General features: G+C 68.4%; 51 protein-coding genes and 1 pseudogene (1 of these 52 only partly in view). 20 read left to right on the plus strand and 32 right to left on the minus strand.

From position 1 onward, the window contains the following. Positions 1 to 130: 130 nt before the first annotated feature. The 3 genes from A37U_RS0114805 to A37U_RS0114815 are packed head-to-tail and all read right to left on the minus strand — an operon-like array spanning position 131 to position 1,838. On the minus strand, positions 131 to 811 hold the full coding sequence (locus A37U_RS0114805; protein ID WP_020497423.1) for a uracil-DNA glycosylase: 681 nt from the start codon (positions 809 to 811) through the stop codon (positions 131 to 133). Between the two features lie 21 nt (positions 812 to 832). After that, positions 833 to 1,354, minus strand: a complete 522-nt coding sequence (locus A37U_RS0114810; RefSeq protein WP_020497424.1) for a gamma carbonic anhydrase family protein — start codon at positions 1,352 to 1,354, stop codon at positions 833 to 835. A gap of 7 nt (positions 1,355 to 1,361) precedes the next feature. Beyond that, positions 1,362 to 1,838 (minus strand): GNAT family N-acetyltransferase, encoded by a 477-nt coding sequence (locus tag A37U_RS0114815; RefSeq protein WP_020497425.1) that lies wholly within the window; start codon positions 1,836 to 1,838, stop codon positions 1,362 to 1,364. 29 nt (positions 1,839 to 1,867) lie between these two features. Between A37U_RS0114815 and A37U_RS0114820 the strand changes: the two genes are divergently transcribed. Beyond that, the gene (locus tag A37U_RS0114820; protein ID WP_020497426.1) at positions 1,868 to 2,452 is read left to right on the plus strand and encodes a GNAT family N-acetyltransferase; all 585 of its coding nucleotides are present in this window, start codon (positions 1,868 to 1,870) and stop codon (positions 2,450 to 2,452) included. A 46-nt stretch (positions 2,453 to 2,498) separates the two neighbouring features. Here A37U_RS0114820 and A37U_RS0114825 read toward each other — a convergent pair whose 3' ends face one another. Next, positions 2,499 to 3,443: a thiamine-phosphate kinase gene (locus A37U_RS0114825; protein WP_020497427.1), complete on the minus strand. Its 945-nt coding sequence runs from the start codon at positions 3,441 to 3,443 to the stop codon at positions 2,499 to 2,501. Positions 3,444 to 3,564: 121 nt separating this feature from the next. Here A37U_RS0114825 and A37U_RS0114830 point away from each other — a divergent pair, with 121 nt between their 5' ends. The 4 genes from A37U_RS0114830 to A37U_RS0114845 all read left to right on the plus strand — a co-directional run bounded on the left by A37U_RS0114830 (position 3,565) and on the right by A37U_RS0114845 (position 6,172). After that, positions 3,565 to 3,798 (plus strand): Lrp/AsnC ligand binding domain-containing protein, encoded by a 234-nt coding sequence (locus A37U_RS0114830; RefSeq protein WP_020497428.1) that lies wholly within the window; start codon positions 3,565 to 3,567, stop codon positions 3,796 to 3,798. Positions 3,799 to 3,817: 19 nt separating this feature from the next. Beyond that, complete coding sequence (locus A37U_RS0114835; RefSeq protein WP_020497429.1) at positions 3,818 to 4,369, plus strand: DUF3515 domain-containing protein; 552 nt, start codon at positions 3,818 to 3,820, stop codon at positions 4,367 to 4,369. A gap of 97 nt (positions 4,370 to 4,466) precedes the next feature. Next, the gene (locus A37U_RS0114840; protein WP_020497430.1) at positions 4,467 to 5,249 is read left to right on the plus strand and encodes a type IV toxin-antitoxin system AbiEi family antitoxin domain-containing protein; all 783 of its coding nucleotides are present in this window, start codon (positions 4,467 to 4,469) and stop codon (positions 5,247 to 5,249) included. Between the two features lie 2 nt (positions 5,250 to 5,251). Further along, entirely contained in the window at positions 5,252 to 6,172 is a 921-nt protein-coding gene (locus tag A37U_RS0114845) for a nucleotidyl transferase AbiEii/AbiGii toxin family protein (protein ID WP_020497431.1), read from the plus strand. A 2-nt stretch (positions 6,173 to 6,174) separates the two neighbouring features. On the opposite strand, the gene A37U_RS0114850 is transcribed toward A37U_RS0114845, so the two are convergent. The 3 genes from A37U_RS0114850 to pdxR are packed head-to-tail and all read right to left on the minus strand — an operon-like array spanning position 6,175 to position 9,022. Then, positions 6,175 to 6,483: a PH domain-containing protein gene (locus A37U_RS0114850; protein WP_020497432.1), complete on the minus strand. Its 309-nt coding sequence runs from the start codon at positions 6,481 to 6,483 to the stop codon at positions 6,175 to 6,177. A gap of 19 nt (positions 6,484 to 6,502) precedes the next feature. After that, the gene (locus tag A37U_RS0114855; protein ID WP_020497433.1) at positions 6,503 to 7,579 is read right to left on the minus strand and encodes a D-alanine--D-alanine ligase family protein; all 1,077 of its coding nucleotides are present in this window, start codon (positions 7,577 to 7,579) and stop codon (positions 6,503 to 6,505) included. A gap of 9 nt (positions 7,580 to 7,588) precedes the next feature. Continuing rightward, complete coding sequence (gene pdxR, locus A37U_RS0114860) at positions 7,589 to 9,022, minus strand: MocR-like pyridoxine biosynthesis transcription factor PdxR (RefSeq protein WP_020497434.1); 1,434 nt, start codon at positions 9,020 to 9,022, stop codon at positions 7,589 to 7,591. 70 nt (positions 9,023 to 9,092) lie between these two features. On the opposite strand from pdxR, the gene A37U_RS0114865 reads away from it, so the two are divergent. Then, complete coding sequence (locus A37U_RS0114865) at positions 9,093 to 9,743, plus strand: pyridoxamine 5'-phosphate oxidase family protein (RefSeq protein WP_026197240.1); 651 nt, start codon at positions 9,093 to 9,095, stop codon at positions 9,741 to 9,743. Here the strand turns inward: A37U_RS0114865 and A37U_RS0114870 are convergent. The 4 genes from A37U_RS0114870 to A37U_RS0114885 all read right to left on the minus strand — a co-directional run bounded on the left by A37U_RS0114870 (position 9,724) and on the right by A37U_RS0114885 (position 13,192). After that, positions 9,724 to 10,194, minus strand: a complete 471-nt coding sequence (locus A37U_RS0114870) for a cysteine dioxygenase (protein WP_020497436.1) — start codon at positions 10,192 to 10,194, stop codon at positions 9,724 to 9,726. The genes A37U_RS0114865 and A37U_RS0114870 overlap by 20 nt on opposite strands. A gap of 184 nt (positions 10,195 to 10,378) precedes the next feature. After that, on the minus strand, positions 10,379 to 11,461 hold the full coding sequence (locus A37U_RS0114875; protein ID WP_020497437.1) for a cystathionine gamma-lyase: 1,083 nt from the start codon (positions 11,459 to 11,461) through the stop codon (positions 10,379 to 10,381). A 5-nt stretch (positions 11,462 to 11,466) separates the two neighbouring features. Further along, the gene (locus A37U_RS0114880) at positions 11,467 to 12,468 is read right to left on the minus strand and encodes an NAD(P)H-dependent glycerol-3-phosphate dehydrogenase (RefSeq protein ID WP_020497438.1); all 1,002 of its coding nucleotides are present in this window, start codon (positions 12,466 to 12,468) and stop codon (positions 11,467 to 11,469) included. Further along, positions 12,461 to 13,192, minus strand: coding sequence for a lysophospholipid acyltransferase family protein (locus A37U_RS0114885; protein ID WP_020497439.1), 732 nt, complete (start codon positions 13,190 to 13,192; stop codon positions 12,461 to 12,463). The genes A37U_RS0114880 and A37U_RS0114885 overlap by 8 nt, the downstream gene beginning before the upstream one ends. Positions 13,193 to 13,261: 69 nt before the next feature. Here A37U_RS0114885 and cofC point away from each other — a divergent pair, with 69 nt between their 5' ends. From cofC to A37U_RS0114900, 3 genes are all read left to right on the plus strand, one after another. Further along, the gene (gene cofC / locus A37U_RS0114890; protein ID WP_020497440.1) at positions 13,262 to 13,918 is read left to right on the plus strand and encodes a 2-phospho-L-lactate guanylyltransferase; all 657 of its coding nucleotides are present in this window, start codon (positions 13,262 to 13,264) and stop codon (positions 13,916 to 13,918) included. 12 nt (positions 13,919 to 13,930) lie between these two features. Then, on the plus strand, positions 13,931 to 16,105 hold the full coding sequence (locus tag A37U_RS0114895; RefSeq protein ID WP_020497441.1) for an RNA degradosome polyphosphate kinase: 2,175 nt from the start codon (positions 13,931 to 13,933) through the stop codon (positions 16,103 to 16,105). A 70-nt stretch (positions 16,106 to 16,175) separates the two neighbouring features. Continuing rightward, positions 16,176 to 17,087 carry an NUDIX hydrolase gene (locus A37U_RS0114900; protein ID WP_026197241.1) on the plus strand — a complete coding sequence of 304 codons (912 nt, stop codon included), beginning with the start codon at positions 16,176 to 16,178 and terminating at the stop codon, positions 17,085 to 17,087. Between the two features lie 65 nt (positions 17,088 to 17,152). On the opposite strand, the gene A37U_RS0114905 is transcribed toward A37U_RS0114900, so the two are convergent. From A37U_RS0114905 to leuC, 3 genes are all read right to left on the minus strand, one after another. Then, positions 17,153 to 17,794 carry an HU family DNA-binding protein gene (locus A37U_RS0114905; RefSeq protein ID WP_020497443.1) on the minus strand — a complete coding sequence of 214 codons (642 nt, stop codon included), beginning with the start codon at positions 17,792 to 17,794 and terminating at the stop codon, positions 17,153 to 17,155. Between the two features lie 231 nt (positions 17,795 to 18,025). Then, positions 18,026 to 18,625 (minus strand): 3-isopropylmalate dehydratase small subunit, encoded by a 600-nt coding sequence (gene leuD, locus A37U_RS0114910; protein WP_026197242.1) that lies wholly within the window; start codon positions 18,623 to 18,625, stop codon positions 18,026 to 18,028. 5 nt (positions 18,626 to 18,630) lie between these two features. After that, a complete protein-coding gene (gene leuC / locus A37U_RS0114915) occupies positions 18,631 to 20,061 on the minus strand; it encodes a 3-isopropylmalate dehydratase large subunit (protein WP_020497445.1) in 1,431 nt (476 codons plus the stop codon). Positions 20,062 to 20,181: 120 nt separating this feature from the next. Between leuC and A37U_RS0114920 the strand changes: the two genes are divergently transcribed. The 3 genes from A37U_RS0114920 to A37U_RS0114930 all read left to right on the plus strand — a co-directional run bounded on the left by A37U_RS0114920 (position 20,182) and on the right by A37U_RS0114930 (position 23,599). After that, the gene (locus A37U_RS0114920) at positions 20,182 to 20,883 is read left to right on the plus strand and encodes an IclR family transcriptional regulator (protein ID WP_051111649.1); all 702 of its coding nucleotides are present in this window, start codon (positions 20,182 to 20,184) and stop codon (positions 20,881 to 20,883) included. 206 nt (positions 20,884 to 21,089) lie between these two features. Beyond that, positions 21,090 to 21,590, plus strand: coding sequence for a DUF1707 SHOCT-like domain-containing protein (locus A37U_RS48350; RefSeq protein ID WP_020497447.1), 501 nt, complete (start codon positions 21,090 to 21,092; stop codon positions 21,588 to 21,590). After that, complete coding sequence (locus tag A37U_RS0114930; protein WP_020497448.1) at positions 21,587 to 23,599, plus strand: prolyl oligopeptidase family serine peptidase; 2,013 nt, start codon at positions 21,587 to 21,589, stop codon at positions 23,597 to 23,599. The genes A37U_RS48350 and A37U_RS0114930 overlap by 4 nt, the downstream gene beginning before the upstream one ends. Here A37U_RS0114930 and A37U_RS0114935 read toward each other — a convergent pair. Continuing rightward, positions 23,581 to 24,105 carry a DinB family protein gene (locus tag A37U_RS0114935; RefSeq protein ID WP_020497449.1) on the minus strand — a complete coding sequence of 175 codons (525 nt, stop codon included), beginning with the start codon at positions 24,103 to 24,105 and terminating at the stop codon, positions 23,581 to 23,583. The genes A37U_RS0114930 and A37U_RS0114935 overlap by 19 nt on opposite strands. A gap of 101 nt (positions 24,106 to 24,206) precedes the next feature. Here A37U_RS0114935 and A37U_RS53645 point away from each other — a divergent pair. After that, positions 24,207 to 24,374 (plus strand): annotated as a pseudogene (locus A37U_RS53645) (HTH domain-containing protein); the annotation flags it as partial. Between the two features lie 215 nt (positions 24,375 to 24,589). Here A37U_RS53645 and A37U_RS43820 read toward each other — a convergent pair. The 3 genes from A37U_RS43820 to A37U_RS48355 form a co-directional block, all read right to left on the minus strand. Further along, positions 24,590 to 25,684, minus strand: coding sequence for a PLP-dependent transferase (locus A37U_RS43820; protein WP_020497451.1), 1,095 nt, complete (start codon positions 25,682 to 25,684; stop codon positions 24,590 to 24,592). A gap of 79 nt (positions 25,685 to 25,763) precedes the next feature. Beyond that, the gene (locus tag A37U_RS0114950; RefSeq protein ID WP_020497452.1) at positions 25,764 to 26,612 is read right to left on the minus strand and encodes an acetylxylan esterase; all 849 of its coding nucleotides are present in this window, start codon (positions 26,610 to 26,612) and stop codon (positions 25,764 to 25,766) included. After that, positions 26,609 to 27,535 carry an acetylxylan esterase gene (locus A37U_RS48355; RefSeq protein ID WP_020497453.1) on the minus strand — a complete coding sequence of 309 codons (927 nt, stop codon included), beginning with the start codon at positions 27,533 to 27,535 and terminating at the stop codon, positions 26,609 to 26,611. Before A37U_RS48355 ends, A37U_RS0114950 begins: the two co-directional genes overlap by 4 nt. Positions 27,536 to 27,764: 229 nt before the next feature. Here A37U_RS48355 and A37U_RS0114960 point away from each other — a divergent pair, with 229 nt between their 5' ends. The 5 genes from A37U_RS0114960 (at position 27,765) to A37U_RS0114980 (ending at position 32,763) form a co-directional block, all read left to right on the plus strand. Beyond that, positions 27,765 to 28,337 (plus strand): TetR/AcrR family transcriptional regulator, encoded by a 573-nt coding sequence (locus A37U_RS0114960; protein WP_020497454.1) that lies wholly within the window; start codon positions 27,765 to 27,767, stop codon positions 28,335 to 28,337. A 69-nt stretch (positions 28,338 to 28,406) separates the two neighbouring features. Continuing rightward, positions 28,407 to 28,733, plus strand: coding sequence for a DMT family transporter (locus tag A37U_RS0114965; RefSeq protein WP_020497455.1), 327 nt, complete (start codon positions 28,407 to 28,409; stop codon positions 28,731 to 28,733). A gap of 72 nt (positions 28,734 to 28,805) precedes the next feature. Beyond that, on the plus strand, positions 28,806 to 29,189 hold the full coding sequence (locus tag A37U_RS43830) for a hypothetical protein (RefSeq protein ID WP_020497456.1): 384 nt from the start codon (positions 28,806 to 28,808) through the stop codon (positions 29,187 to 29,189). A gap of 93 nt (positions 29,190 to 29,282) precedes the next feature. Beyond that, positions 29,283 to 31,394, plus strand: a complete 2,112-nt coding sequence (locus A37U_RS0114975; RefSeq protein WP_026197243.1) for a (Fe-S)-binding protein — start codon at positions 29,283 to 29,285, stop codon at positions 31,392 to 31,394. A 34-nt stretch (positions 31,395 to 31,428) separates the two neighbouring features. Beyond that, positions 31,429 to 32,763: an APC family permease gene (locus tag A37U_RS0114980; RefSeq protein WP_020497458.1), complete on the plus strand. Its 1,335-nt coding sequence runs from the start codon at positions 31,429 to 31,431 to the stop codon at positions 32,761 to 32,763. A gap of 1 nt (position 32,764) precedes the next feature. On the opposite strand, the gene A37U_RS49690 is transcribed toward A37U_RS0114980, so the two are convergent. The 4 genes from A37U_RS49690 to A37U_RS0115000 form a co-directional block, all read right to left on the minus strand. Next, positions 32,765 to 33,157 (minus strand): DUF3761 domain-containing protein, encoded by a 393-nt coding sequence (locus tag A37U_RS49690; protein ID WP_086010799.1) that lies wholly within the window; start codon positions 33,155 to 33,157, stop codon positions 32,765 to 32,767. A gap of 83 nt (positions 33,158 to 33,240) precedes the next feature. Then, positions 33,241 to 34,779 carry an AbgT family transporter gene (locus A37U_RS0114990; protein ID WP_020497460.1) on the minus strand — a complete coding sequence of 513 codons (1,539 nt, stop codon included), beginning with the start codon at positions 34,777 to 34,779 and terminating at the stop codon, positions 33,241 to 33,243. Beyond that, entirely contained in the window at positions 34,776 to 35,729 is a 954-nt protein-coding gene (locus A37U_RS0114995) for an asparaginase (RefSeq protein WP_020497461.1), read from the minus strand. Before A37U_RS0114995 ends, A37U_RS0114990 begins: the two co-directional genes overlap by 4 nt. Next, the gene (locus tag A37U_RS0115000) at positions 35,722 to 36,732 is read right to left on the minus strand and encodes an Lrp/AsnC family transcriptional regulator (RefSeq protein ID WP_020497462.1); all 1,011 of its coding nucleotides are present in this window, start codon (positions 36,730 to 36,732) and stop codon (positions 35,722 to 35,724) included. Before A37U_RS0115000 ends, A37U_RS0114995 begins: the two co-directional genes overlap by 8 nt. Positions 36,733 to 37,034: 302 nt before the next feature. Here A37U_RS0115000 and A37U_RS0115005 point away from each other — a divergent pair, with 302 nt between their 5' ends. Then, positions 37,035 to 38,978 carry a family 20 glycosylhydrolase gene (locus tag A37U_RS0115005; protein ID WP_020497463.1) on the plus strand — a complete coding sequence of 648 codons (1,944 nt, stop codon included), beginning with the start codon at positions 37,035 to 37,037 and terminating at the stop codon, positions 38,976 to 38,978. A gap of 57 nt (positions 38,979 to 39,035) precedes the next feature. On the opposite strand, the gene A37U_RS0115010 is transcribed toward A37U_RS0115005, so the two are convergent. From A37U_RS0115010 to A37U_RS0115050, 9 genes are all read right to left on the minus strand, one after another. Beyond that, positions 39,036 to 39,992, minus strand: a complete 957-nt coding sequence (locus A37U_RS0115010; protein WP_020497464.1) for a ketopantoate reductase family protein — start codon at positions 39,990 to 39,992, stop codon at positions 39,036 to 39,038. Between the two features lie 229 nt (positions 39,993 to 40,221). Continuing rightward, positions 40,222 to 41,907, minus strand: coding sequence for an HAL/PAL/TAL family ammonia-lyase (locus A37U_RS0115015; RefSeq protein ID WP_020497465.1), 1,686 nt, complete (start codon positions 41,905 to 41,907; stop codon positions 40,222 to 40,224). Then, positions 41,907 to 43,226 (minus strand): MFS transporter, encoded by a 1,320-nt coding sequence (locus A37U_RS0115020; protein ID WP_020497466.1) that lies wholly within the window; start codon positions 43,224 to 43,226, stop codon positions 41,907 to 41,909. The genes A37U_RS0115015 and A37U_RS0115020 overlap by 1 nt, the downstream gene beginning before the upstream one ends. A gap of 2 nt (positions 43,227 to 43,228) precedes the next feature. Further along, a complete protein-coding gene (locus A37U_RS0115025; RefSeq protein ID WP_020497467.1) occupies positions 43,229 to 44,479 on the minus strand; it encodes a M20 family metallo-hydrolase in 1,251 nt (416 codons plus the stop codon). A 112-nt stretch (positions 44,480 to 44,591) separates the two neighbouring features. Further along, complete coding sequence (locus A37U_RS0115030; RefSeq protein WP_020497468.1) at positions 44,592 to 45,671, minus strand: S-methyl thiohydantoin desulfurase domain-containing protein; 1,080 nt, start codon at positions 45,669 to 45,671, stop codon at positions 44,592 to 44,594. Beyond that, positions 45,671 to 47,302 (minus strand): urocanate hydratase, encoded by a 1,632-nt coding sequence (locus tag A37U_RS0115035; protein WP_020497469.1) that lies wholly within the window; start codon positions 47,300 to 47,302, stop codon positions 45,671 to 45,673. Before A37U_RS0115035 ends, A37U_RS0115030 begins: the two co-directional genes overlap by 1 nt. Before the next feature lie 82 nt (positions 47,303 to 47,384). Next, complete coding sequence (locus tag A37U_RS48360; RefSeq protein ID WP_020497470.1) at positions 47,385 to 48,170, minus strand: IclR family transcriptional regulator; 786 nt, start codon at positions 48,168 to 48,170, stop codon at positions 47,385 to 47,387. After that, positions 48,170 to 49,564, minus strand: coding sequence for a dihydroorotase (locus tag A37U_RS0115045; protein ID WP_020497471.1), 1,395 nt, complete (start codon positions 49,562 to 49,564; stop codon positions 48,170 to 48,172). The genes A37U_RS48360 and A37U_RS0115045 overlap by 1 nt, the downstream gene beginning before the upstream one ends. Before the next feature lie 72 nt (positions 49,565 to 49,636). Next, positions 49,637 to 50,302 (minus strand): response regulator transcription factor, encoded by a 666-nt coding sequence (locus A37U_RS0115050; protein ID WP_020497472.1) that lies wholly within the window; start codon positions 50,300 to 50,302, stop codon positions 49,637 to 49,639. Between the two features lie 78 nt (positions 50,303 to 50,380). Between A37U_RS0115050 and A37U_RS0115055 the strand changes: the two genes are divergently transcribed. Next, positions 50,381 to 51,259 (plus strand): oxidoreductase, encoded by an 879-nt coding sequence (locus A37U_RS0115055; protein ID WP_020497473.1) that lies wholly within the window; start codon positions 50,381 to 50,383, stop codon positions 51,257 to 51,259. Here the strand turns inward: A37U_RS0115055 and A37U_RS0115060 are convergent. After that, positions 51,256 to 57,471, minus strand: partial view of a type I polyketide synthase gene (locus A37U_RS0115060; protein WP_020497474.1) — the 3' portion only. Its footprint extends 93 nt past the window's final position; 6,216 of the gene's 6,309 nt are visible here — the last part of the coding sequence; the start codon falls outside the window, past its right edge — the gene reads right to left on this strand; its stop codon occupies positions 51,256 to 51,258. The genes A37U_RS0115055 and A37U_RS0115060 overlap by 4 nt on opposite strands.

A 57,471-nucleotide genomic window follows, 5' to 3' on the forward strand; every position in this document is an offset into this window, starting at 1 on the left:
CAGCATCGCCCTGACACCACTGTGGTCGGTGTGGCGGCGGTAAAGCGGCGGTTCGCGCCGAAGGGCGCGCGCAGTGCGGTGAATGACCGAGGGTTAACAGCTCGGCCGATCTGCGCGAGTGAAGACAGCGCTATTCCGGCAGTCGCCAGTCGACCTCGGGTGCTCCGGCCTCGGCGAGCGCGGCGTTCGCCCGGGAGAACGGCCGCGAACCGAAGAAACCACTCGAAGCGGACAGCGGGCTCGGATGCGGGGACTCGATGCAGGTCACACCGTCGAGCCAGGGTTTGAGGTTGCGCGCGTTGCGGCCCCACAGGATCGCCACGAGCGGGGTACCGCGCGCGGCGAGTGCCTTGATCGCGTGCTCGGTGATCTCCTCCCAGCCCTTGCCCTGGTGCGAGTTGGGGCTACGCGGGGCCACGGTGAGTGCCCTGTTCAGCAGGAGCACCCCGGTGTCGGCCCATGGCGAGAGGTCACCGTTGGACGGTGCGGGGTAGCCGAGGTCCTCCGTGTACTCCTTGTAGATGTTGATCAGGCTCTTCGGCAGTGGGCGCACGTCCGGGGCGACCGAGAAACTCAGCCCGACCGCGTGCCCCGGCGTCGGGTACGGATCCTGGCCCACGATCAGCACCCGCACCTGGTCGAAGGGCTGAGTGAAGGCGCGGAGCACATGCTTGCCCGCGGGCAGATAGGTGCGGCCCTCGGCGATCTCGGTGCGCAGGAACTCGCCCATCTTCGCGATCTGGTCGGCGACCGGTTCGAGCGCTTCGGCCCAGCCCGGATCGAGAATGTCTTTCAGTGGTGCTGCCGCCATGACCGGTGACCCTAGCGTGAGCTAGTCGAGCCGCCGCAGGGACTTCGCGAACTGGGCGCCGCGCTCGACGTAATTGGCCACGATGGCCGCCACCATCTCGGCGTTGACCGACTTGTTCTCCCGGCATTTCGCGGGGACCCCGAGCGCGATCTCCCCGCCGGCCACCTTGCCGCGGTACGACAGGACCGCACCCGCGCCGACCACTCCCCCGTCGGCGATCTCGGTGCCGTTGAGCACCACCGATCCGGAGGCGATCAGGCAGCCGGTGCCGATCACCGCGCCTTCCACGTGCACGTTGTGCCCGATAGCCGAACCCGGTCCGAGCACGGTCGGCATCCCCGGCGAGACGTGGATGATGCTGCCGTCCTGGACGTTGCTGCGCTCCCCGACCACGATCTCCGCGGTGTCCGCACGCAGCACAGCCTGCGGCCAGATCGAGGCCTGCGCGCCGATCCGCACATCGCCGATCACGGTCGCGTCCGGGTGCACATAGGCGTCCGGATGAATGTCGGGGGTGAGCTCGCCCAGCGCGTAGATGGCCATTCCGTGGTCAGCTCCTCGGCGGTGTCGTCAGTTGCTTGGCATAACAGCGGCATTCGGGTGCCTCACGGTAATACCCGAACGACGGGATCGGGTGGTACCCGGTTGAGACATAGAACGCCATCGCCTCGGGCTGCTCGGTCCCGGTCTCCAGGATCACCCTGGTGAACCCCGCCAGCGCAGCGGTGCGTTCGAGTTCCGCGATCAGCACGCGGGCCAGGCCCTTGCCCCGATGCTCGGCGAGCACGAACATTCGCTTGATCTCGACATCCCCCGGGTCGCCGTGCACCCCGGAACGCCAGCCGCCGCACGCGATCGGTTCGCCGTCCAGCGTGCCGAGCAGAAAGGTGCCTTTCGGCTCCGCGAATTCGGCCGGATCGATCGGGGACTCGTCGGGATCCCCGTAGCGCTCCCGATAGAACCGTTGCGCCGCCTCGGTGAGTGTTTCGACATCCGGGTGAGTGAAAGGAACGGTCTCGATCAGCACGGTACGAGCCTACTGGCACAATTCCGCGGGTGACACGATGGAGCAGCACCGCCGATTCGGTGACATACGGTAAAAACATTCTCGACGGAAAGCACATTCGGCTTCGCGCGCGCACCGAAGCGGATCTTCCGGTGCTGGCGAACTGGTACGAGAACCCGGAAATCGCGGTTCTGCAGCAGATGATCGTGCGCCCGGTCCCCGAATCCGGTTCGGTGGAACGATTCCGGAACTGGACGGCGAACGAATCCCTCGAGGCCGTCGGATTCTGCGTGGCACGGAAATCCGATGGCGCGCTGCTCGGGCAGGCCGGGCTGATCGGAATCGACCTGCGTAATCGGAGCGCGGAACTGATCATCATGCTCGGCCCGGAATTCCACGGGAAAGGGTACGGCTCCGATACCGTTCGCACGCTCGTGCGCTGGGGCTTCGCCGAGCTCGATCTGCACAGAGTCGAGCTGTGGGTGTTCTCCTTCAATACCGGCGCGATCGGGGCCTACCGGCGCGCCGGGTTCACCGAGGAAGGCCGCAAACGCGAGGCCTTCGTGCACGACGGGCACCGCTACGACGCGGTGCTCATGGGTGTGCTGCGCAGCGAATGGTCACCTCGGCCATAGTGCTACAGCCGTAGTACCACAACTGTAGTGCTACAACTGTGGCACCTCAGCGGTAGTGCTGCCAGCCCTGCGCACCCTCGTGCTCCGCGCCGTCCACGGTCACCCCACTGCCCTCGGCGACCTCACCGATGATCCGCCACTGTTCGGGAACGGCGGCGGCCACCGCGAAGGTCGCCACGAGCGCATGGTCCTCGCCGCCGGTCAGCACCCAGGACAGTGGGTCCGCGCCGAGCGCCGAACCGACCTCGACCAGCCGGTCGTCCGGAGCGAGTGCCTCGGCGCGCAGATCGATCGCCACCCCGGAGGCCCCGGCGATGTGCCCGAGGTCGGCGAGCAGTCCATCGGAGACATCGGTCATCGCGGTCGCCCCCGCCACCGCGGCGCGCGGCCCCTCGGCGTAGGGCGGCTGCGGGCAGCGGTGCACGTTCACCACCGCCCCCGGAGCGCGGAAGCCCCTGCTGAGCACCGCGAAACCGGCCGCGGACCAGCCGAGCTTGCCCGCGACCGCGACCACATTCTCCGGCCGCGCTCCCGAGCGGGTGACCGCCGCCCTTCCCTCGAGATCACCGAGCGCGGTGACCGAGATGACGAGCTGGTTCGCGCTGGAGAGATCCCCGCCGACCAGTCCGGCGCCGAGACTCGCCGCCTCCTCGGCCATGCCCGCACCGATCCCCTCGAGCACGGCGAGCTCGGTCTCCGCGGGTGCGGACAGCGTGGCGAGCAGCGCCGTTGGCACCGCGCCCATCGCCGAGATATCGGCCAGATTGATCGCCGCGGCCTTGCGCCCGACCTGTTGCGGACTCGACCAGTCGAAGCGGAAGTCCACCGACTCGACGATGGTGTCGGTGCACGCGACGACGGAGCCGGATGCCGCGGCGACCACCGCGGCATCGTCGCCAGGGCCGAGCAAGGTACTCGCCGGTTGCCGCAGGCCGTCCGTGATGCGCTCGATCGCGCCGAATTCACCCGTGGAGGCTAGCGTTTCATCCACCTGACCTGCACCACCTTGACTGCGAAAGTTCGGATTTCCAACTATCGGCCTCACACGGTAAGTTCTTCGGTACGGTAACTGTCCTACCTGGAGCACCGGCCTGACGACGAAGGGGCGCGCCGTGGTCAACGCATATATCTTGATCCAGACCGAGGTCGGCAAGGCCGCCGAGGTCGCGAGCGAGATCGCCGGAATGCCCGGAGTCACCACCGCCGAGGACGTCACCGGCCCCTACGACGTGATCGTGCGCGCCGAAGCGGAGAACGTGGACATCCTCGGCCAGATGGTCGTCGCCCGCGTGCAGAATGTCGGCGGGATTACCCGAACCCTGACCTGCCCGGTAGTCAACCTCTGAGCAATGCCACGCTAGCCGCGTGCGAACCGATTCCACCGGTATCCCCAAGCCCGCGATCGTGCTCGCCGCGATCCTCGGTGCGGCGCTTCTCGCCGGGGTGATCGTGCTGCGCGTGTACTCCGGGAACGAACCGGCGCAGCCCAAGCACAACAAGATCGACAAGCCACTCGCCGTCGCCCCGGTGCCCGCCCCCGACGCGGGGAACAAGGACTGCGCCGCGTTGCTGGGGAAACTGCCGCGCACCATCCCCAGCGACGGCGAACAGTTGTCCAGGCTCGCCCTCGCCAAACCGGTCCCACCGGCCACCGTCGCCTGGGCCGCGACCGGAGACCCCGTCATCCTGCGCTGCGGCATCGAAAAACCCGCCGAGCTCACCCCCACCTCGCAGCTCACCGTCGTCTCCGGCGTGCAGTGGCTGCGGGTCGCCGATCAGGGGCGCGCGACCTACTACGCGGTCGACCGACCGGTCTACGTCGCACTGACCGTACCCGATTCCGTCGGCACCGGACCGCTCCAGGACACCTCGACGGCCATCCGCACGGCGCTACCGCAGAAACCCGTTCGGCCGTAGTCACCACTCAACACCTACAGCATTTATTGCAAGCAACTACAGCAGTTATTACCCCTAGAAGGTAACAACTGCTGCGAGTTGATGTAATATTCGCTGCATGGAGATGCGATCGGCTCTCGAGCTACTCGGCGAGTTCACCGCCGAGCAGTGGGGACTGGTGACGCTCCAGCAAGCCAAGAAATCCGGAGTAGATGCGGTCACCATGCATCGGCTCAAGGAAGCGGGTTTCCTCGCACATGTGCGCCGCGGGGTGTACGCCGCCACCGCGGCGGTTCCGACGACCGCGCGCGACGAACAGGCGGCCTGGCTGACTTTCGATCCCGCCACGCCCGCCTGGGAACGGGATCCGCTGGACACTACGGGCGGAGTGGTTTCCCATGCCTCGGCCTGCCGCCTGCATGAAGTCGGCGAATTCGTCACCGACCGGATCACCTTCACCGTTCCTCGCCGCCGCACCAGCCGGGACCCAGATCTGCGGTTCAAGATCGCTTCGCTTACCGAGCAGGATGTCGTCCTGCTGGACGGCCTGCCAGTGACCACCATGGCCCGCACCGTTCAGGACCTGCTCGCCGAGAATGCCGACGCGAGCCACCTCGCGACCATCATCCGGCAAGCGGTCGAGTCAGGACAGCTACGCCTGGACACATTCGTGGAGCAGATCGCGCCCTATGCCCGTCGTTACCGGGTACGACCGGATGATGGTGCGGCACTACTCGAGCATCTGCTGTCCCACATCGGCCTGTCGGCTGAACGCCTGCTCATACGCCCACAACCTCGATCCGCTGAGGCATCCGCCGCCCTTGCCTCCGAAGCGATACTGCAGCTCCGCGAGATGGCGGAGGGAAACAAGGGCGAGAGGACGCCAAGGGAGCGCAACTAGCGATGTCCACACCACGTCCCCCGATCACTCCCGCCGGCTACCAACAGCGCATCAACAGTCGAGCCGCGAACGCGGCGCAACACAGCACACTGAGCAAGTCCCAGCTGATCGGCATCTACTACTACCGGCGACTCCTGGCCAGAGTATTCACAGCGGATCCGGGCTACTGGACCCTCAAAGGTGGACAGGCCCTGCTAGCTCGATGGCCCACGGCCCGCTACTCGACAGATATCGATCTGCTTCGCGAAGGCACACTCGATGAGGCAGTGCGTGCCTTGATCTCAGCGGCGAACACCGATCTTGATGATCATCTGCGGTTCGCCCACAAGGACACCTCGATGCCGACGGAGATCGAGCGGCTCACCAGGAAGGTGCGCTTCCGCGCCATGGTGGGCAACAGGGAACTCCACGTGGTCAGCGTTGACGTGGTCGCGGGAGATACGCCTTCCGGCGTGGTCAGCACATCACTTGAGTCCCCATTCGGCCCGGACGGGGAACCGTGGCCGCCGGTACGAATGTTTCCGCTCGAAGATCACACGGCCGAGAAAATCTGCGCCATGTACGAACTGCACGGCCACTCGGGTGCCGCGTCAAGCCGCTACAAGGACCTCGTGGATCTGATGGTCATCGCGCACCGCAGCACTCTCAATGGGCCGACGACGCACGCTGTGCTACAGGCCGAGGCTCGCCGTCGCCAACACCACATCACTCTACGACTGCCGAGCACCTTTACCCTTCCCGACCGATCGTGGACAAGTGGTTACGGGAGATTCGCCAGCCGCGTCCACGAACTCCCACGTGAACTGCACACCCTGAGCGGGGCCCGCCCACTGATCGAGGCATTCCTGAATCCCCTGCTCGGGGCTGATCCGCCACCAGGGCACTGGGTTCCCGAACAACGGCGCTGGGCCGCGGAACGCTGACCTCACCCCACGGAGACACCGGCGTCGCGCAGTTCCGCGAGCACCTTGTCCGGGTCGTCCGGCGTGATCACCGGTTTACACCGGCGGCCGAGGTCGAGCTCGATCGCGGTCGTCTTGCGCGGGCGGCGCGCGTCGAAGTTGTACCAGTGCACGAAGTCGCCGCTGCCCCAGATGCGCAGCCTCGAAGGATTGGTGACCCGCGCCTGCCGGATCCGGTCGTAACCGATGCGCTTGGCTCCGAAGGGGAAGTAGTACCGGCGCAGGACGAGTTGGTGTCCATCGAGCGTGATGCCGTTCTCCTGGTAGGCCATGTCTCCAGGGTACGAAATCTCAGCGCAGCCCGGTTCCCCGCGCGAGGGCGGTGTCGATGAGGGTGCTCAGCAGGGTCCGGTAGTCGATGCCGGTGACCTCCCACATCTTGGGGTAGGCGGAGGTGGCGGTGAATCCGGGCATGGTGTTGAGCTCGTTGACGATGGGCTCGCCGGATTCGGTGATGAAGAAGTCGACCCGGGCGAGTCCCTGGCAGTCGAGCGCCCGGAAGGCGCGGATGGCCTGCTCCTGGATGGCGGCGGTGACGGCGTCGTCGAGTTTGGCCGGGATGTCGATCTCGCAGCGCTCGTCGGTCTCGAGGTATTTGGATTCGAAGTCGTACCAGTCGTCCCCGCGCATCCGGATCTCCGAGGGCAGGGAGGCGCGCACGGAACCGTCGGGGAATTCCAGCACTCCGCACTCGACCTCGCGGGCGCCGACGACGCCTTCCTCGATGATCACCTTGGGGTCGATCTCGCGCGCGCTGGCGATGGCGGCGGGCAGTTCGGCGGCCGAACCGACCTTGGTGATCCCGGTCGAGGAACCGGCCCGCGCGGGCTTGACGAACAGCGGGTAGCTGAAGTCTTCGAGTTCGGGCTCGTCCTCGCCCCTGCGCAGCACGGTGAACCGGCCGACGCTCATCCCCTCGGCGGCGAGCAGTTTCTTGCCGAACTCCTTGTCCATGGCCGCGGCCGAGGCGAGCACCCCGGCACCGGCGTAGGGCACACCCGCCATCTCGAACATGCCCTGGATGGTGCCGTCCTCGCCGTAGGCGCCGTGCAGCACGGGGAACAGCACGTCCACCGCGGAAAGCACCTCGCCCGCGCTGGGCTTGTCGATGGAGACCAGGTCACCGCCCGCGAGCGCGAGATCGGTTCCGTCACTGACCGAGGGCAGCCGCTTGTCGCGCAGTTCGAGCTCACGCGGGTCGGTGGTGCCGAGTACCCAGGAACCGTCCTGGGTGATACCGACGCCGACGATCTCGAACCGGTCCCTGTCGAGATTGGCCAGCACGCTCGAAGCGGAGACGCAGGAAATGGCGTGCTCACTGTTGCGGCCCCCGAACACCACGGCGACCCGGATCTTCTGACTCGTCAACTCGACTCCTTAATGGCCTCGCCCACCTGGCGAGCCAGCGTACCCGCACCGCTTCAGCAGCCCGGCCACCACGGGTAATGCCTGCTCCAGCTCGGCGTGGGTGCAGGCGGTGTACCCGAGCGCGACCCCGTGCCACTGCTGGGTACCGATGTGGTGGCGGGCCAGCCCGTCGATCCAGATCCCCTGTTCCCGCGCGCCGTGCACGACGGCGTCCTCGCGTTCGAGGTCCTCGAGCGGCACGACCACGTGCGCGCCCGCATCGTCGCCGAGCACGTCCGCCCCCGCCGCGCGCAGGGTGTGCACCACGAGCTCGCGGCGCTGGTGCAGTACCCGGCGGATCTTGCGCAGGTGCCGACCGAGGTCGCCGTTGCGGGCCAGCTGTACGAGCACCTGCTGTCCGGCCGCGGCGGGGGCCACGCCGGTGCGTTCGCGGTAGTCCAGCACTTTCCCGGTGACCTGTTGCGGGGCGATCATCCAGCCCGCGCCGAGTGTCGAGGTGAAGATCTTGCTCGTGGTGCCAAGGTGCACGACGACATCCGGGGCGAGCGAGGCGAGCAGCGGCAGCGGGGCCACGTCGTAGCGCAGTTCGCCGTCGTAATCGTCCTCGATCACCAGCCAGCCGCGTTCCCGCGCCCGTTCCACCAGCTGCACCCGCCTGCTCGCGGTCATCCGCCCGCCGAGCGGGTACTGGTGCGATGGCGAGCAGTACACCGCTTTCGCCGCGGGATCGATCTCGTCGACGCGGACCCCGCCCTCGTCGACGGGAACCGGAACCACCCGCACTCCCGCCGAGCGCAGCACCTGGACGGCGCGCTGATAACCGGGATCCTCCATGGCGAGCACGTCACCGGGTTCGAACACCGCGCAGGCGAGTTCGTTGACCGCCGCGGTGGTCCCCGCGGTGGCCAGTACCACCTCGGCGATCCGCGCGGGCGCCACGGAGAGCCCGCGGTGGCGCAGCAGGTGCTCGGCGATCACCTCGCGGTATTCCGGAAGGCCCGCGCGTACCGGGCGCAGCAGCGGTTCCTCGTCGGCGGCGGCGCGCCAGGCCCGTCGCCAGGCCGCGCGGTCCATGTCCTCGATCAGCGGGGCGCCCGGGGCGAGGTCGATGTACTCGCGCTCGCCCCTGCCCTGCCCGGAAACCCTGCCGTGCGGGATCCCGCGCGGTGGGGTGGTGGTGACATAGGTGCCCGAACCGTGTTTGCCGTCGATCCACCCCTCGGCGTGCAACTGGTCATAGGCGGCCGCGGTCACCGTGCGGCTGACCCCGAGTTCGGCGGCGAGCGCCCGTGTCGACGGCAACCGGTCCCCCGCGCGCAGCACCCCGTCCGCGGCCGCGGTGCGGATCGTCTCGGCCAGCTGCACCGCGAGCGGGGTCGCCGTATCGCGCTCGAGCGTGATCGGCAGATTGGTGATCGGGGTGGTGGCGCGCGGATGGGTCACGGACTGGCCTTCGGAGTTTCGGTACAGGTGGCCATTCCAGAATGCCACTTTTCTCGGCGAGGGTGGCGGTATGACCCTCTCCCCGACTGATCGCTCCACTATCCGGCGCGCCAAGGAGCGAGCCGCAAGCAACCGCTCGGCGCTCTACGAGGTGCTGGACCGCAATCTGGTCTGCCATCTCGGAGTCATCGTGGACGGGGCACCGCGTGTGCTGCCGACCGGGTACGCACGCGCGGGCGACACCCTCTTCATCCACGGTTCCTCGGGAGCACGCAGCCTGCGCACCGACGACCAGGTCTGCGTGACCGTCACCGAACTGAACGGCATCGTCTACGCCCGCTCGGTGTTCCACTTCTCGGTCAACTACGCGTCCGCGGTCATCCACGGTGTACCGGAAACCCTTGCCGGGCAACGGAAACTCGACGCGCTGCGGGTGATCACCGAGCATCTGGCGCCCGGTTCCTGGGAACACGCGCGGCGCCCGGACAAGAAAGAACTCGCGCAGACCACCGTGCTCGCCCTTTCCCTCGAAGAGGCCGCGGTGAAGATCCGCACCGGGGACCCCAAGGACGAGGACTCCGATCTCGAACTGCCCACCTGGGCGGGTGTGCTGCCGATCGAGCAGGCATTCGCCGCACCTCTGCCCTCGGCCGACCTGAACACGGGCATCCCGATACCCGGGCACGTCACGGCACGGACGGCTACGACTCCAGCGAGGTGAGCCCGCCGACCGGGTCGAAGCGGTATTCGCGCATCGGGACCCGGCTCGGCCGGTACACGTGAATGGTGACCGCGGGATCCACGCCCGCGTTGTGCACCTGGTGCACGTAGTCGATGCCGAACACCCGGGACTGGCCCGCGGCGACCTCGTGCAGCACCTCGGTCCCGCCGCGGATCACCCGCTCGCTCACGGTCCCGGTGACCACGGTGAACGCGCCCTCGGCGCCACCGTGATCGTGCAGGCCGGTGGTCTGGCCGGGCAGCCAGGACAGCAGCCACACCTCGAACAGTTCGTCGGCGGTGATCAGCGCGGCGTACCGATCGTCCGGGTCGTAGCGCAGCAGGTGTGCCCACCGGTCCCGGTCACGGGCGTACTCGGCGGCGATCCGCGCCGGATGGGCGGCGGAGACGGCAGGGCGCAGGGCAATGGTGTTCTCGGGAACGGCGAACATCGCTGGGATTACCTCGGAAGATGCTGGATGTGAACAGGACTGTGCCGGTAGTAGAAGGCAGGCGGGAAGGTTCACCCAGCAAGACACAGCGCGCTGGCACACCGGCGCAGGTCGAGCAGACCCCGCCTCGTGCTGCTGGCGCGCGTGTTCATGGCACCCACCATGGCGGCCCCGCCACCCAGGGTCAACTCCGTCCCACTCCGTGAACAACATCCGCGACCAGGTCCGCGGTGTTCTCGATACCGCAGGAGAACCGCACGAAGCCTTCGGGAACGGGGTCCCCGAACCGGGCGCGACGGTCGGCACTGCTGTGCACCCCACCGAAACTGGTGGCATCGGCGACCAGGGTGGTGCGCTCCAGGAACCGGGTGAACGCGGCCTCGGACTCCAGCTCGAAACACAGCACCCCGTTGTAACGGCACATCTGCCGCTCGGCCACCGCATGCGCTGGATCCCAGTCCGCTCCCGGCCAGCGCACTCCGGGAACCCCGAGTTCGCGCAGTGCCTCGGCGAGCGAAGCGGCGTTCTCCGCCTGCCGCTGCAACCGCAGGTCGAGGGTCTGCAGCCCGCGGTGCACCATCCACACCTCGAAGGATCCCGGGGTGGCACCCGCTCCTCTGCGCGCGGTGCGCAGCTGCTGGGCCAGTTCCTCCGAGACACAGGAAACATGGCCGAGCACCACATCGGAATGCCCGGCGACGGCCTTGGTGTCACTGGCGAGGCACACATCCGCACCGAGTTCGAGCGGGCGCTGGCCGAGCGGGGTTGCCGTGGTGTTGTCCACCGCGAGCAGCCCGCCGCGCGCGTGCACCGCCTCGGCGATCCGCGCGATATCGGCCGTATCCAGTCCCGGATTGGCCGGGGTTTCGAGCAGCACCAGCGCGGCACCGTCCACCGATTCCGCGTCGATCTCCGCGGTCGGCACCTCGCGCACCAGCACCCCGAACCGGCCGAGTTCCGTGCGCACGTAGTCGCGGGCGAGGTAGTAGCCATCGCTGGGCAGCACGACGAGATCGCCCGCCGAGACCACGGTGCGCACCAGGGTGGCGATCGCGGCCATCCCGGAGGCGAAGCTCACGCAGTGCCCGCCGTCCAGCTCGCCGAGCGCGGATTCCAGTGCCCGCCAGCTCGGGTTCGAGGCTCCGCCGTAGTAGTCCGCCCCGCCGAGGTGGAAGGCCGAGCCGAAAACCGGGCTGGGCACGAAGGTCCCGCCGGGTGCCACTTCGAGTCCCGCGTGGGCGCAGCGGGTGCCGTCACCGTGTTCCATGATCCTCAATCCCGTTCCGGTTTCGCTTCGCGGCCGAGCAGTTCGGCGACCATCGCGCGGGGCGCCGCGCCCTCGTGGCAAACCCGGTGCACCACATCGGCGATCGGCATGTCGACCCGCGAGCGCCTGCCGAGCTCGCGCGCCGAGGAACACGACTTCACGCCCTCCGCGACCTGTCCGTGCGCCGCCTTCTGCGCCATGGCCACGGTTTCCCCGGCGGCGAGGCGGGTGCCGAAGGTCCGGTTGCGGGACAGCGGGGAGGAGCAGGTCGCCACCAGATCACCGAGCCCGGCGAGACCGGAGAGCGTCATCGGGTCCGCGCCGAGTGCCACGGCGAGCCGGGTGATCTCGGCCAGCCCGCGGGTGACCAGGGTGGCCGTGGTGTTCGCGCCGAAACCGAGCCCGGTGGCGATCCCGCAGGCGAGTGCGATCACGTTCTTGCACGCGCCGCCGATCTCGCAGCCGACGACATCCTGATTGGTGTACGGGCGGAAGTAGGCGGTCTTGCTGAGTTCCTGCAACCGCACCGCGCGGGCGTGCTCGCGGGCGCCGTAGACGACCGCGGTCGGCTGCTCGGCGGCGACCTCGCGGGCCAGGTTGGGACCGGAGACCGCGATGATCCGTCCGGGTTCGATCGCGCCCGCGTCCGCGATCACCTCGCTGCACCGTTGCAGGGTGCCGAGCTCGATTCCCTTGGCCAGGCTGACGATGCTCACATCCGGGGGCAGCAATCCGCGCCACGCGGCGAGGTTCTCCCGCAGTGACTGGCTCGGCACCGCGAGCACCACGAGCTCCGCGCCGTCCAGTGCGGCATCCGGTTCGGTCACCGCGCGCATCCGGGGCAGCGTGATGTCGGGCAGATAACCGGGATTGCTGCCCGCGCCGAGGGCCTCGGCGATCTCGGTGCGCCTGGCGAGCACGGTGACCTCGTTACCCGCATCGGCGAGCACCTTGGCATAGGCGGTCCCCCAGGAGCCCGCGCCGAGCACGGTGATCCGGCTAGGCATCCGGGTTGGCCTTGTTCTTCGCCTTGTTCTTCTCCTTGCGCGGGTTGTAGAACTCCTCCGGAGGGGTTTCCCCGCGCAGGTCGCCGACCAGGTCCCGCACCGCGCGCATGGCGATATCGGTCACCGCGAGCAGATTGCGCCCGCTCACCCCGGCCGCGCGCTCGGCGGACAGGTCGAGCGGATCACCGAACTTGACGCTGACCTTGGACCTGGGCAATGGGCTGAACCGCTTCTCGTAGAGGTTCATGATCGACAGGGTTCCCCAGCGCGCGGCGGGGATCACCGGAACATCGGTGTCCAGCGCGAGCCGCGCGACCCCGCTGCGCGAGATCATCGGCCAGCCGAGCGGATCCTTGGTGCAGGTGCCCTCCGGGTAGATGATCACCAATGCGCCGTCGGCGAGCATGGACCGCGCCTCGGCGAGGCTGTCCACCGCCTTGTCGGTGCCGCGGTAGACCGGGATCTGCCCGGTGCCGTACAGCACCTGTTTCGCGAGTGGTTTCTCGAACAGCGAATGCTTCGCGAGGAAATGCGGCCGCCTGCCGAGTTTATCGACGATCACCGAATCGTAGAGCGGATCGATGTGCGTGATGTGGTTCAGCACCAGGATCGCCCCACCGGTACGCGGCAGCTTCTCGCCGTCGATCATCTCGGTCTTCGCCAAACCCGTCGTGACCGGGTAGAACACCGACCTGGCCAGGTTGAGCCACAGGGGGTTGACCATGCCACTCCTTCACGCTCGGGAACCACTCTCGGGAACCAGTGCAGAGTAACGCGCTCTATCATCGACCACGTGGGAGTCTCCTATCCGAGCGGTGTCGACCTCGTCCTGGCGATCAAGAACCTGGACCGCGCCAAGACCCGGCTGCGCGGGGTGAGCTGCGACCACGAGGCGCTCGCGCTCGCCATCGGCACCGACACCATGGAGACCGCGGCCACGACCGAGAGCGTGCGTCGTGTGCTCGTGGTCTCGTCGGACGAGGCCGTGCGCGCGGGCGCGAACGAACTCGGCATCGAGGTGGTTCCCGATCCCGGCGCCGGGCTCAACGCCGCGCTGCGCCATGGTTTCGCCGTGCTGCGCGGGCGCGACGTTCATTCGGTCATCGGTGCGCTGCAGTCGGATCTGCCCGCGTTGCGCGGCACCGAGCTCAGTGCGGCGATCACCGAGGCCGCCGGGCAGCGAGCGTTCTGCGCGGACCGGCACGGCACCGGGACCGCACTGCTGCTCAGCACGGCGGGCGGCGTGCTCGATCCACGGTTCGGCGAGGGTTCCGCCGCCGCGCACGAGGAGACCGGTGCCCGCCCGCTGCGCGCCGCACTGCCCGGGCTGCGTACCGATGTGGACACCGCGGCGGATCTGGAACTGGCCCGCGGGCTCGGGGTGGGTAAACGGACCGCGGCGGCACTCTTCACCGAATCGTCGTGCGGTGGCCAACTCGACATATCCTGATCATCGGCGACAATGCACGGTGTGAGCACTGAGCAGCGTGAAGAAACCCAGCCACCGGTCGAGGAGGTGCCGAGGCAGCTCCCCGCCGCCCCGCCCGCGTCCACCGAGGATGTGGAACCGGTCGACATCGATCTGCCCGAGGACCGGTATATCAACCGGGAGCTTTCCTGGCTCGACTTCAACACGCGCATTCTCGCCCTCGCCGAGGACGAGTCGCTCCCGCTGCTCGAGCGGGTCAAGTTCCTGGCGATCTTCGCCTCGAATCTGGACGAGTTCTACATGGTGCGGGTCGCCGGGCTGAAACGCCGCGATGAGACCGGCCTCTCGGTGCGCAGCGCGGACGGGCTCACGCCGCGCGAACAACTCGGCTACATCGCCAAGCGCACCCAGGAACTGACCGAGCAGACATCCACCGCCTTCCTGGACCACATTCTGCCGGCGCTCGAACCGAACGGCATCCACCTGGTGCGCTGGCACGAACTGGACGCGGACGCCCAGTCCCGCCAGTCCCGGTACTTCCGCGACCACATTTTCCCCGTGCTCACCCCGCTCGCGGTGGACCCGGCGCACCCCTTCCCGTACATTTCCGGGCTCTCCCTCAACCTCGCGGTCACCGTGCGCGATCCGAAGGAGGGCACCGAACGCTTCGCGCGGGTGAAGATCCCGAACAACGTACCGCGATTACTGGATGTGAGTGAGGATCCCGGCGCCCGGCCGGCCGTTTTCCTTCCACTCGAGGAACTCGTCGCCGCGCATCTGGGCGAACTGTTCACCGGGATGGAGGTCATCGAGGCCCGCGCGTTCCGGGTCACCCGCAACGCGGACTTCGAGGTGGAAGAGGACCGCGACGAAGACCTGTTGCAGGCCATGGAACGCGAACTCGCGCAGCGCCGGTTCGGTCCCCCGGTCCGGCTCGAGGTCGCCGAGGACATGAGCGAGCACATGCTCGAACTGCTGCAGCGCGAGATGGAGGTCGATCCGCGCGATGTGGTCGAGGTGCGCGGGCTGCTCGATCTCTCCTTCCTGTGGCAGATCTACGGCGTGGACCGCAGGGATCTGAAGAGCCGCTCCTTCGTTCCCGCGACCCATCCGGCCTTCGGCGAGCGGGAAACCCCGAAAAGCGTGTTCCACACCCTGCGCGAGGGCGATGTGCTCGTGCACCATCCCTTCGATTCCTTCTCCACGAGCGTGCAGCGGTTCATCGAACAGGCCGCGCACGATCCGAAGGTGCTGGCGATCAAGCAGACGCTGTACCGCACCTCCGGTGACTCGCCCATCGTGGACGCGCTCACCACCGCTGCCGAGGAAGGCAAACAGGTCGTCGCGCTCGTGGAGATCAAGGCCCGCTTCGACGAGCAGGCCAACATCGGCTGGGCCCGCACCCTGGAGCGCAGCGGGGTGCACGTGGTGTACGGGCTCGTCGGCCTGAAGACGCACTGCAAGATCGCCCTCGTGGTGCGCCAGGAGGGCTCCACGATCCGCCGTTACTGTCATATCGGCACCGGGAACTACAATCCGAAGACCGCGCGCACCTACGAGGATCTGGGACTGCTCACCGCCGAACCGGATATCGGCGCGGACCTCACGGATCTGTTCAACGTGCTGACCGGTTACTCGAACCAGGCAAGCTACCGGCGCATCCTCACCTCCCCGCAGGGCATCCGGCGCGGCATCATCGAACGCATCGACGCGGAGGCGGCCCGCGCGCTCACCGGGAAACCTTCCGGCATCCGGATCAAGGTGAACTCGCTCGTGGACGAGCAGGTGATCGACGCGCTCTATCGCGCGGCACAGGCGGGCGTCGTGGTGGATGTGGTGGTGCGCGGTATCTGCTGCCTCAAGCCGGGCAAGCCGGGACTCTCCGAACGCATCCACGTACGCTCGATCCTGGGCAGTTTCCTCGAGCACTCACGGGTGTTCCACTTCCTCGGCGCCGACGAGTACTGGATCGGCAGCGCGGACATGATGCACCGCAACCTGGACCGCCGCGTCGAAGTGCTCGTCGCGGTCACCGATCATCGGCTCACCGCGCAGCTCGGGGATGTCTTCGATTCCTGCCTGGATCCGAGAACCCGCTGCTGGGTACTGGACGCGAGCGGGGAATGGTCCGCCTCCCCCGCCGACGGTTCGAATGTGCGCGATCACCAGGTCGCGATGATGCGCAGGCACGGCGAGGAGGGATCGTGAGCGAGCTTGCGAGCGAGCCAGAAGACACAGCAGCGTCGGGCACGATGACGACGAGCGCCGGCGAGGAGGGATCGTGAGCGAGGTACAGGCCGCCGGGGTCGCGCTCTGGCGAGAGAACGGCCAGGGGCGGCAGTTCGCGATCGTGCACCGGCCACACCGGTCCGATTGGTCGCTGCCGAAGGGAAAACTCGACCGGGGTGAGACGCACGCGGTCGCCGCGGTGCGCGAGACCCGGGAGGAAACCGGTTACTCCTGCGCGCTCGGCGCCGGTCTCGGGGAGATCCGCTATCCACTGCCGGACAACGGCAGCACGAAGAGTGTGCACTACTACACCGCCCGGGTGACCGGGGGCGAGTTCACGGCCAACGACGAGGTGGACGAGCTGCGCTGGTGCGATCTGGCGCAGGCACGCGAGTTGCTGAGCTACCCGCACGATGCCGGGGTGCTCGAACGCGCGGCCGCGCTCGGCACCGGCAGCGCGACCGTGCTCCTGGTGCGGCACGCGAAAGCGGGCAGCAGGGCGGACTGGGGCGGCCCGGACACCGAGCGCCCGCTCGCGGATGCCGGGCTGCGCCAGGCGGAGGCGCTGCGCGGGCTGCTCGCCCTGTGGAGCCCGGAGCGGGTGTACTCCGCGCCACGGCTGCGCTGTGTCGACACGATCGCCCCGCTCGCGCGGGATCTGGGCGCGGACATCGGTGCGGAACCGCTGCTTTCCGAGGAAGGATACTGGCCGGATCGCGCGGCCGGAACGCGGCGGCTGCTGGAGATCGCCGGAACCGCGGCGGTAACCGCGATCTGCAGTCAGGGCGGAGTCATCCCGGATGTGGTCGAGCGCCTGATGGACGCGGCCGGTACTCCGGTCACCGGGCAGGTGCGCAGCAAAAAGGGCAGTGTCTGGGTGCTGACCTTGCGGCGCTCGGAGAACGGGCTATCGCTCGAAGCTGCCGACTATTACCCGAGTGCATTACCCAAACCGGCATAAACAAACGACACAGCAAAGTGCCCCTCGGCGATGCCGAGGGGCACTTTGGTCAGCTGCGAAGAAGGTTACTTCTTGGCCCTGCTGCGGGTCGTGGTCGCCTTCTTCGGGGCCGCCTTGGCCGTGGTGGTCTTCTTGGCCGTGGCCTTCGGAGCCGCCTTGGCCGTGGTGGCCTTCTTGGCCGCGGTCTTCGGAGCCGCCTTGGCCGTGGTGGCCTTCTTCGCGGCGGTCTTCGGCGCGGCCTTGGCTGCGGTCTTCGGTGCGGCCTTGGTCGCGGTCTTGGCCGTCGACTTGGTGGCGGTCTTGGTGGTCGCAGCGCGCCGGGTGCCGGTGGCCGGCTTGGCGGCGGTGCTGCGGGTGGTGGTCGGGCGAGTGGTGGCGCGAGCGGTCGTCGTGCGCGAACCGCTCTTGGCGGCGGTGGCGCGCGGGAGCTTCTTGGCCCCGCTGATGACTTCCTTGAAGTTCGTGCCCGCGCGGAAGGCGGGAACGTTCGTCTTCTTCACCTTCACCGGATCGCCGGTGCGCGGGTTGCGAGCGGTCCGAGCGGCGCGGGCACGCTTCTCGAACACACCGAACCCGGTGATGTTCACCTTGTCACCCTTGTTGACGGTACGAACGATGACATCGACCATGCCATCGACCGCTGCCGTCGCGGTTTTCTTGTCGCCGAGGCGATCTGTGAGCTCTTCGATGAGCTGGGCCTTATTCACCGTGGTCCCTCCAGAGACTACGAAAACGGCCCGGTCGGGCCGACTTGATTGCACACGGTAAAGGCTCAGAGGAGATTTTTCCAAGCGCCACGCCCTATTTTTTTGCGCAGAACACACACATCCACCCGGTCGCGGGATAAATGTGCAGGTGAGCGCCTTGCGGGCGGTGAAGTAAATGTGACCCGACACGACACGGGATCCCCGCCGTAGCAAGGGATCCCGTAACCGCCGTTAGGCCGGAAGGGGTGTCGTGACTGGTTTCCAGGGTTCGCGCGCGGCTTCGAAAGCGTCGATCTCGGCCGCCGAGCGCATCGTCAGCCCGATGTCGTCGAGGCCCTCGAGCAGCCGCCAGCGGGTGTACTCGTCGATCTCGAACCGCGCCTGGAAGTCCTTGGCGCGAACGGTCTTCTGCTCGAGGTCCACGGTCACCTCGGTGCCCGGTTCGGTCTCCAGCAGCTTCCACAACTGCTCCACATCGGACTGTTCGCACAGCGCGGCGAGCAGGCCCTGCTTACCCGCGTTGCCCCGGAAGATGTCCCCGAAGCGGGCCGAGATCACCACGCGGAAGCCGTAGTCCAGCAGCGCCCAGACCGCGTGTTCCCGCGAGGATCCGGTGCCGAAGTCCGGTCCGGCGACGAGCACGCTGCCCTTGTCGAAGGGCGCCTGGTTCAGCACGAAGTGCTCATCGGAGCGCCACGCGGAGAACAGCCCGTCCTCGAAGCCGCTCCGGGTTACCCGCTTGAGGTAAACGGCCGGGATGATCTGATCGGTATCCACGTTGGAGCCGCGCAGCGGGACTCCGATCCCGGTGTAGTTCGTGAACGGTTCCATCGTCGTCACACCTCCACGTATTCGGCCGCGTCCGCGGTCAGGTCCGATGGCGCGGACAGCTTGCCGCGCACCGCGGTCGCCGCGGCGACCGTGGGCGAGACCAGATGGGTCCGCCCACCCTTTCCTTGCCTTCCCTCGAAGTTCCGGTTCGAGGTGGATGCCGAGCGCTCACCGGGGGCGAGCTGATCCGGGTTCATGCCAAGACACATCGAGCAACCCGCCTGGCGCCACTCCGCGCCCGCGGCGAGGAACACCTCGTGCAGCCCCTCGGCCTCGGCCTGCGCGCGCACCCGCATCGAGCCGGGAACCACGAGCATGCGCAGGCTCGGCGCGATCGTGCGCCCGCGCAGCACCTCGGCCGCGGCGCGCAGATCCTCGATCCGGCCGTTGGTGCACGAACCGAGGAATACCGTGTCCACCCCGATCTCGCGCAGCGGGGTGCCCGGAGTCAGGCCCATGTAGGTGATTGCCTTCTCGGCCGCGGCGCGCGCGGTCTCGTCGGCGATCTGCTCGGGATCCGGAACCCGTTCCCCGAGCGGAAGTCCCTGCCCCGGGTTGGTGCCCCAGGTCACGTACGGGCTGAGGGCATCGGCATCGATGTCCACCTCGGTGTCGAAGCTCGCGTCCGCATCGCTGCGCAGTTGCTTCCAGGCATCCACCGCGGCGTCCCATTCGGCGCCCTTCGGGGCGTGCGGCTTGTCCCGCACGTACTCGAAGGTCGTCTCGTCCGGCGCGATCATCCCGGCCCGCGCGCCCGCTTCGATGGACATGTTGCAGATCGTCATCCGCGCTTCCATGGAAAGCGCGCGGATCGCTTCGCCGCGGTACTCGAGGATGTAACCTTGCCCACCCCCGGTGCCGATCTTCGCGATCACCGCGAGGATGATGTCCTTGGCGCTGACGCCCTCGCGCAGCGTGCCGTTCACGTTGATGGCCATGGTCTTGAAGGGGCGCAGCGGAAGCGTCTGGGTGGCGAGCACGTGCTCCACCTCGGATGTGCCGATCCCGAACGCGATCGAGCCGAAGGCGCCGTGCGTCGAGGTGTGCGAATCACCGCACACCACGGTCATTCCGGGCTGGGTGAGGCCGAGCTGCGGGCCGATCACGTGCACGATGCCCTGTTCCGCGTCGCCCATCGGGTGCAGCCGGACACCGAATTCCGCGCAGTTGCGCCGGAGCGTGTCCACCTGGGTGCGCGAGACCTCGTCGGCGATCGGCAGATCGATGCCCTCGGTGGGCACATTGTGGTCCTCGGTGGCGATCGTCAGGTCCGGACGGCGAACCCCGCGCCCCTGCAGCCGCAGCCCGTCGAAGGCCTGCGGGCTGGTGACCTCGTGCACGAGATGGAGGTCGATGTAGAGCAGATCCGGTTCCGCACCGTCTCCCTTCCGGACGACGTGTGCGTCCCACACTTTCTCGGCAAGCGTCTTGCCCATCGCTCCTCCTTGGGTCTTCTGGTGGTCGGAGCGGGTTTCTCAAGACCGAATCCGGTTTGTTCCCTGCTCCCGATCAGTTCTTTCTGGACTTCTCATATCTCGGGACGCTAATATCGAGACGTGGGACAGTCTAGCGGTATCGGAGTTCTGGATAAAGCGGTGGCCGTGCTGGAAGCGGTGGCCAAGGAACCGTGCGGGCTCGCGGAACTGTGCGCGCGCACGGATCTGCCCCGTGCAACGGCGCATCGGCTCGCCGTAGGCCTCGAGGTGCACCGCTTGCTGCGCAGGGGCCCGGACGGGCGCTGGCGTCCCGGTGCCGCGCTCGCCGAACTCGCCGGGGGCGCGACCGATCCACTGCTGGACGCGGCGAACTCGGTGCTGCCCAGGCTGCGCGACATCACCGGGGAAAGTGTTCAGCTCTACCGCAGGGACGGAACACAGCGCATCTGCATCGCCACCGCGGAACCGCCGAGCGGGCTGCGGGACACCGTTCCGGTCGGCACCCGGCTGCCGATGACCGCGGGATCCGGGGCGAAAGTCCTCACCGCGTGGGCGGATCAGGCGACCCAGCGCACGGTCGTGACCGACGCGGTGTTCGGCGAGCGGACCCTGCTCGAGGTGCGCAGGCGTGGCTGGGCGCAGAGTGTCGCCGAACGCGAGCCGGGAGTGGCCAGTGTTTCCGCTCCGGTGCGGGATTCCACCTCCACCGTGATCGCCGCCGTCTCGGTTTCCGGCCCCGTGGAACGCATCGGCCGTCGCCCGGGCGCGCGCTGGGCGCAGGATCTGCTCGCCGCGGCCGACGCGCTGCAGAACCGGCTGTGATTCGGCACCCGTTTTCTCGGCGGCGAAGCCGCTTCCCCCCGGGCAGCTTGCGTGGTGTATCGGACAAACACGAGGAGACGACCCGGAGCGAGGCGGCGCCGGAGGTTCCGCCACCGGACCCGCCAGGCAAGTCCAGTCGGTCATGACCCGCAGGTTCTGCCGTTTGTCATGGGCATAGCGACTCCGATGCGCCTATCATCGAGAGCATGACCGAATCGAGCGGGGACAAGCTGCGGGTGAGCGACACCGAGCGCGAATCGGCCATTTCCGCGCTCGGTGACCACATGGCGGCCGGGCGTATCGACGTCGAGGAGTACGGCCAGCGCTCGGCGCGGGTGACCACGGCACGCACCCGAGGGGATGTGCTGCGCGAGTTCGCCGATCTGCCGGACCCGAAACCGGCCTTCCTGACCGATCCGCTCGGCACCGGAGGTTTCGACGCCGGACGTACCGGCACCCCGGCGCCGGGCCAGCGGCCGAAATCACTGGCCAGGCAGGGCATGGGGCTCCCGGCGATCCTCGGCGTGGCCGCGATCGCGGTGATCGGCCTGACCGTGCTGTCCGTGGTGCTGCACCACGCCGGTTTCCTGTTCATCCTGATCCCGGTGCTGGTGATCGTCAGCAGGGCCCGGCAGGGTTCGAACCGCCCGGATCAGCACCGCAGGCACAACCATCCGCACGGCCGCCACTACGATCGCAACGAGTGACCACCGATCCATATCTGTATCTCGAAGACGTCACCGGAACCGGCGCACTCGACTGGGCCCGGGAACGCAATGCGGAATCCCTTGCCGAGCTGACCGAAGCCGAACGGTATACCAAGACCCGCGCCGCGCTGCTGGACGCGCTGGACACCGATGACCGCATCCCCTACGTCCGGATGCGTGGCGAGTATCTCTACAACTTCTGGCGCGATGCCGAGCACCCGAAGGGGATCTGGCGGCGCACCACGCTCGCCGAGTACCGCGGCGCCGCACCGGACTGGGAAGTGCTCATCGATGTCGACGCGCTCGCCGAGGCCGAGGGCGAGAACTGGGTGTGGGGCGGGGCCACGGTGCGCCGCCCGGCGGACGATCGCTGTCTCGTCGAGCTCTCCAGGGGCGGCGCGGACGCGACGGTGGTGCGCGAGTTCGATCTGCGTACCCGCGAATTCCTCCTGGACGGCTTCGTTCTTCCCGAGGCCAAGCACCGGATCGGCTGGATCGACGCGGAAACCGTCTATCTCGGCACCGATTTCGGGCCGGGTTCGCTGACCGATTCCGGATATCCGCGGATCATGAAGCGCTGGCGGCGCGGCACTCCGCTTGCCGAGGCGAGCACGGTTTTCGAGGGCGAGCAGACCGATGTCGCCGTGTCCGCGGTGCACGATCCCACCCCCGGATTCGAGCGGGACCTGATCGTGCGCAGGGTGGATTTCTTCACCGCGCATCGCCATCTGGTGCTCGACGGCGAACTGGTGGAGCTCGAACTGCCCGGGGACGCGGTCGTTTCGCTGCACCGGGAATGGTTGCTCGTGCACCCGCGCTCGGACTGGGGCGAGTACCCGACCGGCAGCCTGCTCGCGATCCGGCTGAGCGATTTCCTGAGCGGTGCCCGCGAGTTCACCGTGCTGTTCGCCCCGGACGCGCACTCCAGTCTCGAGGACTTCAGCGCGACACGGGATTTCCTGTTGCTGACCGTGCTCACCGATGTGCGCCCGGAGCTGCGCCTGCTGCGGCCATCCGATGGCTGGCGCGCCGAACCGCTCGCCGCGGAGTTCGCCGACCTGGGCAGCGCGGACATCGTTGGCACCGATTCGCTGCACGGTAACGACTACCTCGTGGACGTGTGCGGCTACACCACCCCGTCCACACTGTGGCGCGGAACCGTGGGTGCGGCCCCGGAACCGGTGAAGTCCGCGCCACGCCTGTTCGACGCTGCCGGGGCGGAGATCACCCAGTACTTCGCGACCTCCCCGGACGGGACGCGGATCCCCTACACCGTGGTGCGCCCCGCGAACGCCGACGGTCGCACCCTGCTCACCGGGTACGGCGGCTTCGAGATCTCGCTCACCCCGAACTACAGCGGGATCATCGGGCGTGGCTGGCTGGCCGAAGGCGGTACCTACGTGGTGGCGAACCTGCGCGGCGGCGGGGAATACGGTCCCGCGTGGCACACCGGGGCCAAGGGAGCGCACCGGCATCGGGTGTACGAGGACTTCGCCGCGGTGGCCGGAGACCTCGTGGCGCGCGGGATCACCACCACCGGACAGCTGGGCATCCAGGGCGGCAGCAACGGCGGGCTGCTCATGGGCGTCATGCTCACCAGGTACCCGGAACTGTTCGGCGCGATCGTCTGCCAGGTGCCGCTGCTGGACATGCGCCGGTACCACCTGCTGCTCGCCGGCGCATCCTGGATGGCCGAGTACGGCGATCCCGAGGATCCCGAACAGTGGGCCTGGCTCGCTGACTATTCGCCGTACCAGAACCTCGCCGCGGACGCGGAGTACCCGCCGATCTTCGTGCTCACCTCGACCAGGGACGACCGGGTGCATCCGGGGCACGCGCGCAAGTTCGTCGCCCGGCTGCGCGAGTACGGCCACGATGTGCGCTACTACGAGAACATCGAAGGCGGGCACGGCGGGGCCGCGGACAACGCGCAGTCGGCGACCAAATGGGCGCTGGTGTTCGAGTTCCTGGACCGGACGCTCGAGCGGGGTCAGAACTCGGCCCGGTAGAGATCGCGCAGCAGGCAGATCTCCGCGCCGTGGTGCATGACTTCCCGGTTCAGGTGCAGGATCAGGGTGGCCATCGAACGGTCCGCCCACGGTCCCTCGGCCGCGCCGACGGGACGCTGCAAGGCAGCATCGTCCAGGGAAGCCACGCCCGCGCGCCACACGTCGTGGTACTCACGCAGGGCGGCGAGTCCCTGTTCCGCGGTGATCGGCCAGCCCGCGGTGGTGATGCTCAGCGATCCGTCACCGAAGTGCGCGCTGGCGCGGATCCCGAACACCTGCACCGCGATGTGCGCCAGCCGCCAGGCGATCGTGGTCACCGGCGGCGGTTCCGGGACCGGCCACTGCCAGTCGATCATCGGCGGACCGTCCGGGGTGGCGCGCACCGTCCAGCAGTCCGGAACGGGCTCCCAGAGGTACTCCGCGTCGGTGAGCCCCTCCAGCCGCGGCATCAGGTGATAGTCCCAGTAGAAGTCGAGCTGATCGAGCAGTTCCTCGCGCCACGTCATCGGATGCTCCCATCGGTGTTCCTGCTGCGCCGTCCGGCACTGAATGCGACGCTAACCGGTAGTGGCCGACAAGCATGTGTCGGTCAATCAAAGGAGCGAACATGAGCGATCCGGGGCCGGCCGCGCAACTGCATCAGGTGCTGCCGCTGGTCGAACGCCAGCATGCCCTGATCGAGTACCTCCGGATCCGCGCGCCCAAGACCACCACCGGCAAACGGCTGGCCGAGGAACTCGGGGTCAGCACCCGGACCGTGGAACGGGATGTGCTCGCCCTGCGCGCGGCCGGACTGCCGCTGACCGTGCACAGTGGCCCGGGCGGCGGCTACCGCATCGACGCCCGCGCGCGCCGAGCTCCCCTCCATCCGGTTCTCGCCCGGCGAAGCCTCCGCGCTCCTGGCCGCGCTGGTCGCGGTCGGACCCTTCACATCCGCGACCGCGCAGTCGGCCTTCGCGAAGATCCTCGAAGCCATGGAACCGGACTGAGTTATCCGAGCAGTTCCTGGAAAGCCTGCAGCACAAGGAGCTCTTCGCCTGGGTCTATCGTCTGCGGGTTCAGTGCGATCGCGCCGTCCACGACGAGCACGGCGATGCGCGGATCCCGGTCCCACAGCGCGTCCACGAGCGATTCGGTTCCCCAGCCGGAATCCGGATCGGGGCGCACCATGGCGCGCCCGTGCGGTTGCCCCGCCTCGCTCGGATAGTCGCGCCAGGCGGACATTCCGCGCAGCGCCCCGATCCCGTCCACCCACAGCGCGACGGCTTGTTCGTAGCGGGCCAGCAGCGCGGACTCGTCCTGGCCGAGGGTCCACTGCACGGCGGCGAGCAGGCCGAGCAGTTCCTCCTTGCCCACCTTCATTCCGCGCCCTACCGCATGGTGCGGGGCACCGTGCGCGCGGGCACCCTCGATGATATCGGCGCTGCCCAGCAGCAGCCCGCTGGACTGCGGGCCGCGCAATCCCTTGCCCCCGCTCACGATCACCGCATCGGCACCGAGTTCGGCAGTGAACCGCCACAGCGAGGAGACCGGGGGAATCTGCGCGGCCGCGTCCACGAGTACCGGGACCCCCACCCGGTGCGCGAGTTCGAGGACGAGCGACAGTTCCGGGGCGCCTTCGGCATAGTGTGCCCCGGCGAACCAGAGCACGCAGGCGGTCCCCGGGCCGAGCGCGGCGGCGATTTCCGCCCTGCTCGCGCCGAATTCCACGATCGGCGCGCCGAGCTGGCGGACCGCGTAGTCATAGGGATTGCGATGCCCGGAGAACATGGCCACCGCACCGGCCGGGCGCGGCGGGCCGAACACGGTGATGTCCTTGCTCAGGCAGGCCGCCACGGAGAGCGTGACCGCGGCCGAACCGCCGCTGGTGACGTACCCCGCCGCGTTCCCGGTCAGTTCGGCCAGGTGGGCGCCGACGGCCCGCTGCAGTTCGGGGAGGTCGACGAAATCCGCCGAAGCCTCGCGCATCGCTTCCGCGGCACCGGGAGCCAGCCGGGAACCGCCGAGCACGGTGAGCGTGGCGGCGGCGTTCAGCACCGGGCGCAGGCCGAGTTCGCGATAAGTCTGTGCGGAGTGGTTGGTCATGAGAGGCGGTCCTCCCGAGCATCGCAGCGAGCCCTGGCGAGCGAGGAGCGGAGGGAGGGGGCGCATCGGGACAGCAGGGTCATGAGGCGAACCGCGCCATCCCGGGCATGCCGAGCCGTCCGGACAGCCAGGCGTCGATGGCGCGGGCGTCCGAGGCGTCCTGTTCACCGCGCTGGTACACGGTGCCCCGGTCGCCGAGCGCGGCAAGCAGTTCACCGTTCCATCCCGGCCCTTCGGCGGGCGCGGCGAGCAGCACCTCGGCCCGGATGTCACGGGCCAGCGCGGCGGGTTCGTACACCGCCAGGGTCTCCCGTACCGCGGTTTCTCGCTCCGGGTGAGCGCGCAGCAGATCGTCGAGCCCCTCGAGCGGATAGCTCTCCCCGTGTTCACGCCGGTGCAGCGCGTCGTGCAGCAGCGGGGTGTTCACCACGGCGGCCCGGAAAACCGGGCGCCGCGCCGCGGTGTGCAGCACCGGATCCTCCCCGCTCACCGCGAGCCGCGCGGGATCGGCCTGCGGGTGCGCGGCGAGGAATTCCGCACCGCGCAGGCAGTCGGCGATGATCGCGCGGTAGACGTAGGTGCGCGGATCGGTCACCCCGAGTGTGAACAGCCCGGGATAGGCGGCGGCGAACGGAACATCGGCGAGCCGCTGGCCGCGATGCATCATGGTGAACGTGACATAGCGCAGCCGGTCGTTGTAGTGCGGCGGGTTGTTCACGCTGCCGTGCCGCGGGGTCTCCAGCAGCGCGGGGAACGGCCCCTCTCCCGCGGGCACGCTGAGGAAACCGAACAGCCGGTGCCCGTCCAGCCCACTGAACCACACCCGGTACCCGGTGAAGCGCTCGGTGCACATCCGCTCGTACCGTTCCACGAGTGGCCGCGCGGGAAATTCGGCCAGTTCCGTGTCGAGCTCGGTCCAGAAACTCATGCCCGCACCCCCAGCTGCTTGTCCATGAACTCCTCGATCCGCTGTTGCACGCCCGGTTGCCCGGCATCGTGCCCCGATCCGGGAAAGGTGGCCAATTCCTTCGGGCAGTCCAGTTCCCGGAACACGGCGAACCCGGTCTCCGGCGGGCAGACATCGTCCTCCAGCCCGATGTGCATGAACACCGGGGCGCGCACCGCGGGTGCGAAATTCACCACGTCGTAATAGGAAACGGTCTCCTTGAGCGCGGTCGTTTGTTCCGGATGGATCCGCAGGAACTCGTTGATCTCCTCATAGGGATAGGAGTGGGTGAGCCGGGGCGCGTCCGCGATTCCGCACAGATACGGGCAGCCGGAGGCGATGCAGCGCACCGTGTCCGGACGCAGCGCGCCCGCGAGGATACCGAGCCCGCCGCCCTGACTCGAACCGAACACCCCGAGCCTTGTTTCATCGGTCTCCCCGAGCCCGGCGAGCACATCGATCCCGCGCACCACGTCCAGGTAGAAACCGCGGTAGGTATAGCTGTAGCGGTCCACGATGTTGTCCACCAGCAGCCCGGGAAATCCCGGATTCACGACCGCGTTCGCCCGCAGCTTCCCGCGCGGTGCGAGATCCACCGCGAAATACCCGCGCCGGGCCCAGGATTTCAGGATCGCGGGTTCGGAAACATAACCGGGAATGTGCATCGCGATCGGTAACGGTCCCGTCGTGGCGCGCGGCCGGGCGCACCAGGCGGCCACCTCGACGTGCCCGAAGCTCACATAGCGCAGTTCGGTGACCAGTATTTCCGGGGAGGACAGATCCGGCCGTTCGATCAGCCGCGGTGCCGGATCGATGGATTCGGCGAGCCGGAGCGTCTCCGTCCAGAATTCGTCGAAGTCGGGCGGTCGCGGCACCTCGATGTGCGCGCGCTGCGGTTCCGTCATGGCGACGACTCTAATAGAGCGCGCCTGGGGGCTCCATGTCCTGTTGCGCGGGGCCATATCGGCGATCCGCGGCGTTGTCCTCCGCGCCCGCACCTGCAGTGCGGGCTCGTCGTCCGCCTTGCGGGTGTCGGGCACGGGTGTCCCGCAGGACACCGCCGATCTGACTCCTGACCGGCGAGTACCGCTTGCCGATAGCTGCGATCGGGGCCGATTCGAATAACGTGGAGGGATGAGCGAGACGGACGGCAGGCGGTTGCGCGGCGCGCGCAAACGGGAATCGATCATCGCGGCGGCCCTTCGCCTTGTCGAGCGCGAGGGTGTCAGCAAGGTGACCCACCGGGCCGTCGCCGCCGAGGCCGGGGTTCCTTCCGGCTCGGTCTCCTATTATTTCGCCACCCTCGACGATCTGCTCATCGCCACGCTCACCAGCGCGACCGAGGACTACACCGATCGGCTGCGCGAGCTCACCGAACAGACCGGGGACCAGCTGGAGGCGCTCGCCCAGCTCATCGCGGAATGCCCGACCGAATCCGGGCGGGCGCGCGCCATCGCGGAACGGGAACTCAATCTGCTCGCCACCCGGCGGCCTGCCCTGCGCCCGGTCGCGCGCACCTGGCGGGAGGCCGTCGCCGACCTCGCGCACGGGTTCACCGCGGACCCTGCTGCCGTCTGCGAAACGCTCGCCGTCGTGGACGGGCTGTGCGTCGGTTTCCTGTTGGAGGAGGAGCAGCCGGATCTCGAACTGATCCGCGCGGTGCTGCGCAACGCCTTGCGCATCGGCACCACTCCGGAAACTAGTTGAACATCTGCCCACATTTGGCTATCCTCTAACTAGTTGCGCTAATGTTCAACTTGTTGGAGTGGAGATCCCGTGGCCTACCTGTTGCTGATCGGCGCGATCCTCGCCGAGGCGACCGGAACCTTGGCCACCCGGTTCACCGATGGGTTCACCCGGATCCTGCCCTCGGCGATCGTGGTGATCGGTGTACTCGGCGCCTACGTACTGCTCTCCCTCTCCCTCAAACATGGGATGAGCCTGGGCGTGGCCTACGGCATCTGGGCCGCGGCCGGGGTGGCGATCGTGGCGGTCATCGGCGCGACGGTGTTCCACGAGCCGCTCAGTTTCGTGCAAGGAATCGGCATCGCGCTCGTCATCGGCGGCGTCCTCGCCCTTGAACTGGGTGCGCAACACGAATGATTGACACCCGGCCTGTTAGCCGTGTCACACTAAGTGTCCCGGACTGGCGGAGGGCGGACGATGGTGTCTCGCTTGGGTTATCAGTGTGCCTACTGCGGACTGCGGGTGCGGCTCGAGGGCGACCCACGGCATCCAGGCCACGGTGTCGTCGAGGAGCTCACGAAATCGGGTGAGCCGATGACCCTGCCCGGCCTCGAAGTACTGCACCGGTTCTGCGCGAGTGCGCTGCGCGCCGGATCGGGCGGGGACACCATGCTGCGGCGGGCCTGGCTCGGCTGGGTCACCGACCGGTTCGAAGCGAGCAGACCCCGGCGGCATTTCGGAATCCGGCACTATTCCCGGCTCGGCCTGCACCCGGCCCGGATGCGCGCGCCGCGTCTGTTCCGCAAACACTGGCAGGTGCGCAAAATGCGCTGCGCGGCGCTGGCCAGCCACTACTACGCGAACGCACGGTGATCCCGCGCGGCCGGTGCGTACCGTGTCGTACTTCACGATCACGCTACCAGGCGGTAGCGTGATCGGCACTCGGCTCTCAACGTGGAGGGGCTTGTGGTTGTTCGATTGATCATCGGTTGGCTCATCACCATTGTCGGACTCGGTTTCGCCGGGGTGCGGATCCGCTGGCTGGTCCGGCTTGTCCAGTCCGGGCAACCCACCACCGGGCGCACCGCGGACATCGGCGCGCGGGTGTGGGCCCAGGTGACCGAGGTGTTCGGCCAGCGAAAACTGCTCAAATGGTCGATACCGGGGCTGGCGCACTTCTTCACCTTCTGGGCCTTCGTCATCCTGCTGACCGTGTATCTGGAAGCGTACGGTTCGCTGTTCCAGTCCGGTTTCGCGATCTGGTGGGGCATCGGCAGCTGGCCACCGCTCGGTTTCCTGCAGGACGCCATCGCCACCCTCACCTTCTGCTCACTGATCGTGTTCGCGGTCATCCGCATCCGTCAGAACCCGGCACGCATCGAACGCAAATCCCGGTTCTTCGGCTCGCATCTCGGCGGGGCCTGGCTGGTGCTGCTGCTGATCTTCCTGGTGATCCTGACGATGTTCCTGTTCCGCGGATCCTCGGCAGCCCTGGGTACCTTCCCGTACAAGTCCGGAGCCTGGGTCTCGATCGGTATGGGGCATGCGCTTTCCGGGATCGGTACGGCCGGGCTCGAAGTGCTGGAGACCGTGGCCCTGCTCGCGCACCTCGCCGTCGCGTTCGGCTTCCTGATCCTGGTGCTGCATTCCAAGCACCTGCACATCTTCCTCGCCCCGCTGAACGTCACGACCAAGCGCCTGCCGGACGCGCTCGGTCCGCTGCTGCCCATGGAGTCCGACGGCAAACCGATCGACTTCGAGGACCCCGGAGAGGACGACACCTTCGGCCGCGGCACGATCGCCGACTTCACCTGGAAGGGCATGCTCGATTTCGAGACGTGCACCGAATGCGGGCGCTGCCAGAGCCAGTGCCCCGCGTGGAACACCGGGAAACCCTTGTCCCCCAAGCTGTTGATCATGGATCTGCGCGATCAGCTCACCTCGGAGGCGCCGTATCTGCTCAACGGCAAGGAGGACCACGAGTTCACCGCGCTCGTGGGGAAGAAGGAAGACGGCGGCGTGATCGATCCGGATGTGCTCTGGGCCTGCACCAGTTGCGGGGCCTGTGTCGAGCAGTGCCCGGTGGACATCGAGCACGTGGACCACATCATGGACATGCGCCGCCACCAGGTGCTGATCGAGTCCGAATTCCCCACCGAGCTCGGCACCCTGTTCAAGAACCTGGAGAACAAGGGCAATCCCTGGGGACAGAACAATTCCGAGCGGATGGACTGGGCCAAGGATCTCGGCTTCGAGGTACCCGTGCTCGACGGCGAGATCCCCGAGGACGTGGAATACCTGTTCTGGATCGGCTGCGCGGGCGCCTTCGACGACAACGCACGCAAGACAGTGCGCGCCACCGCGGAACTGCTGCACATCGCGGGGGTGAACTTCGCGGTGCTGGGCAAGAACGAGACCTGCACCGGGGACCCGGCGCGCCGTTCCGGCAACGAGTTCCTGTTCCAGATGCAGGCCCAGGAGACCGCGGAGAACCTGAACGCGCTGTTCGAGGGCCGCGAACCGGTGCAGCGCAGGATCGTCACCACCTGCCCGCACTGCCTGAACACGCTCGGCCGCGAGTACCCGCAGCTCGGCGGGAACTACACGGTCACCCACCACACCCAGTTGCTCAACGCCCTTGTCCGGGACGGCAAGCTCACCCCGGTCGCGCCCGCCGACGCAGCCTCGGTCACCTACCACGACCCCTGCTATCTGGGCAGGCACAACAAGGTCTACACACCGCCGCGGGAGCTGGCCGGTGCCACGGGTGCGCGGCTGACCGAGATGCCCCGGCACGCCGATCGATCGCTGTGCTGCGGCGCGGGCGGGGCGCGGATGTGGATGGAGGAGAAGATCGGCAAGCGCATCAACGTGGAACGGGTGGACGAGGCGCTGGCCACCGAGGCGAGCACCGTGGTCACCGGTTGCCCGTTCTGCAAGGTGATGATCTCCGACGGGCTCACCCAGCGGCAGAGCGAGGACAAGGGAGCCGGGGTGGATGTCCGGGATGTCTCGCAGCTGCTGCTCGAAGCGGTGCACCGGAGTCAGCCCGCGGAGTCCACGGCGGAACAGGGCTGACCCGGACCTGCCGGGGCGACTAGATTTCCCTGGCATGACAAGCAAGCTCGCCGCATCAGCGCTGCGGCCGTGGAACGTGCTCGCCATCGCGGTCTCCGCCATCTCCCCGACCACCTCGGTGTTCCTGGTGTACGGCACCGGATTGCAGGCCGCGGGAACCGGTGTGGTGCTCGCCTTCCTGATCGGCGCGGTGATCGCGCTGTGCATGTCGCTGTGCTACGCGGAGGTCGGCTCGGTCTTCCCGTCCGCGGGCGGGGCTTACACCATCGTGACCCGCGCGCTCGGCCCGGTTTCCGGCGGGATGGTGGCGGTGCTGTTCCTGTTGCTCGGCCTCACATCCACCGCCTCGATCCTGACCTCCGCGGCGAGCTATCTCTCCGCGCTGATCCCCGGCGGGCTCCCGGTCAGCTGGGTCGCCCTGGCCATGATGGTCCTGGTGACCGCGCTGTCCCTGGGCCGGATCTCCCCGGCCAGCTGGGTCGCCGCGGCGATGCTCGTGCTCGAACTCGGCGTCATCCTGGTGTTCATCGTGCTCGCCTTCGCGCACCCGCGGTTCACCGGCGATCCGTTCACCGCACCGATGCGGGCCGACGGCGGAACCCTGCACGGGATCGGGATCTTCGGGGTGCTCGCCGCCGTGGTCCCGGCACTGTTCGCGTTCAACGGTTACGACTGGCCGCTGTACTTCGCCGAGGAATCCCGCGGAACCCGGCGCAGCCTGCCGCGTGCCGTGCTGCTGGCCGCGCTCATCGCGATCGTGGTCGAAGTGCTCGCGGTGATCAGCGCGACCTTCGCGATCAAGGACCTCGGCGCGAGCATGGCAAGCGATTCCCCACTCGCCCTGATCGCCGCACAGGTCATGGGCCCGGCCGGGGCCACCGTGCTGCTCATCGGCGTGGTCATCGCCATGTTCGACACCGGGCTCGCCGCGAACCTCGGCTACGCGCGGATCTACTACGCCGCCGCGCGAGACGGGATGCTGCCCGGCGCCATCGGCCGGTTCTTCGCGCACGTCTCCGCCAAGTCCACAGTGCCCAGCTACGCCTTCGCCTTCCTGTTCGTGGGCAACGGATTGCTGTGCATATTCAGTTCTCTCACCGCGCTGATCACCTTTACCAGCGTCATCATCGGCACCATCTACCTGACCGTCGCCGTTTCCGCGCTCGTCTGCCGGGTGCGCGACCGGGACCGCGAGCGCGCCTTCCGGATGCCGGTCTGGCCGCTTCCGCCGCTGATCGCGATCGCCGGAGTGCTCATCGCGCTCGGCCAGCAATCGGTGCGCGATCTGGGAATCGCGCTCGGCATCGCCGCGGTGGCCCTGCTCGTCTATCTCCTGGTACGCAAGCGGCTGCCTTCGCGGGTTGAGTGATCTACAACCACTCCGCCACGCCACCATGATGCGAGCAGGTGCCGCGCCGATGCGCGGAATGGCTGTAGGTTCCGTCCGCGCATCGTGCGGTGGCGCCACCTGGAGCGACCGGGGTCAGCAACGGGGCGTGATCGGCGGGCCGGGGATGTGTCCGGGGTTTCGGCGGGGTGGCCGCGGCCGGGGTGCGCTGCACCGTGGTCGGCACGGGAGTCACCGGTGCCGGAGTGGTCGGCTCCGGGGTGGGCGCGGTAGACGTGAGTTCCGGGACACTCGACGGTGCACTGGAGGACGTGCTCGGCAGTGGCGTGCTTTCCGTAGTGTCACAGCCCGCGAGCGTGAGCGTGATGATGCCGAGCGCGCCGAGTGCGCCTACGATCCGCGATCTACCGGACACGAAAAACCTCCGATGCCAAGGCCGTTGAACACAGCGCTCATCGCATCGGAGGTTTTCGATGTTACGAGGTTGAGCCGTTCGCCCTAATCCACTGGTGCGCCTGGGCCAAGCGGAATACCGAGCGCGTACCAGCCGAGGAACATCAGTAACCACACGACCAGATTGACCACGGCGAGCGGTAGTACGAGGGACATGAGGGTCCCGATCCCCGCCGATGGCCGGGTACGCCGGATGAATCCGAGTGCCACCCCGAAGTACGGGCTCATCGGGGTGATGCTGTTCAGCGGGGCATCGGCCATCCGGAACAGCGCCTGGGTGGTTTCCGGGTGAATGTGCAGCAGCATGAGCATCGGCACCAGGATCGGCGCGACCAGTGACCACATCGCCGAACCACTGGTGATGAACAGGTCCATCACGCAGATCAGCAGCATGGTGCCGAGGAACACGAGCACGGGCGTCGCCCCGAGATCACGCAGGAACTGAGCCATGGCAATGGAAATGACCTGGCCGAGATTGGACCATTTGAAGTAACCGAGGAACTGTGAGATCGCGAAGAACAGGATGAGCGCGGGAATCAGATCGCGAAGCCCCTGCCCCATGTAGTCCGGGAAGTCCTTGGGCTTGCTGATCGTGCCGACGGTGATCCCGTAGGTGACACCGATGATCATGAAGAACAGCATCAGGAACACCACGATGCCGTCGAACAGCGGCGAGTCGATGATCGCCCCGCCGTCCCCGCGCAGCGGCGAACCGCTGGGCACCATGGCGAGCACGAGCAGGCCGAGGTAGATCACGGCGGCGAGCATGGCGCGCCGGATTCCCTTGCGCTCCAGGGCCGAGACCGACATGTCCGGCAGTTCCTCGAGCTCGATCTGCTCCGGGGACTGCGCGTCCATCGCATCGACCCGCTTGGCCACGACCAGTTCGGTGACCACGGTGATCACCACGGCGAGCAGGATCGCGGAGGCGAGCGAGAAGAAGTAGTTCGACAGCGTGCCGACCTGATAGTTCGGGTCGATCGCGCGCGCGGCCGCGGTGCTGATCCCGGCCATGACCGCATCGCTTCCGCTGGGCAGCATGCCGACACTGCTCGTCCCGCCGACCGCGACATAAGCGATGATCGCGCCGATGATCGGGTTCCGCCCGACCGCGCGGAAGGCGATCATCGCGAGCGGGATCATCACCACGAACGCGGCGTCCCCGGCGATCTGGGCGAACATACAGGTCAGCGCTACCGCGAAGGTGACGAACTTGGCCGGGACCTTGGACAGCGCGGCCCGCATCATCGCCGGGAGCAGCCCGGACTTGTCCGCGACCGCCACCCCGAGCATGACCACCGTGATCAGCCCGAGCGGCGGGAAGTTCACGTAGTTCTTCACCAGATCGCTGACCATCATGTGCACGCCGTCGTTGGAGACGAGGCTGCGCACGTGCAGCGGTTTGCCATCGGCCGGGGAGACCACGCTGACGTCGAACGCGGCGAGCAGCCAGGAAACCAGCACCAGCACCACGGACAGGATCACGAACAGCCAGAACGGGTGCGGGAGCTTGTTCCCGACCCGCTCCACTCCGCCGAGGAACCGCAGCAGCGGCCCCTGTTTCTCCGTTGTCTGTGCGGTCATGAGCCGGACAGTCCAACGCCCGGGCGCACCGAACCGACCGGTTTCCCGTGACCGAACACCGGAACCGTGCCGAGCTCGTCCAGCCGTTCCCCGCTGATGCCGAGCTTGCGCAGTACCTCGACCAGCACCACGGGCAGCGCACGCGGATTGCCGTCACCGATCTTGATCGCGATCGCGGGACCGTCCGGGATCGCGAAGGCGAGCACTCCTTCGGCGCCGCCCTTGCCGATGCTTCCCGGGATCGCGCGCAGCAGCCCGGTGTTCACGTGGCTGGTCATCGCGACCCATTCCGGATAACCGGAAACGGCCGCCGAAATCCGTTTCGTGGCATCGGATTCGGCCTTGCGCAGCGCGCCGAATCCGGTGGCGAGCCCACGCAGGCTGATCGCGAACAGCGGAGCCCCGCAACCGTCCACAGTGGTCTCGGTGACCGGTTCGCCCGCCAGCTCGGTGATGGTGGCCGCGATCGCCTTCTGCAGCGGGTGTTCGGGCGACCGGTAGGTCACGGTCGGCCAGTCGTTGGCCACACAGGTCGCGAGCATGGCCGCGTGCTTGCCCGAGCAGTTCTGCGCCAGCGAACTGGCCACGTTCCCGTATTCCGCTCGCGCCCGCTCGTCGAGTGGAAATCCCGGTGTGTTCTGCAGATCAGCCTCGGCGAGCCCGGCGCCGTCCAGGATGCGCCGCACCCCGTCGAGATGGAACGACTCGCCACCGTGCGAGGCGCAGGCGAGCGCCAGCAGTTCATCGTCCAGCGCGAGCCCCGCGCGCAGCATCGCCGTGCTCTGCAAGGGTTTCATCGAGGAACGCGGATACATCGGCGAACGCGTGTCCCCCGTCTCGAAGAGCACCGAACCCGCCGGATTCACGGCGATGACCGAGCCGAAATGCACCGACTCGACGAGTTCGCCGCGCACCACCTCGGCGAGCGCGGCCGGCTGACGATCATTCATGCGTTGTGCCTTTCCTGCCTTGTGGCGGTTCGATACAGCCATCCATCCGGCGCAGCCAATGTCTCTTGTGGACATTGAGCTGGATGGAAACCTCGAAGGAGCCGATCCCCGGCAATGCGGCCAGATCGGTGGTGAGGAATTCGGTGAGTGCCTCCTCATCGGCGAACATCCCGCCGTGGATCACCGAGGAGGTCCCCGCGACCGTGGTGACATAGCGCGCGGACGGGTGCCCGGCGAGCGTCTCGGCGACCGTGTCGATCGCGCCCGGTGCCACATCGAGCGCGATGAGGGCTTCGAGCCGGTATCCGAGCAGCCGCGGCTCCACCTCCACGCTCGGGCGCACGATCCCGCGGTCCAGCAGGGAGTGCGTCATCCGGTACGCGGTCGAGGGCGCGACCCCGAGTTCGCGGGCGACCTGGGCGGCACTGATCCTGCCGTCTTCGTGCAGCAGGCGCACCGCGGTGAGTTCATCGGCGCCGATCTCCCCGGTCTCGGGTTCCGGTGGTTCCTCGGCACGCAGCACGGCGAGCTGCCGCTCGCCCAGCCTGAGCAGCCGCCAGGAACTCGACTTGGTGAAGGCACGCAGCACCAGCTCCGAGCGCGCCGAGCGGATCCCGGGCAGTTCCTGGATTCCCTCGGTGAGCAGGGTGTGCACGGTGTCCCGGTGCGCGGGCTGCACCGTGGCGTAGACATCGGAACGGCCCGCCGTGGTCGCGACCATCTGCACCTCGTCGAGTGCGGCCAGCGCGGCGGCCACCTGCTCCGCCTTACCGCGTTCGGCCGCGATCCAGACATGCCACGGGTTCCCATCCCCGGACTGAGACCAGTCGAGCTGCCCGATCACACGCACGAGCCGTTGCTCGTAGAGCCTGCTCAGCCGCCTGCGCACGGTGTTCACCGACACGTCGAGCGCCTCGGCGAGCAGGCTCAGCGAGGCGCGCGGGTTCACCTGGAGTGCGGCGACGAGATCGAGTTCGTCCGGCTCCAATGCACGGGCGGTCACGGGAACGAAAACTATCACGTAGGTACATGGTCACGAACGAAACCATGTACCAACCACCTACAGGTGAACGTTTTTACCTCACTGCGATCGCGCGATCACAGGCCGGGTTCACCGCGCCGAGTGAACCCGGCCACGTCCAGGTTGATCAGCACCGCCGATCGTGATCAGCCGAGCAGCGCAACTCCCCTGGGGATCGAACTCCGCTGCGCACCGGTTGCTGATCGAAATTGCATGAAGGGAGCGTTGACTACGCATATTCGGGCAGTTAACGTCGGTGCCTATCGTGCCGTGAGGAGCCCGCCATGCATCGGAATCCACGCAAGAGCGTCCGGCTGATCACCGCGTCCGTCGCCTTCGCAACGGTGGTACCCGGTGTCGCGATCGCCGCCCAGAACCCGAATCCGGCGCCGGTCACGGTGCCCGCGATCAGCGACTGGCAGGGCACGACCGGGAACCTGCACCTCGGCGCCGGTTCCCGGATCGCGGTCACCGACCCCAGCCTGCGCGGCCTCGGCGAACAACTCAGCGGGGAACTCGCCGAGCAGGGCCTGCGCGGAATCCCGGTGACCACGGACAAAGCGCACGCCGGTGATATCGCACTCTCCCTGGCACCGAACGAGAAACCCCTCGGCGCGGAGGGATACCGGCTCGCGATCGGGAACACCGCGGCGATCACCGGCAACCGCTCCGCCGGAGTGTTCTACGGCACGCGCACCCTGTTGCAGGCGCTGCGCACCGCCGGGGACCGGGCCAGCCTGCCGAAGGGAACCGCGCGGGATGTCCCGAAGATCGGTGAACGCGCGCAAATGCTCGACATCCGTAAATTCTATCCGGTCTCCTATCTCAAACAGCAGATCAGGCAGATGTCCTGGTGGAAGATGAACACCTTCCACCTGCACCTTTCGGACTGGAACGCCTTCCGCATCCAGAGCGAACGGTTTCCCGGGCTCAGTTCGAAACAGGCCTACAGCAAACGGGATCTGCGCGATCTCCAGGATTACGCACGCCGCTACCATGTGACGATCATCCCGGAGATCGATCTTCCCGGGCACGCCTCACATATCGGGGACTACCGTCCCGATCTGGCGTTCGGCTGTCGCTCCCTTTCCTACCCGGCCGACAGCGGCTGGGAGGGCGCGGGAACCGGGCACTGGATGCTCGACGTCACCAAGAAGAAGACCTTGGATTTCCTCACCCGGCTGCTCGACGAGATCGTCCCGCTGTTCGACGGTCCCCGGTTCCACATCGGCGGCGACGAACTGCCGAACGAGGCCGAGCAACAGAAATGCCCGGAACTGGTGGACTACGCGAAAAAACGCGGCTTCTCCTCCACCGCCGATGTGTTCGCGGACTTCATCAACAAACTCAATCCGGTGATCCGCGCACACGGAAAACAGACCGAGGTCTGGCAGTGGTGGGACCTCGAACACGACACCGCGGTCAAGCCGGACAAGAATGTCGTGGTCGACGAATGGAAGAACGCGGCCCCGCACCGGGCACAGAAAGGCTACCCGACCGTCGGCACCGAGGAGACCGAACTCTACGTGAGCGCGGGATTCGGAAAACGACCCGGCAGCTACGGCTACTTCGATCCACGCGAGGTGTACGGCTCCTACGACTTCTCGGCGCAGCAGAACATCCTCGGCTACCGCGTCTCGCGCTGGTCGGACCGGGCGCACAACAGCCCGGTTCCCTGGTTCGACTTCTACGCCAGGCGCCCGATCGCCGTGCTCGCCGCACGCGCCTGGGGCGAACCCGCCGGGGATGTGCGCGCCTTCTTCGACCGCTACGACCGGGTCGGCGACGCGGATCCGGCGAACCGGGACTACGGTGCCGATCCGGGAATGCTCAGCCAGCGGGGCTGGCAGGCCACCGACGGCACCAATGACGGCGGTCCGGCCATCGACAACGACCCGTACACCGCGTGGAACGCCCGTCCGGAGAGCTCCCCCATGCTGCGGGTCGACCTCGGCAAGAACGAACGGGTTTCCGGAATCCGTTACCTGCCACCGTATATCGGCGCCTCGGTGGACGTTCCGGTGCGCGGCTACGAGATACTCGGTTCCGCGGACGGGAAGAACTGGCACAGCCTGGCCAAGGGGGAATTCCCGGACACCGAGGCCGAAACCGCCGTGCGGTTCGCCCCGGCCACCGTCCGCCACCTCGCCATGAAGGTGCTCAGCAGCCACGCCGAGGATCCGACGGCGATGTCCGCGGTCGCCGAATTCGACGCGGTACGCGGCTAGTCACGCGGTCGGGTCCCGCAAGCCGGTCCACGGTGTACCCGGCCATCAGGACCGGCATCACTCCTGGCGAAAGAACGGTTCCAGGGCTTCGAGTCGGGGAAGCGCTACCCCGAGCCGGCGAGCTTCGGCGAGTACGTCCCTCGGATAGAGACTCGTTGCCTCCCTGCTGCCGTGGGCGGTCGCCTCCACCTGTTCGATGAGGAACAGTGGTAGATCGTTTCCCCTGCCGATGTACTTCTGCACCGCGAGGCTGAGCAATCCGGCTGGTGCGGCCGATACGATGAGGCCGCCGAGCCCGCCCCGGCCGCCCTTCGCCTTGAGCAGCGGAAGGGCTTCGCGCATCAGCAGAATGGCCTGTTCGAGCTCGCTGCGCGAGGTCAATACGTGCGCCATACCGTCTGTCTTGAGCCCTCGCGCGGCGAGTCCGGCATCCACGAGGAAATGGAACCAGAGCCAGTTCCGGAAGTTGCTCGACTCGACGACGGAGAACCCCGTCTTGCGGAAAAGATCCCGGACCGTCCGATACCGGCCCGTGCGGTTCGAATCCCCATACTTTCCCAGAAAAACCGCCTTGACGAACCCGCCGCTGAGCTTATTTCCGGAGAATCCTCCACCACCTCCGGGAAAGCCCCAGACCACTTGTTCGTGCGGGATCGGTGCAAGCTCGACGGCCGGGTCATTCAAGATATTGTTGAAAACCAGAACGGTGGCCTTGCCGACACGAGCACTCAGGAAAGCGACGGCCTCGCTCAACTGGTCGTGGTTCACGCTCACGACGATCAAGTCGTAGTCATGGTCCGCGGTCAGCTCCTCCCGCAGACTCACCGGCCACTCTTCCCGCACAGGGGCACCTTTCGGGTCCACCCTGCCGTCCCGAATGTCCAGCGCAACCGTCGATCCGTATTGCGCGGCCCGGCCGGGGCGAACATAGAAGTCCACCGTGTGCCCCGATTTCTCGAATGCCCAGCCGTAGAGTGAGTTGATCGTGCCGCGTCCGAACATGAGTATCTTCACCGGGCCTCCAAGTGGAACGGGTCCTCCGCTTACTTACCTCGAAGGTAACCGCGCAATCCGAACCCACGCTTCCCGAATCGAGGAAGTGATAGACACGTGCCGCTCGCCCACTCAGTTAGCCGCCCCGGCAGGCCGACCGTACGAGAAGGTGACTCGATGAACGCCGTGCACACTGCCGCGGAAAGCGGGGCACCGCCCGCATGCACTCCTCCCCGGACGCCGAGAACGGTCAGGCGGCACAAGAGTTCGACCCGCGCGCGCTCGCCGAGCGGACCGTACCGGCTATCGAGTCGTCGTGGATCAGGGCGCTCGCGGCGCGCACATCCGGGCTGAGATAGCGATCCTCGGTGAGCGGGGCGATGCGGGTCCGCACGGTCCGCCATACCCGTCCGGAACCGGAACCCAGCCGCAGCTTGCCCATTTTCGGCCGCATGAGGTCGATTCCCTGGGCGCCCATCATGAGCTGCACACCGAGTACGGTCTCGGTGCGGTCCAGGTTGGCCAGCAGATCGCGCACGGAGGCCATGGCCATGGTGTTGTGGTCCTCCTGCCCGCCCTTGACCGGACGGGACAGGGTCCCTGCCGGGTTCGCGCGCACCTGGATCTCGGGGATGAGCGCGGCGGTCATGGATTCGGCCTGCACCATGCCGGAATTGAGCCCGACCTTGCCACCAGCCAGGTTGGCGGGCAGGCCGTAGCTCCACTTCGGATCGAGCAGCCGCCCGGACAGGGTTTCGGAAAGCACAGCCAGATCGGCGATCTGTTCGTTCAACGCGTCGATCTCGTGGCCGAGCTGGGAGTAGTCCCAGTTACCGCCCATCACGAAGTCGTAGCCCTTCGCGCCCTTGAACAGCAGCGGGTTCGAACTGGAGGAGTTCGCCTCGCGCCCCGCGAGCGAGCGGCCCTCGGTGATCCGGTCCCGCAACCCGCCGATGATCTGCGGTTCGGCGCGCACCGAGGTGGCGTCCTGCACTCGCGGTTCGGCTTCCCCGCTGCGCTGGCGGCCGCGCTCGGTCATCCACTCGCTGGAACACGTCAGCGCCCTGGTCACCCGCGCGGTCTCGGTCTCCGCGCCGAATCCGCGTTCCTCGTGGGTGCGCGGATCGAAGGCACCCTGCTCGGCGCGGGTGGCCTCGAGGAAGAGAGCGAAGGCGCCGTCGAAGGAATCGGCCACCCGTTCGGCGCGGTCGAGCGCGTCCACGTACCGGGCGAGCAGCACGCTTCCCCCGCTGATCAGCGCCAGCGCCTCGCCCGCCTGCGGGGTGAAGTGCGCGGAGAGCCCGGCGGCGCGCAGTGCCGAGTCCGGATCCCGTTGAGTACCACGGTAATCGACCGGATTGCTCTCCCCCATCATGGAGAGCCCCGCGGCGGCCATCGGTTGCAGGTCGCCGGTGCCGAGCGAGCCGACCTCGGGCATCCGCGGGATCACGTCCGCGTTCACCATGGCGAGCATCCGGTCCACGAGTTCCGGCCGCACCCCCATGTGCGCGCGGGCCATCGCGTTGGCGCGCAGGATCAGCGCGAGCCGGGCGACCTTGCCGGACAGCATGGGGCCGCTGCCCGCGGCATGCGAGCGCAGCACGTGCTTCTGGAACTCGCGCTGCTCGGACTCGGTGAGCGGGCGGTCCTTGAGCGGGCCGAGCGCCTGATTCCAGCCGTACACCCGCTGCCCGGCCGCGACCGTGCGCAGCCCGCCCTCGCGGGTCCGGCTCATCTCGGTGCGCGCCCGCGGGGCGAGCCGCACCGAGACCGGTCCGGCGTGCAACAGCCGCACGAGGGTGCCCCAGTCCAGCGAGTTCCCGTCCAGGGTCACCCCGGTCTCCGGTCCGCGTTCGCTGCTGTCCCCGGGCACCGCGGCCACGGCGGTCAGCCCGAGCACAGCGGTCAACAGCACCACGAGAAGCCGCCGGTTCATCACACCTCACTCAGATCGTTGCGTGGCGCCGATTCCTGTTCACTCACCTGCCGGATCTGTTTGACCAGCAAGGGAATCACCACGAGGCTGGCCACCGAGCCGAGCATCACCCACAGCGCGGGAGCGAGCGTGGTCAGCCGCACCGTCGCCCAGGTCATCAGCGCGGGAGTGGTTCCGGCGAACGCGATCGCGGCGATGTTGTAGCTCAGTGCGAGGCCGGTGGACCGGACCGCGACCGGGAACGCGCGCGGCAGCGTGGACGGGGCCACCCCGACGAATCCGGCGACCGAGGCACACAGCACGGTGTGCACGATCAGCAGCACGGTCAGGTTCGGCTGAGCGCGCAGCCATAGCAACAGCAGCACCGGCAAGACGAGCAGGGCCAGCGAACTGGCCACGATGAGTGGTTTCGCGCCGATCCGGTCCGCGAGCCTGCCCGCGGCGACACAGCCCGCGACGAGCACGATATTGCCCATCAGCGAGGCGAGAAAGGACTCCTGCCCGGTGAATCCGAGCCCGATCGCGGGCTCCTTGTAATAGGTCGGGAGATAGATCACGAAGGCGTAGACGCACACCGTCCACTGCACGGAGAACAGGAACCCGGAAAGGATCCGCATCGGGTGCTCGCGCAGCAGCGTGAACAGCGGATTGCGCCGCTGCTCCGGGCGCTGGGCGGTGAACTGCGCGGTCTCCGGGAGTTTGCGCCGCACGTACAGGCCGACGGGGATGATCAGCAGCCCGACGAGGAACGGGATCCGCCATGCCCAGTCACGGACAGCGGAATCGGGGAAGAAACTGGTGATCGCGAAACCGATGACCGCGGAGAGCAGATTCGACAAGCCCATCGAGGCCTGCAGCCAGGAGGCATAGCGCCCGCGTTTGTCCGCCGGTGCGTGCTCGAGCATGAAGGCGGCGGCCCCGCCGATCTCCCCACCGGCGGAGAAGCCCTGCAGCAGCCGCCCGGCAAGCAGCAGGATCGGCGCGCCGACCCCGATCAGCGTGACCGGTGGGGCGACCACGAGCAGCAGCGTGCCGATCCCCATCGAGCCGATGGAGAGCATCAGCGCCGATTTACGCCCGACCCGGTCACCGTAGATACCGACGAGGATCGCGCCGATCGGACGGGCCACGAATCCGGCGCCGAACACCACGAAGGTGGAAAGCAGCGCCGAGGTCGGATCGCCGGAAGTGAAGAAGTTCCCCGCGATATAGCTGGCGAAGAAGGCATAGACGGAGAAGTCGTACCACTCCATGGCGTTGCCGAACGATGCGGCGACCACCGAGCGGCGTGCGATGCGCGAATCCGTGGCTGCGGTCATGATCAGTCCCTCGGCCGGTCCTGCGCGTCGAGCGCGACAAGGGTGCGAGTGAGGGTGTGCACGCCCTTGGCGATGTCCGCACTCGCGGTGAATTCTTCTGGACAGTGGCTCTTCCCGGCCACCGAAGGCACAAAGATCATGCCCATGGGACCGAGGCGGGCCAGGTGCGCGGCATCGTGCCCGGCGCCCGAAGGCACCGCGCGCCAGGAGTAGCCGAGTTCCGCCGCGGCCGAGGCGATCACGTCCCGCACCGGTTCGGCGGTCGGCACGGGATCCTGGTCGTTGAGCCATTCCACGTCGATCTGCACCCCGCGCGCCGCGGTCTCCGCGGTGATCTCGTCCACGATCTCCCGGCGCGCCCCCTGCAACCAGTCCCGCTCCACGCTGCGGATCTCCGCCCACAGCTTGGCTTCATCGCTGATCACGTTCATCGAACCGGGAGCGGACACGATGCTCCCGGACGTGGTGACCCCGTGCACCGGTGCGGCGCAGCCGACCCGGTCCACGGCGAGCACCGCGGCCGCGGCGGAGACGAGCGCATCCTGCCGCTCGCCCATCGGCGTGGTCCCGGCATGTCCCGCGCTGCCCGCGAAATGCACGAGCAGCCGCTCGATGCCCGCGATCGCGGTGACCACACCGATCTCGGTACCCGCACGCTCGAGCAAGGCGCCCTGTTCGATGTGCAGCTCGACATAGCCGTGCACCTGCCGCCGCCACGGCTGCCCGATCGCCGCCGACGGATCGAGTCCGAAGCCGCGCATCGCCGCACCGAGCCGCTGCCCGGTGCCGTCCATCCGGTCCAGGTGCTCCGCGCTCAGTGTTCCGCTGATCGAACGCGAGCCCATACAGGAGATCCCGAACTCGTTCGCTTCCTCACCGAGGAAGTCCACAATGTACAGATCACGGTGCAGCCGGGTGCCGGTCTCGGTGAGCCGCCGCGCGACCTCGATCCCGCCGAGCACCCCGACGATCCCGTCGAACCGCCCGCCCTGGCGCACGGTGTCGGTGTGTGATCCGGTCAGCAGCGCGGGCGCGTTCGGGTCGGCGCCCGGCAGGCGGCCGAGGATGTTGCCCGCCGCGTCCACGACCGGATCCAGTCCCGCCTCGGCCATCCGGGCGCGCACCCAGTCCCGCGAGTCCCGGTAGGGCTCGGAGAACACTTCCCTGCTCCAGCCGGGAAACGCGGAATCGTGGAACCGGGCGAGTTCGGCCAGCTCCGCGTCGAGCCGCCCGGTCTCCGGTGCCAGAGTCATGAGAGCGGGCCTTTCCGGGCATCGTAGCGAGCGCAAGCGAACGAGGAGCGGAGCGAGGGAGAAGTCGAGACAATGTCACAGCGCGGGCAACGGGCCGATCGGGGCAGCACAGTCATGACCGCTCCGGGAGGTAGCGCAGGAATTCCATGTCGAGCAGCTGCTCGCATTCGCCGAGCGCGACCGGGTCCACCGCCGAGGAGGACAGCGGCAGCGAACGCGCGTCCGCGACGAGCAGCACCACCTCCATGCCCTCCTTGGCATCCTTGACCGCGAGCGGCAAGCCGTCCTCGGCGCGCAGGATCACGATCGTGTCGGGGTAACTGGCGATGCGTTCCCCGCCCGAGGTCACCGCCATGTATTCGTTCAGATAGGGCACCAGGTGTTCGCCGATACCGAAGGTGCCGTGATCCCAGCCGCCGTGCGTGTCCAGGGCGACCGCATCGCGCAGCGGACCACGGGCCAGCTCCCGCGCACCGAGGCGATCGCGCACCGTCTCGATCACCGCCTCGGCCGACCGCGCGGCCGCCTTCTCCATCGCCGCCCCGAGCTCGATCGCGGCCGAGATCGCGCCGAGTGCCGCATGTTCGCGCACCCAGGACAGCTCGACCGGATTCCGCGCAGCCGCGATGAATCCCCCGGTGCGCACCGAGATATCGCGCAGCACATCGTCACAGGTCTGCACGCTTCCCGTGGTCACCGCACTGAAATGGCCGTGCTTGTCCCGGTTTCCACCGGAGACCACCTGGGTGGACACATAACCCGGCCGCGAGGTGAGCCCGAGCGAACCGAGTTTCCCGGTCGGATGCGCGCGGATATCGCCCGCCGCGTCGAGCACCTTGACCCCGAGCATCGCGGACTGGATCCAGCCGTTGTGCGTGGTGGAGTACCCGTTCTGCCCGGTCATCACCGCCGAGATCGGGCGATCGCACTCGCGCATCAGCTTCTGCAGCGCGTGCACGTAGTCGACCGGCTGGATCTCCCAGTCCTCCGCGGCCGGTGCGCCGATCGCGGTCACCGTGGCCACATAGGAGTCCTCGGGCAGTTCCCCGATCTCGGCCAGCACCGGGCGCCCGACCGAGGTGGCCACCGAGCCCATCAGCTCGCCGTGATGGCGCCAGCCACCGCCGCCGCAGGCGAACACCCCGCCACCGAGTACCCCGTGCCGCGCATCATCGGCGGTCAGTTCCCGCATCACCGTTCTCCTTCGAGTTCGATCAGTTGTGTCCCTTGGTTTTTGCCCGCTTGCTCGACCGCTTCCGGGTACCCGGCGATCGCATGCCGCAGCACCCCGAGCCCGGTGTCCAGGTCGAGGGCGAGCCGCAGCCGCCCTTCCGCGGCAACCGAACCGTCCGCGACCACCGAGACCCCGGCCGACTGCATCCAGCCCGAATACCCGCCGCCCCCGGAATGCACCGCGACCAGATCCGCCCCACCCGCGGAGAGCAGCATGGAATCCAGCAGCGGCCAGTCGGTCACCCCGTCCGAACCGTCCCACATCCCCTCGGTTCCGATACGCGGATGCGTCATCCCCGCCGAATCCAGGTGATCGCGGCTGAACAGCACCGGGGCGCCGATGCGGCCATCGCGCACCGCCTCGTTCACCGCGACCGCGATCCGGGAGCGTTCCCCGTGCCCGAGCCAGCAGGACCGGGCCGGGAGCCCCTGGCCGGGCACGTGAACACGCGCGAGCCGGATCCATTCGGCCACCTCGGGCCGCTCCGGAAACAGGATCGTGGCGAGCTCGTCGATCACCGCGAGATCGTTCTCGTCCCCGGAAAGGGCCACCCAGCGAAACGGCCCGATACCGCGGCAGAACAACGGCCGCAGATAGGCCTCCATGAAACCGGGAATCGTGAACGCCTCGTCCCCCAACAATTCCGCGGCCTGCACCCGGAGATTGTTGCCGTTCTCGAAGACGATGCAGCCGCGTTCGGCGAATGCCAGCATTGCGGTGAGCTGACGGGCCATGCTCTCCCGCGCGCACTGCTCGACCCGTTCGGGTTCGGCATCGGCGAGCGCGCGCCACTCCCCGAGTTCCATCCCTTCCGGAAGGTAGCCGTACCGCGCATCGTGCGCCGCGGTCTGATCGGTCACCAGATCGGGCGCGGCCCCGCGCTCGGCGAGCTCGGTAAAGACCGTGGCGGCGTTCCCTTGCAGGGCAACGGCTTTCGCCTCGGTCACCGCCGCGAGCGCCTCGTCAAGATCACCCGCCACCACATCCAGCCCGCCCGCCGCGCGCAGCTTCTCGATCTTGGCGGGATCGGCTTCCACGGTGAGCGAACCGAGGCCGAGCATCCGGGCACTGATCGGCTGCGCGGAACCCATTCCACCGAGCCCCGCGGTGAGCAGCCAGCGTCCGCTCGCCCCCGCCACACCGAGCGCGGCACGCAGCAGTTCATAGGTGCCACCGAGCACCCCCTGGCGCCCGATGTACTGCCACGCAGCCGCGGTGAGCCCGCCCCAGATCGTGTCCCCCGCGGCCATCCGCGCGTAGAAGCGCTCCTTGTCCGACCAGGCGCCGACGGTGTTGTTCACCGCGGAGACCACCATCGGCGCCGCGGAATGCGTGTGCAGCACCCCGACCGGGCGGCCCGACTGCAGCACCAGGGTCTCGTCCTCGGCCAGTTCGATCAGCGCCGCGACGATCGCGTGATAAGCGGGCCAATCCCGCGCCGCCTTCCCCAGCGAGGCATACACCACAAGGTCCTCCGGGCGCTCACCGACCTCGAGCACGTTCTCCAACATGCGCAGCAGGGCTTCCGCGCGCCAACTGCGGCAGCGCGGAACCGTGCCACGCGCGGCGCGCACTGATTCCTGGTTCATGAGAGGCGGCCCTTCCTGAGCATCGCAGCGAGCGCCAGCGAGCGAGGAGCGCAAGGCAGGCCGCATCGGGCCAGCAGAGCCGTCATTCCCTCTCCCCTTCGTGCTTCTCGTCCGGTGGCAGCCAGGCGTTCTGCTCGGCGGGCAACCGTGCGGCGAGTTCCTCCGCCGCGGCGCGCAGAATCCGGACCGGTTCACCGGTTTCCGGGAATTCGCGGTCCTTGCCGATCAGGGACAGCGCGCACACGCAGGTCCCGCCCGCGATCACCGGAACCCCGACGGCGGTCATGCCCGGGGTGAGCCAGCCGCGGCTGCAGTGGTACCCCTCGGCGCGGATCGCGGCGAGCTCGGTGCGCAAAGTCTGGGCGCTCGGGGTGACCGCCGTGTAGCGGGTGAGCCGCCCGCCGAGCACCTTGCGGCGCACCGCACCCGGCGCGAAGGCGAGCAGCGGGGTGGCGCTCGCTCCGGCGTAGAGGGTGAGGATCTCGCCGGGCCGGAACGCGATGCTTCCGCTGCCGCTGCGCCGCGTGTCCAGGCACAGTGCCGCATTGTGCACCCGGACGGTGAGCGCGACCGAGAAACCGGTACCGCCCCGCAATCTGGTCAACAGCGGGCGGGCGAGGTCGATCAGGTGCTCGGAACTGTCCACCGAACGGTCCGCGAGCCGCCCGCTCGGGGAAAGCTGGCCGCCCACCTCGACCAGGAAACCGGCATTCTTGAGCAGCCGCACATAGCGGTACGTGGTCGAGGAAGGCAATTCCAGCCCTGCCATGATCTCCGCGACATCCACCTGACCACGGTCCTGGACGAAGGCGAGCACCTGCAGCCCACGCTCCATCGAGGACAGTTCGGCTCCGTGCACGACGGTCATCACCTCCGGTACACCTGCTCGCCCCTGCCCGGGGCGCCGGTCAGCCCACCGTCCACATTCCACACCACCTGGCCACGAGAAACGGTGAGCGTGACCCGCGCGCCCGGGGAAAACCCGTGATACGGGCTCCATCCGGCATTCGAGTGCAGCGCGGACTCGTCCACCTGCCAGTCCTCCTCCGGGCGCAGCACCAGGATGTCGGCATCGTGCCCGGGCGTGAGGCGGCCCTTGCGGTGCCCGATCCCGTAGCGGTCGGCCGGATTCGCGGTCAGCGCGGCGACGGCATTGGCGAATTCGGGGCCCTCACCATAGCGGCGCAGACAGCCCCCGAGCGTGGTCGCGACCAGAGTCTCGGTGCCCGGGGTTCCCGAGTGATTGTCCAGGATCCGTTCATGGTCTTTGAGTTCCGCGGGCCATGGCGCGTGATCCGAGGAGATCACGCCCGCCAGACCGGATGCGACCGCGTCCCACATCGCCTCGCGGTTGCCCGCATCGCGCAGCGGCGGGTTGATCTTGAGCCGCCCGCCCTGGGTTTTCATGTCCTGCTCGGTGAACAGCAGATAGTGCGGGCAGGTCTCGAAACTGATGTCCACGCCCTGGCCGCGGTACCAGTCGACCAGTTCGGCCGAGCGGCCCAGCGAGAGGTGGCACAGGTGCAGCCTGCCCTGTTCCTGGGCCGCGATCTCCATCGCGGTGAGCACGCCGAGGGTTTCCGAGACCGGGGGCCGGGTGCGCCCGTGGGTGAGCGGATCGGTGGAATCCCGGTTCTCCGCGAGCAGGGCCTTGATGATCTCGTTGTTCTCCGCGTGCGCGCACAGGGTGGATCCGGCCTCGCCGACCGCGCGGGTCACGTCGAGCAGTTCGGCGTCCCCGATGCGCGGGAACCGGAAGGGATCGGTGTCGAACAGCGAAACCTTGAACCCGACCACACCGGCGTTCACCAGTTCCTCGGCCCGGCGCCAGCCACCACCGGGTTCCAGGGTGCCGAGCAGCGCCACATCCACCACCGCTTCCCCGGCAAGGCGCTCCTGCTTCGCGGCCAGCCGCTCCAGATCGTTCACCGGGCCCGCGCCGTCGAAGGGCATCTCCACGATGGTCGTGACCCCACCGGCCGCCGCGGCCGAGGTCGAGGCACGCAGCCCCTCCCCGCCGTGCGAATAGGAGTGCACATGCGCGTCCACCGCGCCGGGAAGTATGTAGGAGGAACCCACATCGATGACCCGGGCCTCGGTTTCCGGTGCGCCGTCGCCGTTCTCCGGATCGAACTCGGCCTCCGGCACGATTTCGGCGACCCGGTCACCCGCGATCCGTACCCTGGCGCGCTCGAAGCCGCCTGCTCCATCGGGCACCCTGCCGAGCAGGACAAGGTGCACCTTCGCATCACTTGCGTCCACGGCTGCCGAAGGTAGAAGGCGCTCCCACCGGCCCGACAGCCCATTCCCGCAGAACGGGAATCGGCGCTCGCTTCAGACCAGCCCGAGTTCGCGGGCGCGTACCCCGGCCTGGAAGCGGGATTCCGCACCGAGCGCGGACATCAGTTCGGCCACCCGGCGCCGGTAGGTGCGCACGCCGAGGCCGAGGGCGCGGGCGGCGGCCTCGTCCTTGGTTCCCTGGCTGAGCAGGTCGAGCACGGCGGGCGCGAGAGCGCGGATCTCGGCGACCCGGGCGTCGTAGACGGCGAGCTCGGTCGCGGAGCGCCAGGCGGTCTCGAACAGGGCGAGCACGGCGTGCACGGTGTCGGGCTGGCTGATGACGCTGTAGCTGCGCACTCCGCTGCTGCGATCACCGGCGAGGATGGCGACCCGGCCGTCGATGACGATGGTCTCGTTCAGTTCATCGGTGGTGATCCGGATCCGGGCCCCGAACCGGTCCCGGTGTTCGGCGAGTTCGCGCGCCGAGATCACGTCGAGCAGCAGGCCGGCGCGGTAGATCTTGCGCACCCGCATATCGCCCGCGCGCCGCGCCATCGCCGCGGTGAACTCGTCCATCCGCTGGTCGGCCACCCAGGTCGCGAGGTCGTTGGCGGCGCATGCGAAGTCGGTCGCCGCCGCCAGCAGATGGCCGACCCGCTGGTAGAGCTCCTGCTCACCGCGCAGGACGGTGACGGTGTCCCGGGCATCGCGTGCTCCCATGTCACCGATTCTGCCTCAACAGCCGGCAGCTTGTTGCCAAATCCGGACGGCGGGCCTTCGGGCGCCCACGCTGGTGGCATGACACAAGCACCGAATGCGGCCGCCGCGGGAACCTGGAAACTCGGCGAGCAGACCGTCAACAGGATGGGTCTCGGCGCGATGCGGCTGACCGGGATGCCCTGGGATCCGGCCGCCAAGCGCCGCGAACCGGCGATCACCGTGCTGCGCAGGGCGATCGAGCTCGGCGTGAACCACATCGACACCGCCGCCTTCTACTTCACCCCGACCCGCTCGGCGAACGAGCTGATCAGCACGGCCCTGCAGCCCTATCCGGAGGACCTGGTGCTCACCACGAAGGTCGGGCCGAGCCGGACCAGAAACGGGGAGTTCGAGTACGCGCGCCCCGAGCGGTTGCGCGGCCAGGTGGAGGAGAACATCCGCCAACTGGGCCTGGACCGGCTCGATGTGGTCAATCTGCGCTGGGGCACCGGGCTGGACAAGGAACCCGGTTCGGTCGCCGAGCATTTCGGGGCGCTCGCCGAACTGCGCGAGGCGGGCCTGATCCGCGAACTGGGCATCTCCAATATCGGCACCGAACAGTTGCGCGAGGCGATGGCGATCGCCCCGGTGGTCTGCGTGCAGAACCGCTACAGCCTCACCGACCGGGCCGACGATGCCGTGCTCGCACTGTGCGCGGAGCACGGCATCGCGTTCGTCCCGTTCTTCGCGGTCACCACCGGGGCCGAGGCACCGGGAGAGGCCGAGCTCGCCTCGGTCGCGCAGGCGCACGAGGCGAGCCCGGCGCAGGTGCGGCTGGCCTGGACCCTGCACCGCGGCCCGCATGTGCTGGCGATCCCGGGAACCGGGGATCCCGCGCACCTGGAGCAGAACATCACCGCGGGAACACTGGTACTCAGCGAGGCGGAACTGGCCCTGCTGGACGGGATCGCGGCCTAACTCAGCACACGCGCCGCGCGCAGCACCCGGCTCAGGTGCTCGGCGATCACCTCGACGTTCGGCGGATCGAGCAGCGAGAGGTGATGTCCGGGAACCACGCGCAGTTCGAGGCGGGAGCAGAACTCGTCCCAACCGCGCGCCGGATCGGAGCGGTCGAAGCGCGCGTCCCGCAGCCCGCCGGGCACCGCGGATCCGGCACTGTAGAACTGCACCGGTCCCGGATAGGGCTGCGGCCGGTAGCGCTCCAGCAGCCGGGCGTCCAGGAACGAGGCGTGCTGGTGGGCCAGGATCGCCTCGCCGACCCGTTCGTCGATCACCCGGGCGTCGACGATGCTCTGCACGAGCAGATCGGCCTGGCCGAGCGCGTCCCTGCGGGCCATCTCGGCGTAGGGCAGCTCGACGTCCTCGCCGTAGGCGGTGCGCAGGAATTCGCCGTAGCGTTCGAACCGGCGCTCGAGCAGTTCCACCTCGCTGAAGCCGTCCGGTTCGGGCAGCGGCACGATCGGGTCGATCATGGCGAGCACATCGACCCGTTCACCCTCGGCACGCAGCTGCTGGGCGCATTCATAGGCGAGGAAACCGCCGAAGGACCAGCCACCGAGCCGGTAGGGACCGTGTGGCTGCCGACGGCGCAGTTCGGGAAGCCAGTCGCGCACCCGTTCCTCGACCGAGGCGGTGGTTTCGGTGCGGTCGAAGCCGTAGACCGGATAACCGGTGCCGAGCAGGTCGACCAGTTGCCGGAACACCGCGGTGTCCCCGCCTCCCGGGTGGAAAAGGAACAGCGGGGCGCCCTCCCCTTCGGCGCGCAGTACCCGTACCGGTCCGGCATCCGCTCGCTGGGCGGCGCGCACCAGCATCGCCTGCAGTTCCGGGGTCCTGCTGGCGAACAGCTCGGCGACCGGTTGCGAGTGGCCGCTGCGTTCGGAAAGCAGCGCGGCGACCAGTTCGGCACGCACCGGATCGTCCGGGAACTCGGTGCGCACCCCGACGGGTTCGCCGAGCACTTCCTGCCAGACGGCGACCACGAGCCGTTCCGCGGCATCCCGTGGCCCGGTCGGTTCGGGCTCGGCCGCCGCTGTCGCCACGTCCGGCTCCGCCGCGCCGAGACCGAGTTCGGCGCACATCCAGTCCCGCAGCTGCGCGGCACTCGATCCGCGCAGCAGCACCGAAACCGTCGGGGCGACACCGAAATCGTGCTCCAGCGCATTGCGGATGCGCACCGCGAGCAGCGAGTCAACCCCGAGGCTGGGCAACGGGACCTCGGCGGGGAAGGACTCCGCCGCGTGCCCGGTGATCTCCGCGACCCGGAGCAGCACCTGACCGGTGACCAGTTCCCTGGCCTGTTCCGGATCGGTATCGCGGATCTCGGCGATATCCGGCCGGCGGGTCTCCACCTCGTGCCCCGCGCACAGTTCGGCGAACAGCGGGATCCCCGCTATGCCGGGGAAAGCCGCGAGCAGCTCCGGAATATCCAGCGGCACCGCGCCGAATGTGCCTTCCTGGCCGAGAATGCGTTCGAAGACCTCGATGCCCTCCTCCGGGGCGATCGCGCGCACCCCGGGCATCTCCACATCCGCGGCGGCGCCGACCTGCGCCCAGGTTCCCCACTGCACGCTCGCGGCGGGCAGCCCTTCGGCCCGGCGCAGTGCGACAACGGCGTCCAGATAGGCGTTGGCGCAAGCGTAGCCGGGCTGGCCGGGCGAACCGAGCAGCGCGGCGGCCGAGGAGAAGCCGAACCACCAGTCGAGTTCGAGGACCTTGCTCGCCTCGTGCAGGCGCAGCGCCCCGATCGCCTTCGGTGCCCAGGTCCGTTCCAGGGTTTCCGCGTCCAGCAGGGCCGCGGTGCGGTCCTCGAACACGGCAGCGGCATGCACCACTCCGCGTGGGTTGCCCGCCTCGGCGAGCAGCCGTTCTGCCACTCCTGGTTCGGCGATGTCCCCGCGCACCACGGCGACCTCGCTGCCGTGCGCGCGCAGTTCCTCGATGGCCGCGCTCGCCGACTCGTTCGGGGCAGACCGGGCGTTGAGTACGATCCGGCCCGCACCGCGTTCGGCGAGCCGGCCCGCCACGAGCAGCCCGAGCCCGGAGAGCCCTCCGGTGATCACATATCCGCCGTCGGCGCGCACCAGCGGAGCCTGCGCCACCGGGGCGGGCACCGGTTCGATGCGGGCCCCGTAGCGGTCCGCGCCGCGCACCGCTACCTCGTCCTCGGGATCCGCGCCGTCCCGCGTCGCCGCGTCGACCACGGCCAGGTCGTCCACATCGAGCCAGCTCACCCGCAACCGGGGCTGTTCGTTGGCGAGCACCCGTACCAGTCCGCGCACCGCGGCGAGCGCCGGATCACCCTTCTCACCGGGCAGCACGGCGGCCGCATCCCTGGTCACCAGCCACAGCCGGGCGTGTGGATTCTCGGCGAGCGCGCGAACCACGTCCAGCACCCGGGCGAGTCCGGCCTGCCCGTGATCGCTGCCCGCACCGAGCACGTAGGCCACCCGGCGCGCCGATTCCAGGCCGGTGAGCTCGCTCGATTCGTCGAGCAGCACAAGCGGATCACCCGCATCGCTCGGCGCCGGTGGGATCGGGCGCCAGGTGCGGCCGAGCAACCGCTCACGAAGCGGAGCAGCGAGATCCGCCCGTGTCCTGCGGCACAGGGCGATGTGTTCGAGTTCGAGAACCACCCGGTCCTGCGCATCGGCGAGGCGCACCATGGCATACGGTTCCGCGCCCTCCTCGCGCACGCTGACCTCGGCGCGCACGGCCTCGCCCGCGCCCGGGTGACCGCGGATCGCCCCCAGTTCAGCGGGCAGCCACACCGCTTCGGAGTCCGCGAGAGCGGCGGTGATCGCCTGCAAGCAGCCGTCCAGCAGCACCGGGTGCACGCCGAAACCGCCGCGTGGCGCGGATTCCGGCAGCTCCACCCGGATGTGCGCGCCGTGTTCTCCGGTGCGCAGCTCGGTGATTCCGGTGAAGGCGGGGCCGTGCTCCACGCTCAGCGCGCGCAGTCGTTCATAGAACCGGGCGGGCGGCACCGGTTCACCGGCGGGCTCACCGAGTTCGGCCGGTGCTGGCTCGGTCTGGGCCAGTCCGGCCTCGGCGAGCAGCGTCCAGGTTCCCTCGCTCTCCTTGGTGTGCAAGCGGAACCGGCCGTTCTCCACGGTCGTGGTGACCCTGGTGTGTTCACCGAGCGGCAGCGTTTCGAGCAGCCGCAGTCCGCGCACTTCGAGGCGGCCGGGTTCGAGGCCGAGCGCCACCTGGCCGGCGCGCAGGGCCATTTCGGCCACGCAGGATGCGGCGAGTACCGGGCGCCCACCGAGGCGGTGCTCACCGAGCCAGGGCCGCGCCCCGAGGCCGAGATCGGCGCTCCACACGTGCAGGGTGCCGCCGGGGACCTCGCTGTAGGTGCCGAGCAGCGGGTGTTCCGCAGCGGGGACGCGGGTCGCCGGTTTGGTCCAGTGCGCCCCGCCCTGCCAGGCCGTGGCCGGTATGTCGACAAGTCGGCCCTGGGTGGCGTAGCGGATCGCGCCGACCGCGAGCAGTCCGGCCCGGTTCGCGGCGAACCGTTCCCGCTCCCCCTCGTCCCTGCGCAGGGTGCCGAGCACGAGCGGGCGCATCCCGGCGCCCTCGGCGATCTCGTGCACGGCGTGCCGCAGCACCGGATGCGGGGAGATCTCCAGGAAAGTGCGGTGCCCGTCCTCGAACGCGGCGGAGACGGCCTCGGCGAACCGCACCGGATTGCGCACATTGCCCACCCAGTAGTCGCCGTCGAGCGGACGCTGCGCGCGCGGATCCTCGCTCGCGCTCAGGTACATCGGCACCCCGGGCAGCACACCGTCCACTTCGGACACGTATCCGGTGAGTTCGCGCGCGCACGGGGCGACGATCCGGCAGTGCCCGGCCACCTCGGTGTTGACCAGCCTGCCGAGCAGTCCGCGCGCGGCAACCGAATCGGCGATCGCGCTGACCTGTTCGAACTGCCCGGCGATTACGGTCTGGCGCGGGGCGTTGTGTGCGGCGATGTCCACATCCGCGTAACCGAAGAGCAGTTCGCGGACCTCCTCGACGGAGAGTTCGAGTACGGCCATGGTGCCCAGTCCGGCGGTGCGCGCGAGCAGCCGGGATCGGTGCACCACGATCAGGGCTCCATCCGCGAGCGAGACCGCGCCCGCGACGACCGCCGCGGCGATCTCCCCGAGCGAGTGCCCGACGACAGCGGCCGGTTCGGCACCGTAACTGCGCCAGAGCATGGCGAGCGCGAGCTGCACCCCGAACAGATAAGGCTGCAGCTCGGCGAATTCCTCAGGCTCCACACCGTTTTCCAGTACCTCGCGAAAGGACCAGCCGGTCAGCGGATCGAGCGCGGCCGCGATCTCGTCCACCGCCTGGGCGAAGGCCGGTTCGGTGCGTAGCAGCTCGGTACCCATGCCGCGCCATTGCGAGCCCTGACCGGAGAACACCCACACCGCGCCTTGTTCGGTGCGGGTTCCGGTGGCCACCCGTTCCTCGGGGACCGCGCCGGCGAGCGCGTCCAGCCCGGAGAGCAGTTCGGTGTGGTTCGCCGCCGCGATCACCCCGCGATGGCGGCCGCTCGCCCGGCGCGCCATGGTGTGCGCGATATCGGCGAGCTCGACGGCCGAGCCCTCGTCGGCGAGCCAGGACCGCAACCGCGATGCCTTGTGGCGCAACCGATCCGGTGTCGCGTCCGCGAGCAGGTAGAGCCCGGTGTCCCCCGGATCGGCCTGCTCGGCTGCGGGTGCCTGCTCCACCACGACGTGTGCGTTGGTGCCGCCGAAACCGAATCCGGACACCCCGGCCAGCGCCGGGCGCTCGTGGTTCGGCCAGGGCCGCGGGGCCGCGGCCACGGCCAGGTTCAGGCCCGCGAAGTCGATGCGCGGATTGGGTTCGGTGAAATGCAGACTCTCCGGGATGCGCCGGTTGGCCATGGCGAGCACCACCTTGATCAGCCCGGTGATTCCCGCGGCCGCTTCGAGGTGGCCGAGGTTCGTCTTCACCGAGCCGAGCAGCAGCGGGTGCTCCGGATCCCGTTCGGCACCGAGCACCGCGCCGAGCGCGTTCGCCTCGATCGGGTCACCGAGCAGCGTGCCGGTGCCGTGCGCCTCCACGTAGTCCACATCGGACGGTGCGACCCCGGCATTGCGGTAGGCGGCCCGCAGCAGTGCTTGCTGCGCCTGGGGATTCGGCGCGGTGAGTCCATTGGAACGGCCGTCCGAGTTGAGCGCGGAGCCACGCAGCACGGCCAGCACCCGGTCTCCGTCGCGCTGGGCAACGGACAGCGGTTTGAGCACCACGACCCCGGCCCCCTCGGCGCGCGCGATCCCGTCCGCCTCCGCGTCGAAGGTCTTGCACTTGCCGTCCGGGGAGAGCACTCCCAGTTCCTCGAAGTGCACCGTGACCCCGGGCCCGAGGATGAGGTTCACCCCCGCGGCGAGCGCGATCTCACTCTCCCCGGAGCGCAGGCTCTGGACGGCCAGGTGCACCGCGGTCAGCGAGGAGGAGCAGGCGCTGTCCACGGCGACGCTCGGGCCGCGCAGATCGAGCACATAGGACAGCCGGTTGGCCGCGATGCTCAGCGCGGCACCGGTTCCGGTCCACGCGTCGATCCGGCTGAGGTCGTCCAGGGTGAGGTGGCTGTACTCGTTCCCGCTGATCCCGACGAACACCCCGGCCGCGGTGCCGCGCAACCGCTCCGGGGAGATCCCGGCGTGTTCGAAGGCCTCCCAGGCCACTTCGAGCAGCATGCGCTGCTGCGGGTCCATCGCGGCCGCCTCACGCGGGGCGATCCCGAAGAACTCGGCGTCGAAGGACTCGATATCGCGCAGGAATCCGCCGAACCGGCCCAGCCGGGAAAGCCGCTCGACTTGTTGCGGGGAGTCGTGCCCGAACTGCTGCCAGCGGCCGGGCGGGACCTCGCTCACCCCGGATTCCCCGGCGAGCAGCAGCCGCCAGAAATCCTCCGGTCCGCGGATCCCGCCGGGCAGCCGGCAACCGAGCCCGACCACGGCGATCGGTTCCTCGGTCCGGACGGCGGCGGGCGCGTCCTCGGGCGCCGCGCTCGGCTCTTCGGTCAGCGAGGCCACCAGCGCCTCGATCGTCGGGTACTGCCAGGCGAGATCGGAGGACAGTTCCCTGCCGAGCTCTTCACCGAGATCCTGGGCGAGCCCGACCGCCTCCCGCGAGGTCAATCCGAAGTCCCG

The organism is Sciscionella marina DSM 45152, from assembly GCF_000379465.1.
Lineage (GTDB): Bacteria > Actinomycetota > Actinomycetes > Mycobacteriales > Pseudonocardiaceae > Sciscionella > Sciscionella marina.

Coding starts and splice junctions, on each gene's coding strand:
- A37U_RS0114805 (WP_020497423.1), bottom strand. CDS start 811: ATGGCGGCAGCACCACTGAAAGACATTCTCGATCCGGGCTGGGCCGAA.
- A37U_RS0114810 (WP_020497424.1), bottom strand. CDS start 1,354: ATGGCCATCTACGCGCTGGGCGAGCTCACCCCCGACATTCATCCGGAC.
- A37U_RS0114840 (WP_020497430.1), top strand. CDS start 4,467: ATGGAGATGCGATCGGCTCTCGAGCTACTCGGCGAGTTCACCGCCGAG.
- A37U_RS0114845 (WP_020497431.1), top strand. CDS start 5,252: ATGTCCACACCACGTCCCCCGATCACTCCCGCCGGCTACCAACAGCGC.
- A37U_RS0114850 (WP_020497432.1), bottom strand. CDS start 6,483: ATGGCCTACCAGGAGAACGGCATCACGCTCGATGGACACCAACTCGTC.
- A37U_RS0114865 (WP_026197240.1), top strand. CDS start 9,093: ATGACCCTCTCCCCGACTGATCGCTCCACTATCCGGCGCGCCAAGGAG.
- A37U_RS0114870 (WP_020497436.1), bottom strand. CDS start 10,194: ATGTTCGCCGTTCCCGAGAACACCATTGCCCTGCGCCCTGCCGTCTCC.
- A37U_RS0114875 (WP_020497437.1), bottom strand. CDS start 11,461: ATGGAACACGGTGACGGCACCCGCTGCGCCCACGCGGGACTCGAAGTG.
- A37U_RS0114880 (WP_020497438.1), bottom strand. CDS start 12,468: ATGCCTAGCCGGATCACCGTGCTCGGCGCGGGCTCCTGGGGGACCGCC.
- A37U_RS0114885 (WP_020497439.1), bottom strand. CDS start 13,192: ATGGTCAACCCCCTGTGGCTCAACCTGGCCAGGTCGGTGTTCTACCCG.
- A37U_RS0114895 (WP_020497441.1), top strand. CDS start 13,931: ATGCACGGTGTGAGCACTGAGCAGCGTGAAGAAACCCAGCCACCGGTC.
- leuD (WP_026197242.1), bottom strand. CDS start 18,625: ATGGAACCGTTCACGAACTACACCGGGATCGGAGTCCCGCTGCGCGGC.
- leuC (WP_020497445.1), bottom strand. CDS start 20,061: ATGGGCAAGACGCTTGCCGAGAAAGTGTGGGACGCACACGTCGTCCGG.
- A37U_RS48350 (WP_020497447.1), top strand. CDS start 21,090: ATGACCGAATCGAGCGGGGACAAGCTGCGGGTGAGCGACACCGAGCGC.
- A37U_RS0114935 (WP_020497449.1), bottom strand. CDS start 24,105: ATGACGTGGCGCGAGGAACTGCTCGATCAGCTCGACTTCTACTGGGAC.
- A37U_RS43820 (WP_020497451.1), bottom strand. CDS start 25,684: ATGACCAACCACTCCGCACAGACTTATCGCGAACTCGGCCTGCGCCCG.
- A37U_RS0114950 (WP_020497452.1), bottom strand. CDS start 26,612: ATGAGTTTCTGGACCGAGCTCGACACGGAACTGGCCGAATTTCCCGCG.
- A37U_RS48355 (WP_020497453.1), bottom strand. CDS start 27,535: ATGACGGAACCGCAGCGCGCGCACATCGAGGTGCCGCGACCGCCCGAC.
- A37U_RS0114960 (WP_020497454.1), top strand. CDS start 27,765: ATGAGCGAGACGGACGGCAGGCGGTTGCGCGGCGCGCGCAAACGGGAA.
- A37U_RS0114980 (WP_020497458.1), top strand. CDS start 31,429: ATGACAAGCAAGCTCGCCGCATCAGCGCTGCGGCCGTGGAACGTGCTC.
- A37U_RS0114990 (WP_020497460.1), bottom strand. CDS start 34,779: ATGACCGCACAGACAACGGAGAAACAGGGGCCGCTGCTGCGGTTCCTC.
- A37U_RS0114995 (WP_020497461.1), bottom strand. CDS start 35,729: ATGAATGATCGTCAGCCGGCCGCGCTCGCCGAGGTGGTGCGCGGCGAA.
- A37U_RS0115005 (WP_020497463.1), top strand. CDS start 37,035: ATGCATCGGAATCCACGCAAGAGCGTCCGGCTGATCACCGCGTCCGTC.
- A37U_RS0115015 (WP_020497465.1), bottom strand. CDS start 41,907: ATGAACCGGCGGCTTCTCGTGGTGCTGTTGACCGCTGTGCTCGGGCTG.
- A37U_RS0115020 (WP_020497466.1), bottom strand. CDS start 43,226: ATGACCGCAGCCACGGATTCGCGCATCGCACGCCGCTCGGTGGTCGCC.
- A37U_RS0115025 (WP_020497467.1), bottom strand. CDS start 44,479: ATGACTCTGGCACCGGAGACCGGGCGGCTCGACGCGGAGCTGGCCGAA.
- A37U_RS0115030 (WP_020497468.1), bottom strand. CDS start 45,671: ATGCGGGAACTGACCGCCGATGATGCGCGGCACGGGGTACTCGGTGGC.
- A37U_RS0115035 (WP_020497469.1), bottom strand. CDS start 47,302: ATGAACCAGGAATCAGTGCGCGCCGCGCGTGGCACGGTTCCGCGCTGC.
- A37U_RS48360 (WP_020497470.1), bottom strand. CDS start 48,170: ATGACCGTCGTGCACGGAGCCGAACTGTCCTCGATGGAGCGTGGGCTG.
- A37U_RS0115050 (WP_020497472.1), bottom strand. CDS start 50,302: ATGGGAGCACGCGATGCCCGGGACACCGTCACCGTCCTGCGCGGTGAG.
- A37U_RS0115055 (WP_020497473.1), top strand. CDS start 50,381: ATGACACAAGCACCGAATGCGGCCGCCGCGGGAACCTGGAAACTCGGC.